55 protein-coding genes and 1 riboswitch (1 of these 56 running past the window's edge) are annotated in these 57,671 nt (G+C 46.0%); of the genes, 3 read left to right on the forward strand and 52 right to left on the reverse strand.

What is annotated here, in order from left to right:
• Positions 1-296: 296 nt before the first annotated feature.
• Entirely contained in the window at positions 297-845 is a 549-nt protein-coding gene (locus J2T19_RS25470; RefSeq protein ID WP_307220917.1) for a hypothetical protein, read from the reverse strand.
• 89 nt (positions 846-934) lie between these two features.
• Between J2T19_RS25470 and J2T19_RS25475 the strand changes: the two genes are divergently transcribed.
• Entirely contained in the window at positions 935-1,537 is a 603-nt protein-coding gene (locus tag J2T19_RS25475) for a TetR/AcrR family transcriptional regulator (RefSeq protein ID WP_307220918.1), read from the forward strand.
• Positions 1,538-1,643: 106 nt separating this feature from the next.
• Here the strand turns inward: J2T19_RS25475 and J2T19_RS25480 are convergent, their stop codons facing one another.
• The 37 genes from J2T19_RS25480 to pth all read right to left on the reverse strand — a co-directional run bounded on the left by J2T19_RS25480 (position 1,644) and on the right by pth (position 42,218).
• Entirely contained in the window at positions 1,644-3,080 is a 1,437-nt protein-coding gene (locus J2T19_RS25480; protein WP_307220920.1) for a TrkH family potassium uptake protein, read from the reverse strand.
• A 117-nt stretch (positions 3,081-3,197) separates the two neighbouring features.
• Entirely contained in the window at positions 3,198-4,709 is a 1,512-nt protein-coding gene (gene lysS / locus J2T19_RS25485) for a lysine--tRNA ligase (RefSeq protein ID WP_128099783.1), read from the reverse strand.
• Positions 4,710-4,829: 120 nt separating this feature from the next.
• Positions 4,830-5,306 (reverse strand): transcription elongation factor GreA, encoded by a 477-nt coding sequence (greA, locus tag J2T19_RS25490; protein WP_056697486.1) that lies wholly within the window; start codon positions 5,304-5,306, stop codon positions 4,830-4,832.
• 247 nt (positions 5,307-5,553) lie between these two features.
• A complete protein-coding gene (gene dusB, locus J2T19_RS25495) occupies positions 5,554-6,573 on the reverse strand; it encodes a tRNA dihydrouridine synthase DusB (RefSeq protein WP_307220923.1) in 1,020 nt (339 codons plus the stop codon).
• Positions 6,574-6,781: 208 nt separating this feature from the next.
• Positions 6,782-6,985, reverse strand: a complete 204-nt coding sequence (locus J2T19_RS25500; RefSeq protein WP_056697464.1) for a helix-turn-helix domain-containing protein — start codon at positions 6,983-6,985, stop codon at positions 6,782-6,784.
• Complete coding sequence (gene folK, locus J2T19_RS25505) at positions 6,937-7,485, reverse strand: 2-amino-4-hydroxy-6-hydroxymethyldihydropteridine diphosphokinase (protein ID WP_307220927.1); 549 nt, start codon at positions 7,483-7,485, stop codon at positions 6,937-6,939. The genes J2T19_RS25500 and folK overlap by 49 nt, the downstream gene beginning before the upstream one ends.
• Before the next feature lie 9 nt (positions 7,486-7,494).
• Positions 7,495-7,857 carry a dihydroneopterin aldolase gene (folB, locus tag J2T19_RS25510; RefSeq protein WP_056697460.1) on the reverse strand — a complete coding sequence of 121 codons (363 nt, stop codon included), beginning with the start codon at positions 7,855-7,857 and terminating at the stop codon, positions 7,495-7,497.
• Positions 7,858-7,915: 58 nt separating this feature from the next.
• On the reverse strand, positions 7,916-8,779 hold the full coding sequence (gene folP, locus J2T19_RS25515) for a dihydropteroate synthase (protein ID WP_307220929.1): 864 nt from the start codon (positions 8,777-8,779) through the stop codon (positions 7,916-7,918).
• Positions 8,776-9,660, reverse strand: coding sequence for an aminotransferase class IV (locus tag J2T19_RS25520; protein WP_307220931.1), 885 nt, complete (start codon positions 9,658-9,660; stop codon positions 8,776-8,778). The genes folP and J2T19_RS25520 overlap by 4 nt, the downstream gene beginning before the upstream one ends.
• A gap of 1 nt (position 9,661) precedes the next feature.
• The gene (gene pabA, locus J2T19_RS25525) at positions 9,662-10,237 is read right to left on the reverse strand and encodes an aminodeoxychorismate/anthranilate synthase component II (RefSeq protein WP_307220933.1); all 576 of its coding nucleotides are present in this window, start codon (positions 10,235-10,237) and stop codon (positions 9,662-9,664) included.
• Between the two features lie 64 nt (positions 10,238-10,301).
• The gene (locus tag J2T19_RS25530; RefSeq protein ID WP_307221024.1) at positions 10,302-11,897 is read right to left on the reverse strand and encodes an anthranilate synthase component I family protein; all 1,596 of its coding nucleotides are present in this window, start codon (positions 11,895-11,897) and stop codon (positions 10,302-10,304) included.
• Positions 11,898-12,039: 142 nt separating this feature from the next.
• Positions 12,040-12,978, reverse strand: a complete 939-nt coding sequence (gene cysK, locus J2T19_RS25535) for a cysteine synthase A (protein WP_128099777.1) — start codon at positions 12,976-12,978, stop codon at positions 12,040-12,042.
• A gap of 335 nt (positions 12,979-13,313) precedes the next feature.
• Positions 13,314-14,264 carry a peptidyl-prolyl cis-trans isomerase gene (locus J2T19_RS25540; RefSeq protein ID WP_307220935.1) on the reverse strand — a complete coding sequence of 317 codons (951 nt, stop codon included), beginning with the start codon at positions 14,262-14,264 and terminating at the stop codon, positions 13,314-13,316.
• A 23-nt stretch (positions 14,265-14,287) separates the two neighbouring features.
• A complete protein-coding gene (hslO, locus tag J2T19_RS25545; RefSeq protein WP_307220937.1) occupies positions 14,288-15,175 on the reverse strand; it encodes an Hsp33 family molecular chaperone HslO in 888 nt (295 codons plus the stop codon).
• A 120-nt stretch (positions 15,176-15,295) separates the two neighbouring features.
• Positions 15,296-16,066, reverse strand: coding sequence for a type III pantothenate kinase (locus tag J2T19_RS25550; RefSeq protein WP_056697447.1), 771 nt, complete (start codon positions 16,064-16,066; stop codon positions 15,296-15,298).
• Between the two features lie 6 nt (positions 16,067-16,072).
• Positions 16,073-16,939: a carboxylating nicotinate-nucleotide diphosphorylase gene (gene nadC, locus J2T19_RS25555; protein ID WP_307220940.1), complete on the reverse strand. Its 867-nt coding sequence runs from the start codon at positions 16,937-16,939 to the stop codon at positions 16,073-16,075.
• Positions 16,936-18,552 (reverse strand): L-aspartate oxidase, encoded by a 1,617-nt coding sequence (nadB, locus tag J2T19_RS25560; protein WP_307220942.1) that lies wholly within the window; start codon positions 18,550-18,552, stop codon positions 16,936-16,938. Before nadB ends, nadC begins: the two co-directional genes overlap by 4 nt.
• 35 nt (positions 18,553-18,587) lie before the next feature.
• Positions 18,588-19,526, reverse strand: a complete 939-nt coding sequence (nadA, locus tag J2T19_RS25565) for a quinolinate synthase NadA (protein WP_307220945.1) — start codon at positions 19,524-19,526, stop codon at positions 18,588-18,590.
• Between the two features lie 333 nt (positions 19,527-19,859).
• Positions 19,860-21,905: an ATP-dependent zinc metalloprotease FtsH gene (gene ftsH, locus J2T19_RS25570; protein ID WP_307220947.1), complete on the reverse strand. Its 2,046-nt coding sequence runs from the start codon at positions 21,903-21,905 to the stop codon at positions 19,860-19,862.
• A 100-nt stretch (positions 21,906-22,005) separates the two neighbouring features.
• Positions 22,006-22,545, reverse strand: coding sequence for a hypoxanthine phosphoribosyltransferase (hpt, locus tag J2T19_RS25575; protein ID WP_056697438.1), 540 nt, complete (start codon positions 22,543-22,545; stop codon positions 22,006-22,008).
• 53 nt (positions 22,546-22,598) lie between these two features.
• On the reverse strand, positions 22,599-24,038 hold the full coding sequence (gene tilS, locus J2T19_RS25580) for a tRNA lysidine(34) synthetase TilS (RefSeq protein WP_307220950.1): 1,440 nt from the start codon (positions 24,036-24,038) through the stop codon (positions 22,599-22,601).
• A gap of 43 nt (positions 24,039-24,081) precedes the next feature.
• Positions 24,082-25,029, reverse strand: coding sequence for a serine/threonine protein kinase (locus J2T19_RS25585; protein ID WP_307221027.1), 948 nt, complete (start codon positions 25,027-25,029; stop codon positions 24,082-24,084).
• Positions 25,013-25,765 carry a VWA domain-containing protein gene (locus J2T19_RS25590; protein ID WP_307220952.1) on the reverse strand — a complete coding sequence of 251 codons (753 nt, stop codon included), beginning with the start codon at positions 25,763-25,765 and terminating at the stop codon, positions 25,013-25,015. Before J2T19_RS25590 ends, J2T19_RS25585 begins: the two co-directional genes overlap by 17 nt.
• A gap of 82 nt (positions 25,766-25,847) precedes the next feature.
• Positions 25,848-28,355: a stage II sporulation protein E gene (spoIIE, locus tag J2T19_RS25595; protein WP_307220953.1), complete on the reverse strand. Its 2,508-nt coding sequence runs from the start codon at positions 28,353-28,355 to the stop codon at positions 25,848-25,850.
• Between the two features lie 543 nt (positions 28,356-28,898).
• Positions 28,899-29,420, reverse strand: a complete 522-nt coding sequence (locus J2T19_RS25600) for a S1 domain-containing RNA-binding protein (RefSeq protein ID WP_307220955.1) — start codon at positions 29,418-29,420, stop codon at positions 28,899-28,901.
• 198 nt (positions 29,421-29,618) lie between these two features.
• Positions 29,619-29,954, reverse strand: coding sequence for an FtsB family cell division protein (locus tag J2T19_RS25605; protein ID WP_056697428.1), 336 nt, complete (start codon positions 29,952-29,954; stop codon positions 29,619-29,621).
• 12 nt (positions 29,955-29,966) lie between these two features.
• Positions 29,967-30,536 (reverse strand): spore cortex biosynthesis protein YabQ, encoded by a 570-nt coding sequence (gene yabQ, locus J2T19_RS25610; protein WP_145053189.1) that lies wholly within the window; start codon positions 30,534-30,536, stop codon positions 29,967-29,969.
• Entirely contained in the window at positions 30,533-30,817 is a 285-nt protein-coding gene (gene yabP / locus J2T19_RS25615) for a sporulation protein YabP (RefSeq protein WP_056697424.1), read from the reverse strand. Before yabP ends, yabQ begins: the two co-directional genes overlap by 4 nt.
• Before the next feature lie 176 nt (positions 30,818-30,993).
• Positions 30,994-31,272 carry an RNA-binding S4 domain-containing protein gene (locus J2T19_RS25620; protein ID WP_056697423.1) on the reverse strand — a complete coding sequence of 93 codons (279 nt, stop codon included), beginning with the start codon at positions 31,270-31,272 and terminating at the stop codon, positions 30,994-30,996.
• Complete coding sequence (locus tag J2T19_RS25625) at positions 31,272-31,544, reverse strand: HU family DNA-binding protein (RefSeq protein WP_056697421.1); 273 nt, start codon at positions 31,542-31,544, stop codon at positions 31,272-31,274. Before J2T19_RS25625 ends, J2T19_RS25620 begins: the two co-directional genes overlap by 1 nt.
• Positions 31,545-31,849: 305 nt before the next feature.
• Positions 31,850-33,343, reverse strand: coding sequence for a bifunctional methyltransferase/pyrophosphohydrolase YabN (gene yabN, locus J2T19_RS25630; protein ID WP_307220961.1), 1,494 nt, complete (start codon positions 33,341-33,343; stop codon positions 31,850-31,852).
• 353 nt (positions 33,344-33,696) lie between these two features.
• Positions 33,697-35,391 carry a putative polysaccharide biosynthesis protein gene (locus J2T19_RS25635; RefSeq protein ID WP_307220963.1) on the reverse strand — a complete coding sequence of 565 codons (1,695 nt, stop codon included), beginning with the start codon at positions 35,389-35,391 and terminating at the stop codon, positions 33,697-33,699.
• 169 nt (positions 35,392-35,560) lie between these two features.
• Complete coding sequence (gene spoVT, locus J2T19_RS25640; protein WP_145053184.1) at positions 35,561-36,103, reverse strand: stage V sporulation protein T; 543 nt, start codon at positions 36,101-36,103, stop codon at positions 35,561-35,563.
• Between the two features lie 281 nt (positions 36,104-36,384).
• Complete coding sequence (locus tag J2T19_RS25645; protein ID WP_307220965.1) at positions 36,385-37,539, reverse strand: peptidylprolyl isomerase; 1,155 nt, start codon at positions 37,537-37,539, stop codon at positions 36,385-36,387.
• On the reverse strand, positions 37,523-41,050 hold the full coding sequence (mfd, locus tag J2T19_RS25650) for a transcription-repair coupling factor (RefSeq protein WP_307220966.1): 3,528 nt from the start codon (positions 41,048-41,050) through the stop codon (positions 37,523-37,525). The genes J2T19_RS25645 and mfd overlap by 17 nt, the downstream gene beginning before the upstream one ends.
• A 278-nt stretch (positions 41,051-41,328) precedes the next feature.
• Positions 41,329-41,559, reverse strand: a complete 231-nt coding sequence (gene fin, locus J2T19_RS25655; protein ID WP_056697411.1) for an anti-sigma-F factor Fin — start codon at positions 41,557-41,559, stop codon at positions 41,329-41,331.
• 98 nt (positions 41,560-41,657) lie between these two features.
• Positions 41,658-42,218 (reverse strand): aminoacyl-tRNA hydrolase, encoded by a 561-nt coding sequence (gene pth, locus J2T19_RS25660; protein WP_056697409.1) that lies wholly within the window; start codon positions 42,216-42,218, stop codon positions 41,658-41,660.
• Positions 42,219-42,355: 137 nt separating this feature from the next.
• Here pth and J2T19_RS25665 point away from each other — a divergent pair, with 137 nt between their 5' ends.
• Positions 42,356-42,601, forward strand: coding sequence for a hypothetical protein (locus J2T19_RS25665; protein WP_235540616.1), 246 nt, complete (start codon positions 42,356-42,358; stop codon positions 42,599-42,601).
• Between the two features lie 136 nt (positions 42,602-42,737).
• Here the strand turns inward: J2T19_RS25665 and J2T19_RS25670 are convergent, their stop codons facing one another.
• The 13 genes from J2T19_RS25670 to J2T19_RS25730 form a co-directional block, all read right to left on the reverse strand.
• Positions 42,738-43,691: a ribose-phosphate diphosphokinase gene (locus J2T19_RS25670; RefSeq protein ID WP_017691370.1), complete on the reverse strand. Its 954-nt coding sequence runs from the start codon at positions 43,689-43,691 to the stop codon at positions 42,738-42,740.
• Between the two features lie 100 nt (positions 43,692-43,791).
• On the reverse strand, positions 43,792-45,183 hold the full coding sequence (gene glmU / locus J2T19_RS25675; protein ID WP_370874959.1) for a bifunctional UDP-N-acetylglucosamine diphosphorylase/glucosamine-1-phosphate N-acetyltransferase GlmU: 1,392 nt from the start codon (positions 45,181-45,183) through the stop codon (positions 43,792-43,794).
• Positions 45,184-45,573: 390 nt separating this feature from the next.
• The gene (gene spoVG / locus J2T19_RS25680; protein WP_017691372.1) at positions 45,574-45,858 is read right to left on the reverse strand and encodes a septation regulator SpoVG; all 285 of its coding nucleotides are present in this window, start codon (positions 45,856-45,858) and stop codon (positions 45,574-45,576) included.
• Between the two features lie 188 nt (positions 45,859-46,046).
• Complete coding sequence (gene purR / locus J2T19_RS25685) at positions 46,047-46,874, reverse strand: pur operon repressor (protein ID WP_307220971.1); 828 nt, start codon at positions 46,872-46,874, stop codon at positions 46,047-46,049.
• A 139-nt stretch (positions 46,875-47,013) separates the two neighbouring features.
• Positions 47,014-47,868 (reverse strand): 4-(cytidine 5'-diphospho)-2-C-methyl-D-erythritol kinase, encoded by an 855-nt coding sequence (gene ispE / locus J2T19_RS25690; protein ID WP_307220973.1) that lies wholly within the window; start codon positions 47,866-47,868, stop codon positions 47,014-47,016.
• Positions 47,869-48,019: 151 nt separating this feature from the next.
• The gene (locus J2T19_RS25695) at positions 48,020-48,196 is read right to left on the reverse strand and encodes a small, acid-soluble spore protein, alpha/beta type (RefSeq protein ID WP_056697402.1); all 177 of its coding nucleotides are present in this window, start codon (positions 48,194-48,196) and stop codon (positions 48,020-48,022) included.
• A gap of 236 nt (positions 48,197-48,432) precedes the next feature.
• A complete protein-coding gene (gene veg / locus J2T19_RS25700; RefSeq protein WP_056697400.1) occupies positions 48,433-48,708 on the reverse strand; it encodes a biofilm formation stimulator Veg in 276 nt (91 codons plus the stop codon).
• 153 nt (positions 48,709-48,861) lie between these two features.
• Positions 48,862-49,758: a sporulation peptidase YabG gene (gene yabG / locus J2T19_RS25705; protein WP_307220976.1), complete on the reverse strand. Its 897-nt coding sequence runs from the start codon at positions 49,756-49,758 to the stop codon at positions 48,862-48,864.
• A 147-nt stretch (positions 49,759-49,905) separates the two neighbouring features.
• A complete protein-coding gene (gene rsmA, locus J2T19_RS25710; RefSeq protein WP_307220979.1) occupies positions 49,906-50,808 on the reverse strand; it encodes a 16S rRNA (adenine(1518)-N(6)/adenine(1519)-N(6))-dimethyltransferase RsmA in 903 nt (300 codons plus the stop codon).
• 5 nt (positions 50,809-50,813) lie between these two features.
• Complete coding sequence (gene rnmV / locus J2T19_RS25715) at positions 50,814-51,359, reverse strand: ribonuclease M5 (RefSeq protein WP_128099756.1); 546 nt, start codon at positions 51,357-51,359, stop codon at positions 50,814-50,816.
• 157 nt (positions 51,360-51,516) lie between these two features.
• Positions 51,517-52,716: a resuscitation-promoting factor gene (locus J2T19_RS25720; RefSeq protein WP_307220984.1), complete on the reverse strand. Its 1,200-nt coding sequence runs from the start codon at positions 52,714-52,716 to the stop codon at positions 51,517-51,519.
• A gap of 272 nt (positions 52,717-52,988) precedes the next feature.
• A riboswitch (cyclic di-AMP (ydaO/yuaA leader) is annotated at positions 52,989-53,242 on the reverse strand.
• Positions 53,243-53,482: 240 nt separating this feature from the next.
• Complete coding sequence (locus J2T19_RS25725; protein WP_307220986.1) at positions 53,483-54,253, reverse strand: TatD family hydrolase; 771 nt, start codon at positions 54,251-54,253, stop codon at positions 53,483-53,485.
• Positions 54,254-54,620: 367 nt separating this feature from the next.
• On the reverse strand, positions 54,621-55,898 hold the full coding sequence (locus tag J2T19_RS25730) for an HD domain-containing protein (protein ID WP_145053171.1): 1,278 nt from the start codon (positions 55,896-55,898) through the stop codon (positions 54,621-54,623).
• 321 nt (positions 55,899-56,219) lie between these two features.
• Between J2T19_RS25730 and J2T19_RS25735 the strand changes: the two genes are divergently transcribed.
• The gene (locus J2T19_RS25735; protein ID WP_024633700.1) at positions 56,220-56,474 is read left to right on the forward strand and encodes an AbrB/MazE/SpoVT family DNA-binding domain-containing protein; all 255 of its coding nucleotides are present in this window, start codon (positions 56,220-56,222) and stop codon (positions 56,472-56,474) included.
• 318 nt (positions 56,475-56,792) lie between these two features.
• On the opposite strand, the gene rsmI is transcribed toward J2T19_RS25735, so the two are convergent.
• Positions 56,793-57,671, reverse strand: the 3' portion of a protein-coding gene (gene rsmI / locus J2T19_RS25740; protein WP_307220988.1) for a 16S rRNA (cytidine(1402)-2'-O)-methyltransferase. It continues 3 nt past the right edge of the window; 879 of the gene's 882 nt are visible here — the last part of the coding sequence; the start codon falls outside the window, past its right edge — the gene reads right to left on this strand; its stop codon occupies positions 56,793-56,795.

Consider the following 57,671-nt stretch of genomic DNA (forward strand, 5'->3'; position numbering starts at 1 on the left):
AGCTTATGTTGTTTGCTTGCCGCACCGTGTTTCTCGTGTTTTCTTGGCCGGAATTAGAATATACCATGTACAGATTTAGAACGCAAGCTTTTTTTATAGAAAAGTTTAAAATAAGATGTAACCACACTAAACTTCCTCAACAAACACAGATATTATACTTCCCGCCCTATACTCAGGAATATACATCAATAGTTCTCCAAAGTTAGCTCTATGAGTGATTGAGGTTCGAAGATGTCATGTATAAGGTTAAACTCTTATCGAACCTCTCTATAGGTCTTTAAATCACACTAACAATGTTACTTCATTTTCTCAAGGGGGATCTTTCGTGGCCATAACGTATAGCTGAAGCTAATAATAAAATCGATTCCTAATATCATTCCCCAAATTCTAATAAGGCCTGTGAATGCTTCTGTCCGCTCTGCATCACCAATCCACAGAACCATGATATATAGAAACAAACAGCCAATACACCAAGCAGCTAGATGCCTGAACCATCCTTGGATCTCACGATTGGCATGCTCCCTGCCATAGACCTTCTGACCTCGGGGATTATCCCCGCCTTTGAACCAATAGAGAAAGTACCGATCCGCCCAAGCAATCATGCGATGACCATAGACTATACTCACACCTATATAGATCGCCGCTATACCATGAATCGCACTCGCAGTTGCTCCACGTTGAAGATCCATGACCGTCGCCACCAATAACAATACATCCACAATAGGTGTTGCCATGAGAAGAGCAATTCCCGTTCTTTTCATCCCAAGTAGATATCGCACACTCAATCCCGCAGCCACAAACAACCAGAAGGCAATCTCACACCCTATAATAAAATAACCAATCAAATTCTTACCCCTTTCTTTTTTAACACTTGTGTACTAAAAACAATTTAACACGATTGTATTATAATAAGCAACAATGATATAATTAGAACATGCCTAAAATAGTTGATCACGATAAACAACGCCTACTTGTTGCGGAAGCGGCATGGCGCGTCATACGAAGGGATGGTATGGAGCACACCTCTGTTCGTAATATTGCAAAAGAAGCTAACCTATCTACAGGTTCAATGCGTCATTATTTCTCTACGCAATCCGATTTGCTCCTATATGCTATGAATCTGGTATCTGAACGAGTTAGGCAACGATATCATCAGATGCCACTCACAGGTTCTCCACTGGAGGATATGAAGAAGATATTATTAGAACTCTTGCCTAATACAGACGAGAAGTTTGCAGAGATGGAGGTATGGTTCGCTTTTACTGTAAAATCCAAAACAGATCCGGCGCTCAAGTCGCTTGCGGATAAGGTCTATAACGAACTCCGGCGGATGGCTGCTTATGTTATCACTCATCTGATGGCGCATGGGTTAACAAGTCCCAACCTAAACGTAGAACTTGAGATCGAACGATTGTATGCACTAGTCGATGGATTAGCCATTCACGCCATCCTCAGACCTGAATCGATGAATGCGAAGGTTATGGATGACATCCTCACATTACATCTTGCCTCTTTATGCGATTCACAGGAGTCGTGACTATATACGTTATGCGATGTAAATTCCAAAAAAAACCGTCAGACATTGGTTAAATGCCCTGTTATCTCTAACAACGGCTACACCACTTGTCTGACGGTTTCTTTCCTTATCCGATAATGATCCGTCCTTCTGGATGACGATACAATGTCTTCTCTTTGCGCGGACGAAGCGCATAAGCAATCGTTAACGGCCCAATACGGCCAACAAACATCGTAAATGTAATAATAATTTTGCCCCAATCGGTTAACTCATGAGTAACACCCACCGAAAGTCCAACCGTTCCAATTGCCGAGGCAGCCTCAAACATAAGTGCGAGAAACGGCGCATCCTCTGTCGTCAATAACAGCATGACAACGACCATGAAGATGATTAAGGAAACCATAATAATGGTCAATGCCCGCATAAGCAGTTCCTTCGGAACACGTTGACGGAAGAACACAATATCTTTATTCCCACGAATCATGGCATATACGGCGCCGATCATAATTAAAAATGTTGTCGTTTTGATTCCACCACCCGTCGATCCCGGTGAAGCCCCAATAAACATTAATAGAATGAAAAAGAACTGCGTCGCCTGTCTCATCTCCGTAATATCAATGGTACTCGTACCTGAAGAGCGGGTCGAAACCGATTGAAATATGGCCGCATATATCTTCTCACTCCAACTCAGCGGTGCCAACGTATGTCCATTGGTGAATTCAAAGATAAATAGGACAATCGCTCCGATCCCAATCAGTGCACCCGATACGGATAGCACCAGCTTAGATTGTAGCGACAAACGGCGGCGTTTGCGATATTCGAATAGATCATTCAAAACCACAAAGCCGAGGCCACCCGAGATGACAAGGATAGAGGCTGTTAGGTTGAACAACCAGTCGCCTCTGTAATACTGAAAGCTGTTACCGAATAGGTCGAACCCACCATTATTAAACAAGGAGACAGAATGAAACACTCCATAGTATGCAGCCTGCATAACAGGCATCTCTGTTGCCCAGCGTAACGCCAGTATAATTGCCGCTACTCCCTCGATGGTAAAAGAGAAAATCAGCACCTTACGGATGATACGTACAATACCCTCCATACTATCCGCGTTAATGGCCTCTTTGAGCAGTAACCTATCCCGAAGTGAGATTCGCTTACCCATAACCAACGCAAACAACGTGGCAATGGTCATAAATCCAAGTCCACCGAGTTGCATGAGCACCATGATAATAATCTGACCAAATAAATTGAAGGTTGTCCCAACATCTACAACAACCAGTCCGGTCACACATGCCGCAGAGGTAGCCGTAAACAGCGCATCAATAAATGCCAGGTGCTCGCCACTTTGATTAGAGATTGGAAGCATTAGCAAAATTGTACCGATGGAGATGATAAGTATAAAACCACCAACCAGAATCAACGGAGGGGATAGAAATTTAGGGAAGTGAAGCCTGAACTTCATGAAGGGCACCTCTTTTAACAAAATACAAGCATGGTGAGCGGTAAAAGTCCTGGTAGAGCTAGCTTCATCTTCATATGAAGCCCAAGAAGAAATTATCATTCCATGATGTTTCCTTTGCTCTAACGATCCTTCTATGTAAACCTAAAGAGGAACTTGCCTCAGCTTAAACTGAACGGCAGGTTCCTCTTCTATTATGAACGCATAGCACGTTCCTTATTAATCTTGTGTACGTGGACGCATATGAGGGAAGAGCAGTACATCCCGAATGGATGGTGAGTTTGTGAGCAACATGATCAATCGGTCAATCCCGATGCCCAGTCCACCTGTCGGTGGCATACCATATTCGAGCGCACGAATGAAGTCATCATCCATCTCATGTGCCTCATCATTCCCGTGTTCCTTCTCAAGCATCTGTGCTTCAAAACGCTGACGCTGATCAATTGGATCATTCAACTCAGTGAAGGCATTCGCATGCTCACGTCCAACGATGAATAACTCGAAGCGATCCGTGAAGCGTGGATCTACATCGCTTTTCTTCGCCAGTGGTGAAATTTCAAGCGGGTGTCCCATAATGAAAGTTGGCTGAATCAACGTTTCTTCTACAAATTGCTCGAAGAACGCATTCAGAATATGGCCAAATGTCATATGCTTCTCAACCGGAACGTTATGCTCCTTCGCCAAGCTGTGTGCTTCCTCATCCGTCATATGCACGGAGAAGTCTACACCAACGACTTCTTTAACCGCATCTACCATCGTAACCCGGCGCCATTCTGGCTTAAGATTCACTTCATGCTCTCCATACTGGATTACTTGCGTACCCAATACTTCCTGAGCAATATGTGCAACCAGATTCTCTGTCAAATGCATGATATCTTTGTAGTCAGCATATGCTTCATACAATTCAATCATCGTGAATTCTGGATTGTGACGTGTTGACATCCCTTCGTTCCGGTATACACGGCCGATCTCATAGACTTTCTCCAATCCGCCAACAATCAGGCGTTTCAAGTGAAGCTCAATTGCGATCCGCATGTACAGTTCCATATCCAGCGCATTGTGATGCGTGATGAATGGACGTGCCGCTGCACCACCTGCGATCGTATGCAAGGTCGGTGTTTCCACTTCCAGGTATCCCAGAGAATCCAAATAACGACGCATAGACTGAATGATTTTGGAACGCAAAATAAACGTCTGTTGCACATCCGGGCTCATAATCAGGTCAACATAGCGCTGACGATAACGCAGCTCTACATCAGTAAGACCATGGAATTTGTCCGGTAGCGGATAGAGGGATTTGGAGAGCACTTCTAGATCTTTCACTTTAACGGAAGTTTCGCCCGTTTTCGTTTTGAAGATCACACCACTAACTCCAACAATATCTCCTAGATCCAGCAGGCTGAATGCCGCGTATTTGTCCTCTGCCACGGTATCCTGACGAACATAGATCTGGATTCTGCCGCTCAGGTCCTGAATATGCGCAAAGCTTGCCTTACCCATTCCCCGCTTCGCCATAATCCGTCCGGCAATACTGACTTCGATCTGCTTCTCTTCCAGCTCTTCCTTAGTCAGTTCTTCATACTTCTTCAAAATAGAACCGGCTTCTTCGGTACGCACGTATTTTTGGCCAAAAGGATCAATTCCCAATTTGCGGAGCTCGTCCAATTTGTCGCGGCGAATTTGCAAAAGCTCGCTAAGTTCGGTTTCCTGATTCAAGACTTCATCCGTCATGATCTGTATTCATCTCCTTATTTACATTGCAGACATTCTCAGAGGTGTCACCCTCATATGATGAAAAAGCTTCCCTAAGGAAGCTTTTGTCTTTCGTGTCCTACTGCTTCATTGCTATGATTACTTTTTAATATCTACAATTTTATATTGAATTACGCCAGCAGGTACACTCACATCAACAACTGTACCCTTTTTCTTGCCCAAAATGGCTTTACCCACAGGGCTTTCGTTCGAAATTTTGTTCTGAAGCGGATTAGATTCCGCCGTTCCTACAATAGTATATTCTGTGATATCACCGAACTCGAGATCTTCTACAGTAACGGTTGCACCGATACTTACAGCATCTGTGTCGATCTCGTCGCTGTTAATGATTCGAGCGTTACGCAGCAATTTCTCCAATGTAATGATACGACCTTCAATAAAAGCCTGTTCATTCTTAGCATCTTCATATTCGGAGTTTTCACTGATATCTCCATAACCGATGGCTACTTTGATCCGTTCAGCCACTTCACGGCGCTTCACTGATTTTAGTGTTTCCAGTTCTTCTTCTAGCTTCTTGAGTCCTTCTGGTGTAAGGATAACTTCCTTATCGCTCATCTCAACCGATTCTCCTGTCATGGGAATAATTTGATTGCATGGCAACGGAATCCATGCCGTTTGTTCACAGAGCTCCGCCCACATACATCTTAGAAACTATATGAAGTTCTCCGGAGAAACAGAACGTCCTCCTGATGCACTAACCTTATGACGCACATGGCGAATTTATACTGTGAAATTATAGGGGAACGGTCTCGAAAAGTCAATGTTACGCCCCTTATATCTGTAAACGTTTTACAATCCGAGTTTAGGATGCATTGCCTGCTGCAACGGGTTCCGTTTCTAGGTTACCCTCCAACTTCAGTCTACCTACAAAATCCTCCAAAATTTGCACCATCTCATCACGTTTGGTACCTTCCATAATGATATCTTTGATCCTAGCAGAACCCTTCAGTCCTTTCAGATACCAAGCTAGATGTTTACGCATCTCACGTACAGCAACCGTCTCATTCTTCAATGCGATCAGGCGATCCATATGCAGAATTGCAACACGAATCTTCTCCTCACCATTCGGATCAGGGAGTAATTCGCCTGTGCTTAAGTATTGAATTGTACGGTATAACATCCATGGATTCCCCAAGGCAGCACGACCAATCATCACGCCGTCACATCCCGTTTCATCTAACATACGGCGGGCATCCTCCGGTGAAGATACATCGCCGTTCCCAATTACCGGGATCGAGACAGCCTCTTTTACATCCTTAATGTGTGACCAATCTGCCGTACCTGTATAGAGCTGCTCCCGTGTTCTTCCGTGCACACTTACCGCTTGACCGCCAGCACGTTCAATCGCAAGTGCATTCTCAACCGCAAAGATATGTTCGCTATCCCAGCCGATCCTCATCTTAACCGTTACCGGCTTCTCAACAGTATCCACGACAGCGGAGACCATTTCGTAGATCTTATTTGGATCAAGCAACCATCTTGCACCTGCATCACATTTCGTCACTTTAGGTACAGGACAGCCCATGTTAATGTCGATAATGTCTGCATTCGTTTCTTTGTCTACGATTTTGGCTGCTTCGATAAGTGAATCGCGATCGCCTCCAAAGATTTGCAGGCTTAGTGGTTTCTCACGTTCATCAACAAACAGCATCTCACGTGTACGCTGATTGCCATGCACGATGGCCTTACCACTCACCATCTCCGCACATACGAGGCCTGTTCCGAATTCCTTCGCGATCAAACGAAAAGCCGGATTACATACACCAGCCATCGGTGCAAGTACGACCTGGTTTTTCATTTCAATGCCACCAATTTTCAGCATGTTAGTCGTTACACTCCTCATCAAACCGTAGGACTCTCACTTGAGTCCCCGTAATGTTCCAGTTATTTGTATTCAAGTTGTATTTCGTATTTCGTACACATGGTGTTTAATCATGATTAATCTATACGAATCAACAGTGCTATATAAAATCAACGATTATTAAGATATTTTATATGGCTATGCCCTCAAGAGCACATGTCGTGATGACTTACTCGCCTCTAATCTCCGATACACTAATCCCCAGCATCTCTGCAATCCGATTCAGCTCCTGTTCGGATACTTTGCGATTGCCACGTTCAATGGTTCCGAGCGTCGCCAGTGAGATGCGCGTCTTCGAAGCAAGCTCTTGTTGTGTCAAACCTTTCAGCTTCCGGAATGCCCGGATTCGATTGGCCAATTGCACGTTTTCCAAAGCTGTATTCCATCCTTTCCATCGAGAACAGACAACGATGCATGTACAAAGTCATACAAGCCCGAAGGCTCATTCTTCATGACAACGTCTGACAACGGAACTAACACAAATGCACGTTCACCCATGCGCGGGTGAGGCAGTTGAAGTACTTCGGTCTCCCGCGTCTCTCCAGCGACCCAGAGCAAATCCAGATCAACGGTACGAGGACCCCAACGAATATCACGAACACGTCCAAGCCGGTTCTCAACATCTAATAATTCCGTGAGCAATTGCTCCGGTGTTAATTGTGTCGTTACAGCTATAGCCATATTTAGAAACGCAGGCTGATCTACATACCCGACAGGATCCGTCTCATAGAGCGCAGAACAGCGCAGTATAGATATATGCGGATGGGCATCCAGGAGCGTTAACGCTTCAAGCAATGTCTGCTCTCGGTCGCCCAAATTGGCCCCTAAAGCAATATAAGCCTCTGAAGAATCAGAGGTCGAATGTGCAATCATGATCGGTTCTCACTTTCTTGTGCGGCGAAGCTCTACCGTTACGCCCCCAAAATGAATATCAAATGGTGGATGTGGCTTCGTCACTTTGACTGTCAATGCATTGATAATAGTATAAGTGTCTAGTAAAGAAGATGCAATATGCTCACCTAAAGCTTCAATTAACTGGAATGAAGTATTCTCGACAATATGCTTCACTAGTTCATGAATCTCTGCATAATTAATTGTTTTGGTTAAGTCATCATTACGTCCAGCCTCACCCAAGTCCATATCAATATCCAGATCAATATAATAACGCTGTCCGAGCTTCCGCTCTTCCTCAAATACCCCGTGATATCCGTAATACTCCATCCGGTGTAGTACCATTCTATCCATTATATGACCGCCTATCCTTATATAATAAAAAACACGCTCTCTTTGCTACACAGCCAATTTAATTTCTTCGCAAACCAGGAGACGCATATAACATGGCATCACACATGTCTACCGTTCGACGAATTGATTTTACATCATGGACACGTACCATCTGACAGCCTTGTGCAATGCCAAAAGCTACAGTTGCAGCTGTGCCCTCTACTGCATCATCGGCCTGAACCCCCAAGGTGTTCTGGATGAACCTCTTACGTGAGGTTGCCAGTAGAACAGGATAACCTAGCTCGTTCAGCATAGCTAATGAAGACATCAAGGTGAGATTCTCCTTCAAATCCTTTACGAAGCCGATTCCCGGATCAATGATAATCTGATCCTGATGTACACCTGCCTTCAGGGCAATCTGTACACTTTCCTCGATATCCTGCACAACATCCTGTAAATAATTAGAGTAGTCTCGTTCTTGTCGATTGTGCATCAACATCAGAGGGCAACCAAGTTCTGCCGCTGTTTGTGCCATAGCCGGGTCGGCTTTGGCTCCCCACACATCATTGATGATATGTGCCCCAGCCAGAATAGCCTGCCGAGCTACATCCGCCTTGTAGGTATCCACCGATATTGGAATATGTGGGGCTTGCTGATGCAGTGCTTTAATTACCGGAATAATCCGGCTTAATTCCTCCTCGAAATTCACAACCTGTGAGCCTGGTCTCGTGGATTCTCCACCGATATCAATTAGATCAGCGCCGTCCTCTATCATCTGTATGGCATGAGCCACAGCTAGATCAACATGATTGTAACGCCCGCCATCGGAGAATGAATCAGGCGTGACGTTCAAGATGCCCATAATTAATGTCCGGTCTCCAAGTTTTAATTCCGCTGGGCCAAAGGAATATGTTCGTTCATATATAACCGGCGTAAGTGTCATGAAGTATACCCCGCTTTCTCTCGATACATACCCAGAAGTAAGGATGTAACTGGGCCTATTTGTCCGTTGCTAATGATTGTTTCCGTTCCATGTTGATCACGCAAAGTCGTGACAGGGACAAGCTCTGTTACCGACCCTGTCAGGAAAGCCTCGTCTGCATGCAGCAGCTCATCCCAGCGAAATAACCCCTCTTTACAAGGAATACCTTGCTGTAATGCTAACTCCAATACAACAGCACGGGTGATGCCTGGTAAAATACCAGTCTCAATCGCTGGTGTATACAACACACCCTGCATCACCCAAAATACGTTGCTTACAATTCCCTCTGCCACATAGCCGCTACGTGTTAATTGCAGTCCTTCTGCACCCTGGGCTGGTGCCCCATATCCATTCAACTCCCGTTTGGCAAGAATGCTGTTCATATAATGTAACGACTTGAAGCGTACATGCCCCTCCGGCGTATTGCGAGGTGTCGTTAAACATTGAAGCATTTTGCCCTGCTCATAGAGAGAGGAGGATAGGGACGGTAACTCTTTAGTCAGCACGATATGATTGGGCTGAATATAATCTCCGGATGGTAATCCAAGAGGAGCTTCACCCGCCGAGATGGTGTAACGCACATAAGCATCTTCTAACTCATTCGCTTGTAACAAACGCTCAATCCAATCCGTCACCTGTGCTGTTGTTACCGTAAAAGGAATACCTAGTTCGTGGCATCCAGTAGCCATCCGCTCTAAATGCTGCTCCAGCAGAAACGGCACACCACGATACGTCCGAAATGTCTCGAACAAACCAAGTCCATATAAAAAGCCGTGATCCGTTACCGGAATCACGGCTGCCGCCATATGGATTACGTCTCCGTTGATCGCGGCATAGTTCATGTTATACGGTCACCCGCCCGGACAAGAAGTTACGTAACATCTGATGACCGTGATCTGTAATAATCGATTCTGGATGGAACTGAACACCTTCAATCGCATACTCTTTATGACGCAATCCCATGATCTCACCTTCAGCAGTTTCTGCTGTGATCTCTAAACAGTCTGGTAAGCTGCTGCGCTCAACAATCAAGGAATGGTAACGTGTAGCTGTAAAAGGTGACGGCAATCCAGCGAAGACGGATGTACCATTATGATGCATCTCGGATGTCTTACCATGCATCATGCGATCTGCTCGAATCACATTACCACCGAAGGCCTGTCCAATGGATTGATGTCCTAGACATACGCCAAAGATCGGAATGCTACCCTTGAAGTGATCAATAACAGCCAAGCTGATCCCTGCTTCAGTTGGCGAGCAAGGGCCTGGAGAGATCAGAATATGATCAGGTGCCAGAGCTTCAATACCTGCCAGATCAATTTCATCGTTGCGACGTACTTCCACAGTCTCACCTAGTTCACCAAGATATTGAACCAGGTTGTACGTGAAGGAATCGTAATTATCGATAACCAGTATCATATGCCTGCTCCTCCTATTTATCCGTCACAGTGACGGTTGCTTCATTTTTCTGTTTACAACCAATTCAGACAGATTCCGTTGTTATTTCTAGCGACTTTTTTACTTGTATGGATTCCTCGCTATATTGCACAGCTCTCATCATTGCTCTCGCCTTATTGCGGCATTCCTTATATTCACGATATGGATCTGAATCAATAACAATACCTGCTCCTGCCTGTACGTACCCTACGTCGTCTTTGATCGCCAGTGTACGAATTACGATGTTCAATTCCATATTGCCACTGTAATCCATCCATCCGATCGAACCTGTGTATGGCCCACGACGTACCGGCTCCAGCTCCTCAATAATCTCCATTGTACGTACCTTGGGCGCTCCAGTAATCGTCCCACCTGGGAATGTAGCCGCAATGACATCAAAAGCAGATAAACCCGTTGCCAGCGTCCCCTCAACCTGGGATACCAGATGCATCACATGGGAGTATTTCTCGATCGTCATCAGCTCTGGAACATGCACCGACCCATAGGCTGCAATTCTCCCTATATCATTGCGCTCCAGGTCAACCAGCATAATATGCTCAGCCCGTTCCTTGTCGCTGTTCAGCAATTCGGAAGCCATCAGCTCATCCTCAGCCTCGTCCCGTCCACGTCTGCGAGTACCGGCTATGGGACGTGCGCTGACTTTGCCATTGTCCACCTTAACGAGTAGCTCCGGAGAACCACTGACCAGTTGAAATTCAGGACTGCGTAACATCCCCATATATGGAGATGGATTAACGAGACGTAGCCACTCATAGATATGCTCTGCCTTGGTACTCAGCTGCTTTTCCTGTCGTAATGACAGGTTCACCTGAAATACATCTCCCTGCCGGATATATTCCTGCACCTGATGCACGGCTTGTTCGAACTGGTACTGGGGAAATGCTGTCTTCCAGCCTTCTGTTTCCAGATCTGTTACGTCTTCCTGCTGTGACAAAAATAATCGCTGTTTCCGCTCCATTGATACTTGCAATTGATGCTCACCTTGGGCAGCTGTCCATATGCTTAACCAGCGGTCTTGCATCAAGGCTGCACGTTGCTCTGCCTTACCGTACAACTTAGATAACGCCTGTTCACTTCGATCTTCCGGCATTGCCATATGAACCATACAGAACAAAGCCTGTAGCTCATGATCATACGCCCAGATTTCCTCAAAGCGCATCCACCAGTAGTCCGGTAGCTCTGGATTATCCTCAGCAATCGTTGGCAACCTCTCTAAAGATCGAGCTATATCATAGCTGAGATATCCAGCACAGCCACCCCCGAAATCGGGTGCTCCTTCTACCTTTGGAGCGCGGTACGCTGCTGACCATCGTTTCAACACATCAAGCGGCTTGCCGTTCTCAGTGGTGGTATCTCCTTTTTCGAGGTCATAAATGATTGCTTCGTTGCCTTTGCCAGAGATAACGGAAACGGGATGTAGTCCAAGAAATGTGTATCTTCCGCCCTTTCCATTCTCTAACACCATTGCATAAGGCGAAGCCTGCTGCCAAGCCTCTTCCCAGGTTAACGGTAAACCGCCATGATCCGGCTCATCATCCGACTTCATCATATATGGCAGCATGGTCCAGCCTTGTTTGGCCCACTCTGTCCAGTCGGCGTATGTTGTCATCACGTGTGTCATTGCGGTGTACCGCCCTCCATCTGTCGCTAGTTCTATTGTCTGATAGTATACTAAAGCACCGCTCCTTTTAAAAGCATTCAGCAAAAAATCCTCCTCACCCTTCATATGGGCAAGGAGGATTGAATGTATATTCAGTACAGAATTAAGCTTCGAAGTTATACAGCGGTGTGCTCAAATAACGTTCGCCGTTACTTGGTACAATAACCACTACACGTTTGCCTTCACCCAATTGTTTAGCGACTTGCAAACCTGCACGAATCGCTGCACCAGAAGAGATACCAGACAGGATACCTTCTTCTTTGGCTACCAAGCGAGCTGTTTCGAATGCATCGTCATTCTCAATGTGAATGATCTCATCATAGATTTCTTGATCCAAAATTTCAGGAATGAAGTTGGCACCGATCCCCTGAATTTTGTGAGGTCCTGGCTTACCGCCAGCCAAAATTGGTGAAGCCGCTGGCTCTACAGCAATAACTTTTACAGAAGGGAACGCTTCTTTCAGCACTTCACCTGTTCCTGTAATGGTACCGCCTGTACCAATCCCTGCAACGAATGCATCCAACGTACCACCCACAGATTGAATTGCTTCAACAATCTCAGGGCCAGTCGTTTCACGGTGGATTTTCACGTTGGCTTTATTTTTAAATTGCTCAGCCATGAAATAGGTCGGATTCTCCTTCAGGAGCTCTTCCGCTTTTTTGACAGCACCATTCATACCTTCAGCTCCAGGCGTGAGCACAAGCTCAGCACCATAAGCACGAAGCAAGTTGCGGCGCTCCAAGCTCATCGTTTCAGGCATAACAATAACGGACTTATAGCCTTTAGCTGCAGCGACCATCGCGAGACCGATTCCTGTGTTACCACTTGTTGCTTCAATGATGGTATCACCTGGTTTCAACTTGCCTTCTTTTTCCGCTTCTTCTACAATGCTAACTGCAATACGGTCTTTAACGCTTGACCCTGGATTCTGATACTCCAGCTTCACGAATATTTCAGCACTGCCTTCTGGTACGATACGGTTCAGACGAACAAGCGGAGTACCTCCGATGAGTTCTGTTACGTTATTTACTACTTTAGCCATATGAATGCCCTCCTTAGTTGGATGAATAATACTTGGTGCGGTTACCTATACATGTACGGCTGAAGCAGCCTCTGGTTGTTATAGAAGAACTGCGGAAATCCGTTAACATCCATGCTGACAGCTACGTTCTCTAACAGTATGGGGATTCCGTAGGTTTCTTTTTGGTTTTTATTTTATTCCGAGTAAACGAGTAGGTATTTGATTATTTTCATCTTATCAACCTTACGCCCTATTGTCAATATGAGTACTAAAAAAAATACTCTGCCTTGGGCCTTAAGCCTGTAGACAGAGTACTTTTATCACGATGAAGTTAATTCGCAAGATCTATTCATAGATTATGACGCCGGAATATCGGAAACGACCACCGCTTCATACTTGTTTCGAAGTCTTTCTTCCACCTGGGGAAGAGGGTCTGCTTGACTTAATGCCAGTTGCATCCGAATTTCTTCGTGAGCCTCTTCTGCCGATTGCTCCTGACGTTCCTGAATATCGTTCAATTTGATGATGGCATATCCTTCTTGAATATCTACAGGTCCTGCAATATCACCAATCTCCAATTGACCTGCAAGGTTCAATACTTCTTCGGGTTGAAATGGATCATTCTGCTCAATCCAGCCTAGTTTCCCACCCAAATCACGAGAGAAGCTGTCGGTTGATTCGACGCGTGCGGTCTGCTCGAAGTCTGCCCCGTTTTCCAAAGCTTCTAATAAGGAATCCGCTTCTCTTTTATCCTTCACCACAATCATGGACAGATCATACTTCTCTGGGGAGACGTAATCTTCTTGATGCTCGTTCCAGTAACGCTCGATATCTGAATCCTTAATCTGAATATTGATTGTTGCAATCTTCTCCAGGAGAAGCCTATACCCCGCCTCCAGTTCAAGATCCTGCCTAGATAATCCGAGCTGAGACTGCATCTCGTCGTAATACGACTGCTCCGAATCATATCCATCCATTGCATTGGTAAGTTCCTTCGCAATTTCTTTAGGTGTTACTGTTAGATTACGTGCAATGGCTTCGGCATATACTGCTTTGCGGTTAAGCATCTGAAGCAGTAATTCACTGCCATAGCGCTTCTTCAGGGCATCTGTCCATTCCTTATCCGTGATTACCTCACCATTAATGGTGGCTACAGCGCTACCTTCCTCTTGACCCGAATCATGGGGTAGCTCACCCTCTTCACGACCTGTCCTGAGACTCTGCACCACCATGACCGAACCCATCACAAGCATACCAAGCGTCAAGACAATTACAGCCGTCCACAATCCTTTTTCTTGCCTTGTCATTCCGTATCCCGTCCCCGCTAGAATCAGTTCTTGGCTTGCTCCAGAATGGTCTCGAGTTGTTCCTTATTGAAATCATACGCTTCATTACAGAATTGACATACCACTTCAGCCTGGCCTTCTTCTTCAATCAATTGTTCCATCTCCGATTGGCCTAAGCTAATGAGCGTTTGCTCTACGCGTTCCCGTGAACACTCACAACGGAATCGAATATCCATTTCATCTAGTACTTGTACATCAGGGAGGATTCGAGTCAACAATTGTTCGAGCTCAAGTCCTTGATCCAGCAAAGTTGTAACTGGTGGCAGATTGCCGATCGACTTTTCAATAACCGTAATCTCATCATCAGACAGACCAGGAAGGAGCTGTACAATAAATCCACCTGCGACGATCACGGAGTTATCCGTATCAACCAGAACACCTACACCTACAGCAGACGGCGTTTGCTCTGACTTAGCAAAATAGTACGTGAAATCTTCACCCAGTTCACCAGAAATAATTGGGACACTACCGCGATAAGGCTCTTTCAGTCCAAGATCCTTCGTTACATTGACGAAGCCTTCCGTTCCTACTGCACCTGCAACATCCAGTTTACCCATACTATTGCTAGGCAAGTGCACGTGTGGATTGGAAACATAACCACGCACTTCGCCTTTCGCATTGGCGTCTGCTACAATCTGGCCGATTGGACCATCGCCCTTAACCTGAATGGTGAGCTTCTCTTCTCCTTTAAGCATAGCACCCATGATAGCCGCAGCTGTAAGGGTACGCCCCATGGCAGCTGTAGCCGTGGGAAACGTATCGTGTCGTCTGCGCAGCTCCTCAACCAATTCTGTCGTCTGGACAGCAAATGCTCTAACCCGTCCATCCATTGCTGTACCTCGAATCAATCGATCTTGTTTTTTGTTTTCCAAGTCATTCAGCCTCCTTTGGCGTTTTGCCATGTATTATTGTGTATTCATCTAATGTAGAAGAAAAAAAACGGCACAACATGTAAGACTGTCTAATCAGCCCGCTGTCTGCGCCCTTTGTTCTTACCTTTCCCGGTTCCGCTCATAAATGATACGCAGCCCTTCAAGCGTAAGCAGCGGATCGACTTCTTCGATGCTACGGGTTTCTTCTGCAATCAAGGCAGCAAGTCCACCGGTCGCGATCACCTTTGGCTTCGCTCCCAGCTCCTCACGAATGCGTTCCACGATCCCGTCTACCTGCCCTGCATACCCATAGATAATGCCCGCCTGCATGGCATGAACGGTATTACGGCCTATGACCTTCTTGGGTTTCTCTAGTTCAATACGGGGTAACTTTGAGGCCCGCTCATACAGTGCTTCTGTGGCAATATGAATGCCTGGTACGATGGCACCACCTAAATAATTGCCCTTCTCGTCAATACAGTCAAATGTCGTCGCTGTTCCAAAATCAACAACGACAAGCGGCCCCCCATATTTATGAACGGCTGCTACTGCATTCACGATTCGATCTGCACCTACTTCACGAGGGTTCTCGTAACGTAGATTAAGCCCTGTCTTAATTCCAGGCCCAACAAGCATTGGCTTTTTGCCAACATACTTAGCACACATCGTTTCAATCACATTCACCAGTGGTGGAACGACAGATGAAATGATAACTCCTTCAATGTCACGTGTAGAGATGCCGGACATATGAAATAAATTATAAATCAATACGCCATATTCATCCACTGTGGACTGACGAGATGTGCTCAAGCGAAAATGGTGGAGCAACGTTCGACCTTGATATACACCAAGAACGATATTGCTGTTGCCCACGTCTACTACAAGAATCAAAGAGGTTCACCCCTCTTTCTTTTCGTTTAAATCAAGGCTGATATCCAGGCTCTCAAAAGAGTAGGTTAACCTGCCAACTGAGATTACATCCACACCACTCTCTGCAATGCCACGAATGGTTTTCAAAGAGACGTTACCTGAAGCCTCAACTTTCACATGCGGAGACTGCTCGTGGATTAATGAGACTGCCTCACGCATGCGATCTGGATGCATGTTATCCAGCATAATGATATCTGCTCCAGCTTGCAATGCCTCTCGTACCTGATCCAGGTTTTCCGTCTCCACTTCAATGGTCATGGTATGGGGGATAGCTTCTCTAGCACGCTCAACTGCGGCTGTGATACCGCCTGCACCCTTGATATGATTATCTTTGATCATAACCGCATCATATAAACCAAAGCGATGATTCGATCCACCACCCACACGCACGGCGTACTTCTCAAGTAATCGATGACCTGGTGTAGTCTTACGTGTATCTACCAGCTTCGTGGCCAGGCCTTCGAGTGCATCAACATAAGAACGCGTACGTGTGGCAATACCCGACATCCGTTGCAACAAGTTCAGAGCCAGCCGTTCACCCGTTAACAAACGGTGTGTACTTCCCTCCACCTCAGCCAGTATAGTACCTGTTGTAACCAAATCACCATCTTGAACCTTCGGTTTAAATACTATTGTAGGGTCTACGACTTGAAACACCAGTTCAGCTACAGTGATACCTGCAATGATACCATTGTCTTTGGCATGAATAACTGCCTTGGATTGATGGCCTGCTGGAATCGTTACACTGGAGGTCACATCCCCTGCACCAACATCCTCACGAAGCCAGCTTTTAATTCGTTCGATGAGTTCTTCATTATATCCGTTCAATATCATGACATCAATTCCTCCACAATCGCTTGTTCTCGTTGCTGCAGACTATGCTTCTGCCAGACTACATCATCACGCTGCGGGAAATCTTCCCGATAGTGTGCCCCTCGGCTTTCCTGCCGATGTAACGCACCTGTAGTCACTAGCCATGCACATGTCAAAAGGTTGGCATACTCCATCTCTTCCCTTTGTGTAAGCATCTGGTCAAAATAGTGCAACTCATGCTGAAGCTGTTCCATAGCTCCTTGCAGATTAACCCCGTTACGGCGCAGACCAACATAACGAACCATCATTTTCTGTAGTCGTAGACGTCTTTCAGATATAGGTCTTTGCTCCGCCACAACTTTTCTTCCAATACCTCCAGCAAAATGCTCATAACGGATTGGAGCTAGAGGCGGAAGGGAGAGAACTCGCTCCACTATTCTTCGCCCAAACACGATCGCTTCTGACAAGGAATTGCTCGCCAGACGATTCGCTCCGTGTACCCCTGTAGATGAAACCTCACCACATGCGAACAACCTGCCAACACTGCTCTCGCCGCTAAGATCTGTCTTCACACCACCCATCATGTAATGGGCTGCAGGTGCAACTGGAATCCAGTCTGTGGTCATATCAAGCCCGTACCGCATGCAGGTTTCATAAATTGTAGGGAAGCGATGCTTGATCAGTTCGGTTGATTCATGCGTAATGTCTAAGTAGACAAAGGTGCTGTTAGTGGCTTCCATTTCACTGACAATCGCTCTAGCTACAATATCACGAGGAGCCAGCTCAAGCTGTTCATGATAGCGTTCCATGAAACGTTCGCCCTTCACATTGCGCAAAACAGCACCTTCACCCCGTACCGCCTCCGATATGAGGAAACGTGGGGCTCCCGGGTAACATAAGGAGGTCGGATGGAATTGAATGAACTCCATGTCCCGAATGACAGCTCCGGCACGATAAGCCATAGCTACCCCGTCAGCCGTTGCAACCTCTGGATTCGTAGTGTATCGATACAACTGTCCAGCACCGCCAGAGCATAAAACGGTTGCCTGAGCTTTTACAAACACCTGTGAGCCATCTGTCTTTTGGACAAGGGCTCCTATACATTCACCATGATCAGTGATCAAATCAATAACAAAATGTTCATCCCATACTTCAATGCCAGGGTGTTCATTCGCCACTACAGCCAGTGCTCGCACAATTTCATACCCTGTTGCATCTCCATTTGCATGCAAAATACGGCGGTGGCTATGCGCTCCTTCCTGCGTCAACGCCAGCACGCCGTTCTCCTCATCGAATGCTGTTCCCAGTCTGATTAATTCCTTAACACCATCTGGGCCTTCATTCACCAACGCCTCAACCGCTGCGGAGCGGCATAAGCCTGCTCCAGCGATTAACGTATCCTGCAAATGGTATGCGGGGGAATCATCCTCTGCAATGACAGCGGCAATTCCTCCTTGGGCATACCGTGTGTTACTTTCCAATAACGATTTCTTCGTGATCATCAACACACGGCGCTCTTCACCGGCTTTGATGGCCGTGAACAGTCCTGCGATGCCTGAACCAATCACTAGCACATCCGTCTCGACTACAGGCAGCGAGGAGAGATCAAAATCGACTAAGTATGAAGGTATCATATTATTCACCCGTCTTGGAGCAAGAGTAACGCATGTTACTTCACCAATAACATACGCTCTAGTGATTCTCTGGCTTTGTCAGCAACAGCTGGTGGTACGTAAATTTGCGGCTTCATCGTTTCCAGACACTTCACTAGCTTCTTCAGGTTATTCACCTTCATGTTAGGGCAAACGAGAAATTTGGTGGCAAAATGAAACTGTTTGTCTGGGCTATCCAGGCGGAGCTGATACCCTGTTCCATCTTCTGTACCTACGATGAACTCTTTCGTTGTGGACTTCTTGCAGTATTCAAGAATAGCCGTAGTGCTCCCTACAAAATCGCCCATCTCCACTACTTCTGGACGACATTCAGGGTGGACAACAAATCCAGCATTCGGATATTTCGCTCTCATCTCTACAACATCTTTAACCGTTAGCATATCGTGGGTATTACAGTACCCTTCCCAGATAATCATCTTCTTGTCCGTATGTTGCTGCACATAATGACCTAGATTTTTATCAGGTACCCAGATAATTTCATCGGAATCAACAGATTGGATCACTTTAACAGCATTTGCTGAGGTGCAACAGATATCCGTTTCTGCTTTGATCTCCGCCGAGGAATTGATATACGTAACTACTTTGGCATTTGGATGTTGTGCTTTTAACTTACGGAGCCCTTCAACGTTGACCATATCGGCCATCGGGCAACCTGCACGTTCATCCGGAATAATAACCGTTTTGTTTGGTGCCAGAATTTTAGCGCTTTCACCCATAAAATGAACCCCGCAGAATACGATTACATCTGCATCGGTCTCTGCAGCTTTTTGAGCTAGCAGAAATGAATCTCCGCGAAAATCAGCAACTTCCTGTACTTCATCACGTTGGTAATAATGAGCAAGAATAATAGCATTACGTTCCTTTTTCAACTCCATCAGCCGCTCACGCAGCTCACGGTTCATCTCAGCCTTGCGCTCTAAAGCCAGAGCTTCCACCTGTGATCCTCTCCTTATCGGGACAGCGATATTCACTGTTTCGTATGACTGCCTACGTCATCATTTTTCGCTTGAGAAACGAATCACAAGCGGTTTAACACCTAATGTACACAACGTTCACGACTCTGTCAATAAATGAAATGTCTCCAGAACTGCCTGATAACTACCCATTTTCTGCATGGTTCTTCCTCAATCTCGTCATTACCGTTATATATAATTTTAAAATAATCGGTATACGTATCATTATCCCTTGAACTGATTCTATGACATAAAAAAGGAGAGCCCTTGGGCTCTCCTCTGTGTATCTGTCATTAGACAGATCATTCATTTAGATTATGATGTTGGTTTCGTTCCACCATCATCTGGATCATTACCGTTAGGTTTATCCAGATTCGGAGTTTCGTTAGGAATATCACCCGATGGTGTTCCAGGTGTTTCATCCTTGCCTTGAATACGGACACGCACATCGCCGATGTTATCAACGATTGGCTCTCCACTTTCACTTGGCGTACCTTCATCATCATTGTTGCTCTCAGCTATCGGAGTCAGAGAACCAGTCTCGATCAATTGCTTGATCTGATCCATTTCCAAAGTCTCCACCTCAAGCAATGTTTCAGCGATCAGATGCATCTCTCTCGTATGTTTTACGAGCAAGTCCTTACATTTCTCGTAACATTCGTTAATAAAGCGTTGCATTTCCTGATCAATCTCATATGCAATGGAATCCGAGTAATTCTGTTCATGTCCAATATCACGACCAAGAAACACTTGTCCTTGTGAACTTCCGAATTGCATTGGACCCAATTTTTCACTCATACCATATTCCATAACCATGCTACGAACAATACCTGTCGCTTGTTGGAAGTCGCTGTATGCACCAGTACCAATTTCGCCGATAAATAACTCTTCTGCAACACGGCCTCCAAGGAGTCCTGTTACTTTGTCGAGCAGCTCTTGCTTGGTGACAAGCATACGATCTTCTTTTGGCAACATGATTACATATCCGCCCGCACGTCCGCGCGGAATGATCGTAACTTTATGTACCATATCGGCATGTTCCAAGAAATAACCAACGATGGTGTGACCTGCTTCGTGATAAGCAACAATTCGTTTCTCACGGTCACTGATAACACGGCTCTTCTTCTCCGTACCAACAATGACGCGGTCAATCGCCTCGTCAACTTCCTTCATGGAGATATCTCTACGATTACGACGTGCTGCAAGCAATGCCGCTTCGTTCAAGAGATTCTCTAGATCAGCACCAGAGAAGCCCGTTGTACGCTTTGCGATAACATCCATCTTCACATCTTTGGTCAGAGGTTTGTTACGAGAGTGTACTTTCAAGACAGCTTCACGGCCTTTAACATCTGGACGGTCAACCGTAATTTGACGGTCAAAACGTCCTGGACGCAGCAAGGCAGGGTCAAGAATATCTGCACGGTTCGTTGCAGCTACGATGATGATACCTTCGTTAGCGCCGAATCCGTCCATTTCAACGAGCAACTGGTTGAGCGTCTGTTCACGTTCATCGTGTCCACCGCCAAGGCCAGCGCCACGCTGACGACCTACAGCATCAATCTCATCAATAAAGATGATACATGGGGCATTTTTCTTCGCATTTTCGAACAAATCACGTACACGTGATGCACCGACACCGACAAACATTTCTACAAAGTCAGAACCGGAAATACTGAAGAACGGTACACCCGCTTCACCGGCTACGGCACGTGCGAGCAATGTTTTACCAGTACCCGGAGGACCTACGAGCAATACGCCCTTAGGAATACGTGCACCTACTGCTGCAAATTTACGAGGATCTTTGAGGAAGTCAACGACTTCAACAAGTTCCTGCTTCTCTTCATCAGCACCCGCAACGTCTTCAAACGTAACCCGTTTTTTCTCTTCGTTATAGAGACGAGCCCGACTTTTACCAAAGTTCATTACTTTACCGCCGCCGCCTTGCGCCTGATTAAACAGGAAGAAGAACAACAGGAACATAATGATCAAAGGAATAAAAGAGGTCAACAGTGTCAGCCAGATGCTGTCACGTCTCATTGGCTCCTGATTAAACTGAAAATTATTAGTTTCACTTGCCGCTACAAGCTCACTAATCGCTTCATCCGTAGGAGGAATATACGTTGAGAAGTTTGCTGATTTGGCTTCTGCAGGCTTCTCTTTGTATTGACCGGTTACCAGAAACGACTGACCGTCGAATTGAACCGTCAATTCAGAGACATTGTTGGCCTTAACTGCTGCACGCAACTGATCATATCTAGGATTATCGGTGGCTTCGCCGCCATTGCTGACGAATTGGACTATGCCCACCACGACTAAAAAAAGAATTAAATAAAAAGCAGAATTCCGGATGAACCGATTCATCCCCTACCTCCTCTCGAGACACTTTAATTATTTTAACATAGCCCGACATGGCTTCTCAACAGAAGCCAGGAAACTCTCAAGGCTTGGGTCCAGGATGATATTAGCTGGTGTAGACTTCCGGCTTCAAAATCCCGATATAAGGAAGATTCCGGTACTGCTCAGCATAATCCAAACCGTATCCAACGATGAATGCGTCAGGAATGTCAAAGCCTGTGTAATGAGCTTCTAGCTCGACCTTGCGGCCTGATGGCTTATCAAACAGCGTGACTACACGCACAGACTTGGAGCCACGGTTTTCAAGAAGATCAATTAGATAACTGAGTGTGAGTCCACTATCAATAATGTCTTCGACAATCAGAACCTCACGACCTTCAACCGAAACATCCAGATCCTTAATGATTTTGACAACCCCTGACGATTTGGTGGAAGCGCCATAACTGGATACTGCCATAAAGTCCATTTCAACAGGTACCGTTATGTTCTTAACCAAATCAGCCATAAATATAAACGCACCTTTGAGCACACAAATGACCAAAGGGTTGCGACCTTCATACTCGGCACTTAATGTTGCGCCTAGTTCCTTAACCTTACTCTGAATCTCTTCTTCGCTAATCAATACTTCTTGAATATCGTTCTGCAACTGTGCGAACCTCCTAAAGTTATACTATGAAAGCCTTACCTGAACCATAACCACTACCCCTGAATCGCTGAATCGCCTACAGTCATGTATAAAATTGCGGAAGTATCCTCTTGAACCGGTGCTACGTTCGAGCGACGAACACCAGGCAACCAAATAATGTTGCCCGCTCCGTCACATACCACTGGTATTCGTGGACGGACAGAGGGTGGGATTTTTTCATCGATGAAAATATTTTTCACCTTTTTGCTTCCGTTTAATCCCATGACTTTCATGGTATCTCCAGGTAACCGTGAACGCACAATCAGCGGCATAACCAGTTGATCCACATCAAATGCGGCTTGGTTCGCTGATTCCGGTGCAAGATAGTCCTCGGGGATTACGGTCGTCAAGCGAAGAAATCGGTTGATTTCGAAGAGAGGAAACTCATGCGTTTCATTCCAATTCGTCAGACGATACTCGTAGGTTTGATCCTGTACGTCATTCCGTATACCAAAGGAGATCAAATCATACTCCCGGGTACAGACAAGTGTCTGTCCGATATCCAGGCTCCAGGTCGTCACAGAGGGCTCTATCACCTTCCGACGAATGGTTTCGATACGGGTAAAGTCGACAAAATCACTGTCCAAAGGCAGATAATTCAATATTAGTTTAATCAACCTTCGTTGTAAAGCGACATGTAACTTCAAAAAGGAAGGCACCTCAAAGGTCAGCCTTCCGCCGTTCTCCTGCACTAGACACCTGTATGCGTCATATGCACCTTGTTCCATGAAATCGTCTTCATCGCCTACAATTTCAGCGAGTCGATTCAATGACGGCGTTAACTGTCCATTATACTGCCCCAAAAAAGGAAGGACATCCAAGCGAATAGCATTACGCCGATATTTACGCAGGGAGTTACTCTCATCCGTAAAGTACGGAAATCCCCTGGTATTACAAGCTTCTACAAGGTCTGTCTTGTTTATACGAAGACATGGACGAATAAGTTCCACATTTTTTTCGCGCCGTTTAAACTTCATTCCACTCAGTCCAGATAGGCCACTGCCACGCAGCAAATGAAGCATGACCGTCTCCGCCTGATCGTCGGCATGATGAGCAAGTGCAATGCTTGCTGCATCGTATTTGGTTGCCACCTCATGTAAAAATGCATAACGTCTATCTCGTGCAGCCTCTTGAGATCCTTGACCTGTAATCTTCATATAAGAAGGAATATCTGCTCGTATCCACTCGAACGGCAATCCCAAACGGGCTGCCAGTGCCTCCACCATTTCCGCTTCTTGATCGGATTCACTTCGAAATCCATGATGTACATGAGCACAGATCAATTCTAACGGCACATGGCTTAAGCTTATCTCGTGCATGATATGCAAAAAAGCCACCGAGTCCGGCCCGCCCGACACAGCGACGACAATCCGATCCCCAGGAACCCATAATTGATGCTCTTCCGCTGCATCCAGAACATGTTTCACCAGCTTGTCCCAGCGTAAAGCTTCCATACCTTTTCCTCATTCCTTACGTTATGTATATGCACCCTGGACATTAGAACCGAAGCGCATAGATCAGTACCCCAATAAGTAGTATAACGGATACAGCAAATGAATTTTTGAGCCATCTTGGTGTTGAATGCTGAGAACGACGTCTCGAAGGAATCGGCCGAGCCATAAGCTCCTTCCAACCCTTGGTCGCATGTTCGGCATCCCGGAATTGACCTTGCAGCGCCTGGATCATCCAGTGACGAAACGGTCTGAGTCGTTCACTCCGCTCTACCAAGCTCACCAGTTGGTTCACACTCCGCAATTGTGGTAACCCTTCAGCAGCAAGTGCCTTGAGCGCATCAGCCTCCAATACATGAATCATTAGCATGGCAAAAGCAAATACATCATAGCTGCTGTCAGCAGTCCGACTTCCAGCATTCCAGAATCCACGGTCGTACCACTCTGTAAACTGTTTGACACTTCGACCAATTGATGTAACTCCACCATAATCAATAAGTTCTACATGACCATAATCGGATACGAGTACATTCTGCGGTTTAAGATCACCAAATACCCACCCTGCCTGATGCAGCTGTGCCAATTTTTGCAGAAGTCTGAGTCCAACCAAAAGTGTCCATTCCGTACCCTGACGTCGAATGAAGTGATGTAAAGCCTCACCTCGAACGTAACGCATCACGTAAAAAGGAATATCACGGCCACGAACGGCATAATCATCCACATCTTTGAGATAGGAGGGAATGCCGCTCTGACGAAGGGCCTCATGATTGCGCTGTAACTGAAAAGATTTGAGCACATTGATCTCTGATTGCAAATCTACGGGATCAAACCCCATTTTAAGTGCATAGTGTTTGCCATTTTCACCCCGCTGGACAAGAAAAACGATGCCGTTAGCTCCTTTGCCCAGCAACTTTCGAACCGTATAACGGCTGCGATTCCATTTCCCAGTAATAACTGTTCCTGGCGGGAAAGAGGCGTCAGACAACGTTGTCACCGAGCATCCCTTCTCTTTCAATGCGATATTTCCCTTCTATTTCCTGCTGTCCCTCCAGTGTACCATATCGGTAAAAATCAATCACCTTCTGAATCGCAGGACCTGTGGGCGTCGCTCCCCTCATCTGCAGACGTCCGAACAGTGATCGGACACGACTTGGATCGGTTGTCCAGTTAATATCCATGACAGCATCCTCACCACTGTGACGTCCAGGAAAATGAAATACCGAAAGTCGGCTTGATCCAGCACGCGCTTGTAGACTTAACATCAAATCTCGAATTCCCTCTTCTACGGCTGCAAGCTTAGGCTTCATGCTAGCACTTACATCGATTAACAGAATGACCTGCAACGGGGCGGTTTCCGCCATATTATCCATCACTTCCACGACCTGAGCACGCCGCTCTGGGTCAAGGTCAGTCACCGTTTTGGGATGTTGATCTCCCAAAATTTGCGTTAACTCTCTATTAACCGCCTGCTGAATGGTCTGAACCACTGTTTTTCTAGTCATCATCTGCATGGTATGAGCAAGCTGTCTTGTCCCCACAATCTGACTGATCCCGCCCCCAGCCTTCGCAATCTCTTCTATTTCCCGGCTTCCTAATTCTCCTATCGTGCCATAATCTATAACGCCAACAACATTGACTGTAATCCCTTCCTCGTTCGCTTCAGAAGCAGCGAGCACTGGGCTTGTGCCTACATTTGAACAACCGTCGGTTATCAACAAAATTTGCTTCATTCGATATCCCTCCGCTTCATAACTCTCCAACTCTATGAATAGCATTGCCAGATTGGAGAGAGTTCAAACAGAGTAGAGAGAATTAACTCACCGTTCGTGGTCGTTCCATTCGATTAATGCCAGGCACACGAAGCGTAGCCCACTCCGGGCGATAATGCTCTACTTTGCCTACAACCACAGTCATATCATCATAGATCTCATGTTGCTGATATCGAATAACACTTTCAAGCAAGCAGTCTGCCACATCTTGTGGATCGTCACTGTCAATCTCTTGAATAAGTCGCTTCATCCATAATTCTTTGTTGACGGCATAGCCGGGTGCATCATAGATGCCATCGGTCATCATGATCAAAATATCCCCAGGCTGCAGCTGCACCGTTACTAGATCAACCTCAATATCCTTGATAATACCAATAGGCAAATTACTAGCTGATACCTGAATAACCTCCTGCCCTCGTTTAATAAAACTTGGCGTCGAACCAATTTTCATAAATGTGGTCTCTGCCGTATATTCATCAATCAAAGCCATGTCTACGGTGGCATACATCTCTTCAGGTGACCGAAGCATGAGTACAGAATTTACGGACTTAATGGCCAGCTTCTCATCCATTCCCGATTGAAGTAATTGTTCCAAGATATTCAGCGCTGCACTGCTCTCCATGCGTGCACGTTCCCCATTGCCCATACCATCGCTTAGCGCCACTGCAAAAGTACCATTGCCCAGTTCAACCGTACTGAAGCTATCCCCTGATAACAAATCTCCCCCTTTGGCAGCCGCAGCTACTCCTGTGCTGATCTCATATGTTTTGGCTGACCCGAAGGTTACCGTAGCTAAGCCTTGCCGAGCATCCATCATCGTTTCATGCAGCACTGCAATGTGCTCGTCTAATACATCCGATATTAATGGCGCAATCATCTTGCGGCATTCATCGAACCCACGTGTATACGCATGTACAATTTCAATTTCAACATTCCCTGCTTCCAGATTTATAATTTCAATAGAGTGGATAGACAGCCCCAGTGATTCAAGTGCATCTCGAATCTGCTCCTCCTGCTGAACCATCTCCTCACTTTCACGTTGAATTTCCTTCGCTAAATCCTCCATGACTTGGGATACGCCAGATAGCTGCTCTGCCACAAGCTGCCGACTATCAACGATCTGACGCTTCCATTGCATGTTATGCTGATACAGCCCATATTGGGCTCTCATTACCTCAAGTACCTCCTCAGGCTTGGCACAGACCCGGTTCCATTCAGCTGGAATCTGCTTGCCAGACATTTCAGGATTAGCTTCAATGGAGCTCATGACATCGGTCATATATTTGTACGTTTGAATAAACTTTGCATCCCAGCACTGCGCCCGTTTGAAGCAATTAGCACATGATCCCTCTGCCACAGCATTCATAAAATGCTCCATCCCGCCTTCATTCTGTGCCACTTCTCCCGTGCCCGACATCTGATCAAAGCTACGTGACAATTGCCGAAACACTTGAGAAAAGCGGGTTACTCGCTCTGCGGTTACATCGCGTATTCGCTTCGCATATTCATGCTGCGATTTGGTATGATCCTGCGTGCCCGGCACATATTTGGATATGGCTGTCATCATACTTTTTGGCGTTAACATAAATAGCACGATGGCTGCACAGGTCTCCCATAACGAATTCATAACATCACCTGGTCCGCCTAAATAAATCGCCAGGATCGATGAGCCAAGCAGCATGCCTAACGCTACCCCTGCTCGTTTCCCCTCTCGTAACATGCCTGCCAGCATCCCTGCAAAAGCGAGAAGACTCATCTGATATATGGCTGTCATATCAGCCAGGCTCAGGATAAGCCCTGTAATAACTCCCACGGAAGCACCAAGGGGGGCTCCGCCCACGAGTGCAAAGACCAGAATTAGATATCGGGAGAGCATATGCTCGACGGATAAAGACTGAATCGTCCACCCAACGGCTCCTGTCATGACAGAAGCTAGCAGGATGATTAAGCAGAGGATCTCCTCGTTCTTTAGGTTGAACTTTTTTTTGCGGTACGTAAAAATCGGTATTGCCTGAATAAACACCAGTGTAAGCACGAAGCTGAGTACGGAATCCATCGTAAGCATGAGCATGGCGTACCAACTGAACGATGGCCCAATGACAACAGCGAATAACTTGACCATAAAAGTAGTCGTAAACACCATCGCTGGCGCATAAGATAATTCAGCACGGTCATAAGACTCTAAACCTCTATAAAAGAGATAGAAGATAGCGATTTCTGTGGCAACGATGAGTGGGACTGGAAATGGGGCAAAAAGACTTCCTGCTAGCAATGCAGCACCGACGGGAATAATGTAATCTCTACGCATGAAAGCAATGACTGCGAAGTAAGCGATAGCGAACGGTGACAATTCATTCAATATCATTGCCTTGCCAAGCAGGAAACCCATAAATGTGAGCAGGATTACCCATTTACGTGTAGCTACGACCTGGACAGCCTTGCGGGAACTAATCCACTGTTTGAGGCGCACTGACAGCTCCTCCCGAGCTTCTGCACTTGCTTTACCAGCTTTCATTCCCGGAAATTGAATGACATTCCATTTTTCCATCATCCCAAGGCACCCCATTCGCATAATTGTTATTTTCGTGTTTCGTTCTCGATGATTCTGATTATAGATAGATTGAGAGACGTAGTTTGTCATAATAGGTGGGTAGGATTCAAAAACTTTACGACAAAAGAAATACGACTGGCGCGGAGGAGACAATCCCCCGGCCTTACTGCCATTTCTTCTGTTTGGACGTTCTAAGGCCAGAGCCAGTATGTCTGATTATGAACCGTCATGTCCCCAGCATAAGCTCGGATTCACCGGGATACCTGCGGAATGCCATGGAAACGTGTCGGTAAAAAATGGTAGACGACAAATGTTCTTATATCATCTTCAGCTGGGCGCAGAAAATCGGTGAGACCGAGCATAAGTTTACAAAAAAGACGACTAATCCCGTCCATCGTACAAGGACGACAGTAAACCCCAAAATGCGTAAATATGTTGTTGCCTCATACACAGACCTTACAATTCGAATAAAAGAGCATGCAAAAAAGCCGTTGTCCTATGGGACAACGGCTTTTCTTATATTAGATATCAGGTTGAGACAGACTATACGCGCTTAGCTCCACGGCCTCCGCGTTTGCCTTCTGTGTTTTTCTTGAGCGAAGAAATCCGCTCTTCACTATCTTTCAGGAAGCGTGACATTTTATCCTCAAATGAAGGTTTGCCTGCTGCGGGCTTAAAAGAACGGCCTCCGCGGTCACGGTTAAATCCGCCACCACCACGACCTTGGCCACCACTTGGGCCTCCGCCGCTGAATCGTTCGCGATCTCCTCCACTGCGTTCCGGTCTTGGAGCTCTCGGAGGTCTGGATTGTGTTTGTTGCTCAACCGGTTTGTCAACAGCTTGCTTAATGGAAAGTCCGATCTTGCCATCCTTGTCAACGTTGATAACCTTTACTGTAACTTGGTCATTCAGCTTCAGGTGGTCGTTGACATCTTTGACGTAATTGTCGGCGATTTCCGAGATGTGAACGAGACCCGTGACACCTCCTGACAGATCCACAAATGCTCCAAAATGCGTGATTCCTGTCACCTTGCCCTCTAACTTGGTGCCCACTTCAATTGCCATAGAATAAAATGATCCTCCCTTAAAAATATACAACCCGATTTTTTGAATGCCAAAATCAATGCTGTGCTGGTTTAATTATACCTTATGCCGCAAACCAAGGTCAACTGAGCTCTGCCCTATAAGGGAGCCTATTTTTTCCGGTATGACGGCTTCAGATATATGAGTTATAACCCTTGCTCCGTAATGAGCCTAATTCCATCAGTTACCTGACTCTTCCACCTTAATTGGTGTCTCTTCAGGTAAATAGTAACCTTTTTTGCGCGCCAGTTGTCCTATGTATTCAGGGTCTTTCAACCGACTGACCTCATACTTCAACTGATCTAGCCTTTTCAACGTATCTTCCTTAGAAGCTTGCTGTGTAGCTAGATGTGAGCTCTTGTCCGAAATCTGCGCACTCTGAACAAGGAAGGTGTATCCTGCCCAAATGACAAAAACAATCACAAATGTCATCCAAAGCATTAGACGTCTTCGTGCACCCGCAGATTTAACTTGACCTGTTGGAACCGTGGATCTACCCACAGGCTTTTTACCCATTATCGGACCTCCTTAAAACAAGCGTCTCCATATCGCTGCAATACTTGCACCCGCACGGATCAAAAAGCGTGGCGTTACCCAATATTTTAGGAGCGGCCTAAACATCCAGCGGAACAACTTACCGAATGGCACCAAACATTGCAATACCAACTTGCCGAGGAATAGCAGGATCGCGAGCAAAAAACCTAATAGCACACGAACTAACTTGTACACTCCTTTAGCTGGCATAACGATCAGGATGTTAAGGATATGTCCACACCAATGAATCAGCGTTCTTGCGAGTTTAATTAACATTACCACAAAACGCTGGGTTGTAACACTTAAAAGCCAAAAATAGAAGCAAACCCCCAAAATCAGCCCCAAAAAGACATAAAACCGCAGTTGTCCGTGGTTCCCGGCGTATAGCATCCGAAAAACGAACAGCGCGGAGGCAACCCAGTAGAATAGATCGAGCGTGTGGATGCTCCATCTCGGAAACCGAAGTTGACCGGACAGTACCCGGTAACTGTCATAGGCCACTCCCATCACGGCTCCCGAAAGCAGCATCCACATCAATGTGATCCATTGTGTTTCTGGACTCATCGGAACATCTTGCCAAACAGGCCTTTACTGTTCTTACTCTGAGAACCGGGATCCAGATATTGAAGTGAGCTTACCGTGCCCTCAATGGACAGTAGACCTTCCTCCAGGCTCAGGTTTTTGATATGTAAATTGTGCCCCCGGATGGTCAGATGCCCAAGTTCGGTCTGAAGCAAAAATTCTTCACTGTCGAAGCTCTCCACATTGGAGACGCCTGTCAGATCTAGCAGTTTCCGATTTTGCATGCTCAAATGATGCTGTTTAGCCTTACCGTGCTCAACCATGGCATGTACCCCTCCTTCATACACCTAGCTTATGGAGCAGAAGTACGGAATAGAACCAAAGGATTGCGCACTGAAGCATTACCTATCTAACATTACAAAAACGCCCTCCCCGAGGTGGGAAAGACGTTTCTATGCAAAGGTTATTCATTTGTAAAAGGGTATGCTGGGCAGTGCTGTTACCAGTCCAGCCCGTTGTCCTTGGCGATCGGCTCTTCCTTAACCAAGGTATAGAGGCTGCTCGCCTCATCCTTCTTAGTACTCTCTGCTAGACGTTCCACCTTCACCGTAACTAGCTTCTGACCAAACTGAACGGTAAGCTCATCGCCCACTTTAACAGCGGCGCTAGGTTTCGCTTCACGTCCGTTTACCAGAACACGTCCCTGTTCAGAGACATCTTTGGCTACAGTGCGGCGTTTAATCAGCCGGGAGACCTTCAGGAATTTATCAAGACGCATTATTTTACGGCTTCTTTAAGTTTGTTACCTGCTTTGAATGCAGGAACGATGGACTCAGGAATCACGATCTCATTCCCTGTTTGTGGGTTACGGCCAGTACGACCGGAACGTTTGCGGGTCTCAAAAGTGCCAAAGCCGATCAATTGTACTTTGTCTCCGCTAGCAAGTGCATCTGTAATTTCTCCCAAAAAGCCGTTCAATACGGATTCAACGTCCTTTTTAGTCAAACCGCTTTTGGTGGAAATGTTGTTAATCAGATCTGTTTTGTTCATTTTTAAAAGCCTCCCAAATTGAAAAAAAAGTATCTGCGATGCCTTGGCAACGTATCGTTGCTGTTGACCCCGCGTATGGTTACTACACATGTATTCTGGCTTGGTACCTGAATTCCTGCCTTGGTTCACGACTTTTTTTCTTTCGTGCGGTTACTTGTCTAACAGCAGTCTAAGTCCAGTACCCAAAACAACCAAGGTTTAATCATGTATGTCTACCTATTCAAACGAAACACTTGTTCGTATCATAACACATTAGCTGCAATCTTGGAATACGTTTTCCCAATAAGAGCCAAAACAAAGGTTTGTTATAGCCCTGCCTTCTTAGCTGCCTGCCAGTATTGCTCCATCTCGTTAACATTGCTATCTGCAAGGGTACGACCCTGTTCACGCAACTGTGCCTCAATGTACTGGAAGCGTTGTGTGAATTTGCGGTTTGTTGCCGCCAGTGCCTCTTCTGGATCGGTATCAATGAATCGCGCCACGTTGGCAGCAGCAAATAACAAATCGCCTAGCTCCAGCTTCTGTTCTTCTGCAGTTTGATTCTGTTGTACAGCTTCTTTCAACTCAGCCAGCTCTTCTTCAATTTTGGTAAATACGCCATTAACGTCATCCCAGTCGAAGCCTACCTTAGCTGCTTTCTTCTGTAACTTATATCCCTTCATCAGAGCAGGCAGGTCGCGTGGTATTCCGTCTAATATGGAAACATGCTGTTGATCCAGTCCCTTGCGCTTCTTCTCCTCTGCCTTCATCTGTTCCCAGTTTTGCAGAGCTTCATTCGCATCTTCTGCTTGATTCTCACCAAACACATGCGGGTGACGGAAGATGAGCTTATCATTCAGACCCTCAATAACATCATACACATTAAATGTACCTACCTCTTCCTCCATCTGGGAGTGAAGCAGAATCTGAAGTAAAAGATCACCCAACTCTTCCTTCATGTGGTCGGGATCATCTTCATCAATGGTTTCAATGACCTCATAGGTTTCTTCAATCAGGTTTTTGCGAATAGACTGGTGCGTCTGCTCCTGATCCCAAGGGCATCCGCCTGGGCTACGCAGAATGTTGACAATCTCATGCAAACGGGCAAATGACCGCCGCCGCAATGCATCATCTGTATTTTTGGGCACATAAATGAGTGAGAGGTTACCATAACCCTCGATCCGATCCAGATCGTGGAGCGGTATCTTGTGAATGACCTCTTGTCCCTGAACTCCCAGGGCATGTCCAACAAATACAGGATAATCGTCTGGGTACACGTCCATTAGGCAAAGCTTCACATCTGACGCGGTGAATACGTCATAGACTTGTCCAATAAGCGTATGTAGTTGCGGCTGCACTAGCTCCGTGTTCAAACTGCTGGCGTCCAGAAGCTGGAACCCCTCTATCGGGTCAAAGCCTAATCTTATAAATGCCTCATCGAGGAAACTTTCACCGCCCATCACTCGAAGTGAGATCCCCATCTGTGGGCAGCGTTCCTTCAACAGGCGTACACTCGCTTCTGCCACCATAGGATGACCTGGTACAGCATAGACGATCTCTGTTCCTGGCTCTCCTTGCCGAGCCGCTTCAATTAGACGATTTGCAATCTCGTCGTACACCTCAGGGAAGGAGTCCTTCGCCTCGTAGATGGCATCAAACGATGTCATCTCCAGCCCTTCCTGCTTCAGATCATGCAATACGGGATGATCCAATGTGCGGACATACAATATGGCCGCTTGTTTCATTTTTTTGATAATACCTACAGTTAGTTGATCTGCATCTCCTGATCCAAGACCTACTACGGTTAAAGCTGCACTCATCGTTCCTGTCCTCCATCCGAACCAACCTGCCCGCGTAATTTCTTGATATGTGAACCCATCCCATAAGTGAGTCATGAAAATAATATGGATCAACCTACGAAATTTCGCACAAGGCAGCGCTCTATAATTAAACGTATTATACCAGAATGAGACGATATCCTATAATATGCGATTATACTGATGTATTTTTGCAAAATCTGAGTCTGTTGAGTATGGATTACACCGCGTTCGTTTTAGCAGTAACCGGCATTCGAACCTGTGAAGGATTTGGATGGGTCGTTGTAGCTGCTATATAGGCAGTGTAATGAGATTAGCGCGTCATGCTGACCTGTCGTGCGGCCAAGCCTACTTGTTTAGCGCAGCACCCGCAGGCTGCGTAAAACTTTGGCTAGGCTTGGCCCAACCTTAGGCACAGCCACTAGCTCTGCAGCGGTGAGCAGGCCTGTGCGCGCGGCCGCTAGCACAAACACGGCTGCGCCTGCGGCTACGCCAAGCAGGCTGACGCCTACCGCGGCGATCCTGCGGTCAGCCGCGATTCCCATGCCACCGAGCAGCGCTTCGGTGGCCCAGGCCATGCCTGCCGCCGCCAAGCTCATGGCGGCAATCACCAGCGCCGGCTTCGCTAGGACGGCGCTAGGGGCTAGGCGCAGGGCGCTGTATCGCGCCAGTAGCGCCACATTCAGGGCAGCCGCCAGCATATAGGCAGCTGCCCCAGCCATGGCCGCGCCGACGATGCCTAGCGTCGGCACAAGCCAGACGTTCAGCAGCACCTTGACGCCTGCGGCGGCCAGCATGCTGAACGCGGGTGCGCGCACGCTGCCAAGGCCTTGCAGCAGCGCTGCTGCAATGATGCTGACGGTGCTGCCCGCTGCTGTCAGCGCCATGTACCGCAGTGCTTCGGTGCCTGCGGCATCACCGTACAGCATGCGGTTAATCGGCTCCGCCAGCACCGCGAGTCCTGCGGATGCTGCCAAGCCGATCAACCAGAACCAGCGCAGCGCCAGGCTCGCTTGCTGTCTCACGGCTTCTGGCCCGCCACGAAGCTTGGCTTCGGCCATCGCCGGAATAAAGAGCACCGACAGTGACATTGCTAACATCGTCACCATCTGCACGAGCGGTAATCCCCGGTTATATATGCCGAACGACACCATAGACTGTAGCTCGTTTAATCCCTCTTTCTGTAACAACCGCGGTACAGTGAACGTGTCCACCAGATTCATCAAAGGCACAGCCAGAGATCCAAGGCAGACCGGGATTGCATATACAAGCAAGGCTCGAATCCACTCTCGATTGGATCGCTGAGGCTCAGCAGCACCACCTATTCGACCTTTTGCATCTACACCCGCCACTTCACTGTCCTGAGCTTCAGGACTCTTTCCTTGAACCAGTTTCCGCATTTGCTTCCGATGGCGTAATCCATACACAAGCATTGCCAGTAATCCAGCGAAACCACCCGCAAACGAACCCAGCATCGCCCCAGCGGCAATCGTTTCTAGCGAAGCCTCACGGGCCATGAGCCACAGCAGCAGCACAATCATCACTGTGACGCGAATGATCTGTTCTACGACCTGTGATACGGCTGTAGGCACCATCTGCTGCATTCCCTGAAAGTACCCACGTAGTCCCGTCATCAATGGCACAACCAATAGAGCCAGTGCGGCTGCGCGGATCGATGGAATAACATGTCCATTCCCGATCCATTTTCCGATCCATGGAGCGCCTGTATACATCAAGACGGCTAACACCAAACCGATCCCACCCAGCAGCATAGATGACAATCGTATGACTCGCCTTCCCTCTTCTGGTCTACCGAGTACATGCTGTTCAACCACGAACTTAGATATGGCAACAGGCAGCCCAGCAGCCCCAATGGTAATCACCATCATATAGAACGGATACACCGTGTTATATATACCAAAGACGCCGTCTCCGCCTAGATTCTGTAGCGGAATTTTCTGAAAGGCACCAATAATTTTGGAGATAATGGCGGCAAGTCCTAGCACAAATGCGCCCTGCAGCAGCCTTGATCCTGTTGATGGCTGTTTCATAAGTCCCTCCTGCGTATCCTTACATCTGGATCAATAACAATCTCTTGTTATTATAACTGGCTGGAGCTGCATAGACGAATTCCGTTTTTATGCCTATATTGTCTGCGATTTAGAACACCCACAAAATAAAAACTCCTGTCTGCCTATAGGCACCAGGAGTTGTTTAAACTTATTGTTCCATCTGTTTACCGAGGAAACCAGCAGCGGTCTCTGACATTTTGACTTCCATCTGTGACATCTTCACCGACTCATCCTTATTGAACAGAACGACGGTTCCGATTGGATCTCCACCGGATATGATTGGCGCAATAACAAAGGAAGATAACGTCTCGTCATGATCTTTGCTAATTTCATAAGATCCATTATTAGTCTCGATAATGGTTTTACGATTCTCCATGCAGTTCTCAATCAACTGGCCTACCTGCTTGTCCAAATATTCCTTCTTGGAGCCACCAGCTACCGTGATGATGGTATCTCGGTCAGAGATTAACGTGACATGACCTGTACTTTCATACAAGGACTCAGCATATTCCTTAGCAAAATCACCAAGCTCACCAATAGGGGAATACTTTTTAAGAATAACTTCTCCATCTCGATCCACAAAGATTTCAAGCGGATCTCCTTCACGAATACGTAACGTACGACGGATTTCTTTTGGAATGACCACACGACCCAGGTCATCTATACGACGGACAATACCAGTAGCTTTCATTTACATGTTGCCCCACTTTCTCGAGAAGATTTTTCAACTACTGTTCCTTAATGGGTAGAGGAAAGTCCCAGAACGTTTAGTGTGATATCTTGACCATAGTATTCATCTGTTCCCATTTCCTTATACATGGTTTGTAGAATATAGTTGTGTTCTTGCACAAGAAAATGACCATCTACCTATTCACTCTGAGATTGAATATAAAAAGGAGTAAGGGAGGCTAAAAGTCCCCCTTACTCCTTATCATGCTTGTCCAGAATTGCAGCTATACAACGGTTAATCCCTTATTTGCTGCTTGAATCTGTACCTTCACTTGTTGTTGCGTCTTGATCTGTTGTACCTGCATCTGTTTTGGTATCTGTACCTTTGGTGTCATCCGTTTTGGACTCACCTTCGGTTCCCGTTTGTGTATCTGTTCCTGTTCCTTCCGTACCTTCTGTGTTGCCTTCTTCAGCTTTATCTGTTTTGGGCAGGTTCACTTCTTTTACGAGTTTATCCAGTTCGCCACCTGTCATGAACGTATCAATTTTGGCAGCGGCAATGGAACTCTTAATGCTGTCTTTTTGCTCGGCTGTCATTTTGTCATAAGCATCTGTACGTGCTTCTACTTTCATGACATGGTAGCCATACTCTGTTTCCACAGGATCACTAATTTTATTCAAAGGCAACGTGATTGCTGCTTGTTTGAATGCTTCTACCCACTGAGCAACAGCTGCGTTCTCATACAAACCGCCTTTGTCTGCAGATCCTGGATCTTCAGAATACTCCTTCGCAACTTCTGCGAAATCTGCTCCTCCATCCAGTTTTGCTTTAACTTCTTCAGCAATTTTAAGTGCATCTTCTTTTTTGCGCTCTTTTTGTGTTTTTGGATCCGTGAAGTTGATCAGTACATGACGAACGGAAGCCGTCGTATACTGCTCTTTATTTTTATCAAACTCAGCCTTCATGTCGTCTTCTGTTACGCCAGTCTCTTTATCCTTAATCACGGTCATGATCCGAGTCATATAATCCTTAATGTTATCATCCGTGAGGTTCTGCGCCTTCAGCATTTCCGGCCATTGTTCTTCTGGAACTTGAGCCTTCATTTTGTCGAATTGCTCAGTAGCTACTTTGGAACCTTCCGTTTTAGCTTCGTCGCTCGCATTTTCACTCAGATATTTGTATGCAATTTCTTGGCGAACCAAGTAGTCTTTGAAGTCATCCATGTCCATCATTTGTGCATATTCTGGATACAGGAATTTCATCACACGCTGTTCCATGTCGAATTCATTGGCTGTGATTGTACCGCCATCATATGTTGCTACAACTGCGCTTGTGTCTGTTGATTCTGGAGTTGTTGCTTCTTCCTTCTTACCACATGCTGCTAGCAGTGATAAAGACAGCACTGCAACCATACTCACGGACAGTACTTTCTTCACTGTTTTATACTTTTGTAACATCTTTTAGTTCCCCCTTTGATTTAAAAGCACTTTTCATGGATTCTAGGAATTTCTCCACTAGTTCCATGAGTTGCTTGTCCCCAAGCCCTTTGCCTTTGACATGAATAAGCATATGGGGTCCTTGTTCAAATTGTACACGTCTTTCGAACTGATTTCCAATGTGTGCAATATTGGAGAGCTCGAATGCGTGCTCACGACCTTCATAGAACTTCACCGTAAGGTCATCCCCACGCTGTGTAATAGACTCAATTCCATAGATTTTGCCGTAAACTTTGAGCCTCGCCACAGCCATTAGGTTAATAACTGCTTCTGGAAGATCACCGAAACGATCGACTAACTCATCTTCCAGCTCCATTGCATCATCAAAGGAAGAGATAACGGCCACCTTTTTGTAGATTTCAATTTTCTGAATGCTGTCATAGATATAATCAGACGGCAGATATGCATCAATACTAAGATCAAGCGTTGTATTCCATTGGTCAGAAGGTACAGGCTCTTCACCCAGCATCGTCACTTTCCGTTTGTTAATTTCCTCAGCCAGCATCTGAGAATACAGATCGAATCCCACGGAAGCAATGAAGCCATGCTGCTCTGCTCCAAGCAGGTTACCTGCACCTCGAATGGATAAGTCGCGCATTGCAATCTTGAACCCAGAGCCAAGCTCAGTGAATTCTTTGATGGATTGCATACGTTTCTCTGCCACTTCAGTCAGTACCTTATCCCGTTGGTACGTAAAGTACGCATAAGCAATCCGGTTGGAACGACCCACGCGTCCACGCAACTGGTACAACTGGGAGAGTCCCATTTTGTCTGCGTCATGAACAATTAACGTATTTACGTTTGGAATATCGACACCTGTCTCGATGATACTGGTGCTGACCAGCACATCGTACTCGCCATCCAAGAAGTCTAGAATCGTCTTCTCCAGCTCCGTCTCGGACATCTGACCATGTCCCACGCCAACCTTAGCTTCTGGAACCAACTCAGAAATTTCGGCAGCCATTTCCTGGATACCTTGAACACGATTGTACAGGTAATAGACCTGACCACCACGAGCCAGTTCACGCTCTATTGCTTCTCGAACCAGTGCTTGACTGTGTTCAACCACATAGGTCTGCACAGGGAACCGGTTCTCTGGCGGTGTCTCAATGACAGACAGATCACGGACTCCAAGCATAGACATGTGTAATGTACGTGGAATTGGCGTTGCCGTAAGGGTCAATACATCCACGTTTGTTTTGAGTTTTTTCAGCTTTTCCTTATGTGTTACACCAAAGCGCTGCTCCTCATCCACGATGAGCAATCCCAGATCCTTGAACACAAGATCCTGTGACAATAAGCGATGTGTGCCGATAACAATATCAACCGTACCTTGCTTGATGCCCTTGGCCGTTTCATTTTGTTCTTTGCGAGAACGGAATCGGCTAAGCACGTTGATGTTGAATGGGTAACCTGAGAAACGTTCGCGGAATGTCTCATAGTGCTGTTGTGCCAAAATCGTGGTAGGCACGAGCACAGCAACCTGTTTCCCTTCAATCGCTGCTTTGAAGGCTGCACGGATCGCAACCTCCGTTTTGCCGTATCCGACATCCCCACACAATAAACGATCCATCGGACGATTTTGTTCCATGTCTTTCTTGATTTCCTCAATTGCACGCATCTGGTCACGAGTCTCATCATACGGGAACATGTCCTCGAACTCCTGTTGTTCTGCAGAGTCCTTCTCGAAGCCGTATCCCTTGGACGTTTGCCGCTCCGCATAGAGTTTGATTAGATCGTCGGCAATATCCTGTACCGATGAACGAACTTTGTTTTTTACCCGTGTCCACTCGTTGCCACCGAGCTTATAAATCTTAGGCTCCTTCTCTTCTGAGCCCACATATTTCTGAATCAGATCAATCTGCTCGATCGGTACAGACAGTTTGTCTCCACCCGCATACAAAATATGCATATAGTCCTTATGGATACCAGCTACCTCTAGGGTACCGATCCCCATGTATTTACCGATACCGTGATTTTGGTGAACGACATAATCGCCCACTTTCAGCTCACTATATGATTTAATTCGCTCCGCATTGTCCACGTTTCGAATTGGTTTGCGTACTTTCCGCTGCTTCTGGGAGAACATCTCCCCTTCCGTAACAACGGCCAGTTGAATGGATGGCATCTCGAAACCCGTTTGCAAATTACCAATGAGCATCTCAGGTTCGGGTATGTCATAATCCAGCAATACCCGACGCATACGGTCGAGCCTCTCCTCACCACTTGCCAGCATCAATACATGAACTCCAGCCTTCTGCCAGCGCTCCATCTCTGCCTTAAGTACATTCATTTGTCCGTGGAAATCCTGCATACCCCGGCTGATAAAGTTCAGAATGTTCTGTGGTTGCGTGTGTGGAACCTGACGTAAGAAGATAGACATAAATATCGTCTGGAATGGACGTTCATACAGAAGCTCATCTCCATCAGCCGACAAATGCAGGTCAGGCAATGTCTTACCATTTTGCATCAAATGCAGATTCCATTCAGATTCATCCCGATCCAACTGTTTAGATGTCTCGGCAAGTCTTGCAGGCTCATCGAGTACAAGTAGCGTGTCCTCAGGCATGTAATCGTAAATAGTCTTGTGCTCCGGATAAAGTGGTGAGATATATTTATACATCTCTGAGAAGTATACATGCTGACGAAGCATCTCAATTTCGCGATGAATCTCTTCACGAAGACGCAGTTTCGCCTGCCGATCTGTCATCTTCTCAAGCTGTTGTTCCAGCAAAATAACAGCCGCATCTGCAGCCTTCTCCATGCGTTCACGATCTGCGATCAATTCTTTGCACGGCAGTACAACAACTTCTTCTATCCGCTCAATAGAACGCTGATCCGTAGGATCAAAGGTTCGAATTGAATCGATTTCATCGTCAAACAACTCCACCCGATAAGCAATCGGCGAAGTAACCGGATAGAAGTCAATGATCCCACCACGTACACTCATCTCACCGCGGGATTCTACGCGTTCTACGCGCTCGTAACCTAGCTTCACCATTTCCAGCAGGAAGGCGTCTAGCTCAAGCGTGCTTCCTTGTTTAACTGTGATTTGGGCTTTTGCCATGACTTCTGGAAGGGGAAGATACCGCTGTACCCCGGAAAAAGGAATAACAACAACGCCCCGGAAACCTTGGGCGCAGCGAACCAACACATCAATACGCTGACCTAATGTTTCCGGACTGGAAACAGCAGCTTCAGCGGCGACAAGTTCATTGGCAGGATAGAGCAACACCTGATCCGGTGAAAGCGCTTCCTGTAAATCTTCTGCAATTTTTTGTGCAGAAAACATATTGTGCGTAACGACGAGCAAAGGCCGGTTCATCTCTTGATGTAAGGCAGCCAGCATGATTTGACGTGCTGATCCGGATAGACCGGATACCAACTGCTCTTTCATCCCGGATGTAATACCGGCGGTTATGGATCCGAAGTCAGGATCTTTGGAAAAAGCTTGTATAAGTGCTTGTAACAAAAGGGGCACCTCTCTTATAACTTACTTGGTTATCTAGCGCACAAAGCGCAATACAACATTCTTAAAATTGGATACAAATCCCTTTTTACCCTGTTTCATCATAAAGGATTATTCGCTGTTTTGCCACATCGGCTTGATGTGCTTTGACGTTGATCAGCCAAAATACGATTCCAGTTCAACTGAAAAGAAGCCTCAGCAGGCTGCCAAGGCTATAAAGGTGGAGCGGTATTCCGCTACCTCCATCATCTGTCATTACGTATTGTCACTACCACGTCACTCTATTGAAGAGGACTAGCGAGCAGACTCAGCTCAGGATTAAGTTCCAGTGCTTCTTTGCAATAGTCACATGTAATCCGAACGGTGATATCTCCACCCGAATTATACGCTATTATATCCCTACGCTCGTCGGGGGTCAAGAAATGAAAGCCCAATTGCGCTTCCGTTATACCGGTAGAATCGATTTGTCCTATAAAGGTACGGCAATGCCTGCATACATAATTCACTGACATGTTTATGCCTCCTGAACCTAGTTTATACGTCCAGTATGCCCATTTAGACTGAATCGAACCCAGTTTATGATCATTTTTGCCAATAATGCTAGAATCAACTACCCGTTGAATTTAGCCATCGTTTGCTCAAACGTATGATTCAGGCTGTGTTCAAGTGCATCACAGGTCTGTTCAATCGTCTGTTCGAGTGCTTCCTTTTCCTTCTTCATAAATGTCGAAAGAACGTAATCTACAATGGCATGTCCAGGTTCTGGACGGGATATTCCCATGCGTACCCGGTTAAACTGCTGTGTACCTGTGTGCTGAATAATAGACTTAATTCCGTTATGTCCACCTGCACTACCTTGATAACGCAATCTCACTTTACCAATTTCCGTGTCCATGTCATCATACACAACGATTAGATCTTCCAGACTTACTTTATAAAAATCCATATAGGCTCGTACCGACTCACCGGACAGATTCATGAATGTCATGGGTTTAATCAATACCGTTTTGACACCGCCAATGTTGCCCTCTCCAATCAACGCTTTGCATTTACTTTGGGTAATGGAGATATTATGACGATCTGCCAGTCGATCGAGCGCCATAAAGCCAATATTATGACGGGTTTTGGCGTAGTTAGAGCCCGGATTTCCGAGGCCAACAATCCACTTCATCTCGTTTCCTCCTTGGCATCACTTGAGCTGTAGCATAGACTTCATTTGTTATATTTCATATAATATCTAGAAAGTGAAGTTTCGTTTTACGATCTATAATTTCAACTGCTGCATCATCTTTAGTTGATCTTATATCCGTGTTTACATCATATATTTTATTAACCCAGGAAGGTGAGCGGGTTTTGCGCGAAGACACTGGACAACTGACTCAACATAGCGATTTTATCTATCATCTTGAATATCACGTACCTGTACAGGTATACGACCGCGACACCCATATTGAGATTGGATTAATTACACGCTTCGATAATCAATTTGTCGAAATTGCCGACACGCTTTTCCATCGGCGCCGATTCCGTTTCATTTCCCGCCCCGGCTATTAGATATATAAGTTTAGTTCAAACAAATTATAGAAGATAACCGGGCGGTTTTCACTTTTATCATACGGCACGCCGACAGGGGTTACATTTTCCATTGATCCGGAAAACGTAACCCCTCTACTACTTTATGCAGACATCCTTATTCAATTTCAAACAGCTTGCTGATTGATAATTCCTCATGAACCCGGATAATTGCTTCTCCGAGCAAAGGCGCTACAGACAACACTTTGAGTTTGCTTGTCGGGTTAGCATGCGTAATCGGAATTGTATCCGTTACGATAACTTCCTTCAATGGTGCATTCTCCAAACGTTCCATAGCAGGGCCGGACAATACTGGGTGAGTACAGCATGCGTATACTTCCTTCACGCCGCCTTCCATCAAAGCATTTGCCCCTAATACAATCGTTCCTGCTGTATCGATGATATCATCGATCAGGATTGCCGTCTTACCTTCAATGTTACCAATGATGTTCATGACTTCACTGACATTAGGCTCAGGACGACGTTTGTCGATAATCGCCAGTGGTGCGTTCAGGAAGTCAGCGAGTTTCCGTGCACGTACTACGCCACCATGGTCAGGTGATACGACAACTGGATTTTCGATCTGTTTTGACCGGAAATATTGCGCCAGAATCGGTACACCAAGCAGATGGTCAACTGGAATATCGAAAAACCCTTGAATTTGCATGGCGTGAAGATCCATCGCGATTACACGCGTTGCGCCTGCTTTTTCAATCAGATTAGCTACCAGCTTCGCTGTAATTGGATCACGGGAACGTGCTTTGCGATCTTGTCTAGCGTAGCCATAGTAAGGAATTACAACGTTAATTGTCTTGGCAGAAGCACGTTTAAGTGCATCAATCATGACGAGCATTTCCATCAAGTTGTCGTTAACTGGCAAACAAGTTGACTGCACGATATAAACGTGACAGCCCCGTACGCTCTCGGAGAGCTTCACTTGGATCTCACCATCGCTGAAGCTAGTTGTGTGAGATTCACCCATAGGAATTCCGATATAATCAGCAATTTGATGGGCAAGCTTTGGGTTAGAATTGCAAGTAAATATTTTTAATTTCGAATCAAAATAAGTCATAAAATAAAAACCCTCCGTGCTGGTTCATTGGAATCTATAAGCGTCTGCGACATGTCGGCACCTCCCGAAGAACGAGAGGCAATGTTGTTATCAAAACCCCTTATTCGGGTTTGGCGTTTTGTTTCTTGGCTTTGGCACGTCCGCGGATCTTCTCCGCATAACCAGGTTTGTTCTCCTGGCGTGGACGAGCGATGGCGAGATCATTCTCGGGAACGGAATGGGTAACGGTGGAACCTGCAACGACATAAGCGCCTTTTCCTACCGTAATAGGTGCAATCAAATTGACGTTGCTGCCTACAAAGGCATCATCTTCAATGGTTGTCACAGCTTTATTATAACCATCATAATTGACCGTTATTGCACCACAACCAACATTTACGTTTTTCCCTACTTGAGCATCCCCAATATAACTAAGGTGAGACACTTTGGAGCCTTCATCAATTGTAGCATTTTTCACTTCAACAAAGTCACCAATTTTTACGTTGCGACCTAATTTAGTTCCTGGACGCAAATTAGCAAATGGACCTACAGTAGCCTCGGCACCAACCTCAGCACTCGACAACACAGAATGTTTAATCGTAACTCCATCCTGAATGATACTATCTTCGATATCTGCATGCGGACCAATATGGCAAGCTTCACCAATGGAAGTTGTGCCCTTAAGAATCGTTCCTGGGTACAGTACTGTGTCTGATCCAATCGTAACATCCGCTCCGATATATGTCGATGACGGATCGATGATCGTAACACCGTTCAACATATGTTTAACGGCAAGACGTTCACGCATGAATGCTTCTGCTTGTGAAAGAGCAAGTCTATCATTTACCCCAATGGATTCTGCAATATCATCTGACATGTAGGCTTCAACCACTTCTCCATCGTTGCGGAATATGCCAACAACATCAGTAAGATAGTACTCTCCTTGGGCATTCTGATTCGTGACTTTCTCCAACGCTGCGAACAGTTTTGCATTGTCGAAGCAGTAAGTACCTGTGTTAATCTCCTTCACAGCATCTTCTTGCTCGTTACAATCCTTCTGCTCCACAATTCGTTGTACAGAACCATCTTCTCCCCGAATAACGCGTCCGTATCCTTTGGGATTGTCCAATTCAGCTGTAAGTACGGTAGCTGCTGCACCGCGACTCTCATGAAGCTTCATTAAACCTTCCAACGTTTCACTCGTTACAAGCGGAGTGTCTCCGCAGACTACAATCGTTGATCCGGCTTCATTACCAAGCAGAGACTTCACCTGTTGAACTGCATGACCTGTTCCCAGCTGTTCTGCCTGAAGAGCATATTCTGCTTTTGAACCCAAAAATGACTGCACCGCTTCGGCACCGTGACCCACCACGACTACACTGCGTTCTACACCTGCGCGTAGAGCCGCATCAAGCACATGACCCACCATCGGTTTACCACATACGGGATGCAGTACTTTGTACAATTTGGATTTCATCCGTTTTCCTTGCCCTGCGGCAAGAACAATAGCCATTCGTTTCAAAATTCACGACCTCCTGTTCTGAAAATCCCATCCTTCTCGGGGTGCATATCCCTAATTGATGAGTATCGTTCAGCCGGCTCTGCGCCGGTCTTGTTCATCGCTTGCTGTCCTGTATTCACGCGTAACAACGCGGACACCAACAATCGTGACCTTATATGTATACGCCGTGTACCTGCGAGCTTAACCGAATCCCATGATTCCTAAGATGCCGCCCTGTCACCAAGCGCACGCTGCGCTTTTTTGTTTTTCAACATTCATAACCAATCGTTATGAAACATTACTCTGCGAATAAACTCAATACTGAATATATCTTATTCCGGTCAAAAAGAAAAGAGAGCCATAAGACATGGCTCTCTTTTCCTTCGAACCCCAATAATGTTCTCAGGCACCTTCTTCAATGACTTCTTCCTCAGTAGCAGCGCGATCATATTCAGTCAATACAGCCGCCTGAATCTTCTCACGAGTACCGGAAGAGATCGGGTGGGCGATATCACGGAACTCTCCGTCAGGAGTCCGCTTGCTCGGCATAGCAACAAACATTCCGTTGTTACCATCAATGACACGAATGTCATGAACGACGAATTCGTTATCGATGGTAATGGATGCGATAGCCTTCATTCTCCCCTCCGAGTTAACGCGGCGGAGTCTGACATCCGTAATTTGCATGTGTGTGTTCACCACCTTTTTCCATCAGAACTTGGTGTATAATTCCACACAGCCTATACGAACTCCTTCTTTTTATAACCATAAAAATGTCCTAATTTCAGGAATTTTTTTATTTAATACACAATTCGACAACGTTAGTGCCAGGTCGATGGAAAAGAAGCTTTCCCGACACGCTATTCGCCATCTTTCTACAGATCGAAATAGTTGCCAGGCTTGACGGAAATGTGTCTGCTTTTCGCATCTACTGCAGTCAACTTCGCCAAAGATACATAATCGGTCAACAGGCGTTCTTCTGAATCGATAGAACCAGATTCAACCAAGACCCCTACACCAGCTACAGTCGCATTAAATTCGGCCAGTAGATCGATCATTCCCTGAACCGTGCCCCCAGCTTTCATGAAATCATCCACGATGAGTACTCGCGAATGTTCACGCATTGCCCGGCGCGATAGGGACATCGTATGCAAGCTTTTATGCGAACCCGATACATAATTGATACTTACGGCTGATCCTTCCGTAGCCTGATGGTCCCTGCGCACGAGCACAACAGGCAGGTTGAGCTGGGCACCCGTCGCATATGCGAGTGGTATGCCTTTGGTCTCTACCGTCATAACTACATCAATGCCCATATTACTAAATGCAGTGGCAAAGATTTTGCCTGCTTCATTCATTAATGCAGGTTGACCAAGCAAATCCGACATGTAGAGGTATCCACCAGGCAAGATCCGATCCGGCTGCTCCAATTGGGTACTGAGTCGCTCAGCAAAAGTAAGAGCCAGTTCTCTGGACACCTTAGGAATCCACTTAACTCCCCCGGCTGCTCCAGCCAACGTTTGCAGTTCTCCTGACCCACCTTCTTCGAACACTTCCTTGATAATCGCCAAATCTTCACTGATTGACGACTTCGCAGCTCCATAACGTTCGGCAAATGTGGTGAGCGGAATCACCGTATGCGGTCTAGACAATAAGTACTGCGTCATTTCAACCAGCCTTGCGCTTCGTTTTAATTTCTTCACAGAGATCCATCCTCACGATCACGGAAAACATCCAAATCCGAATAATTATATAAAAATATATCACCTTTATACGTGTTTGTACATCATAAAAGTATGTGTTCAAAAAGCGAATGCTTCGAACAACCACTAAAAGCGAATGCTATGTCAGCATTCGCACAGCATATACTTCTTTACAGAAGCCACGAAGCCCATTATAAATCCGTGCGACCTTTGACTCCTTCGACACCAAGCCAAACACAGTTGGACCACTTCCGGACATTAACACGCCATCTGCCCCCAATTTGATCATGGCTTCCTTCAGATGCAGTACCTCTGGATATAACTTCAGGGTTACATCCTCAAGCACATTCCCCATCTGTCCACATACCTCAGCAAACGACTGATTGCGAATAGCCTCTTCCATTTTGGCAGCGCTCGGATGGCGAACAATCTTGTCACTGCGGAAACGACCATACACATCTGCTGTAGATACATTAATAGGCGGCTTGGCCAGTATGACCCAACATTGCGGTGGATTCGGGATTGGCGTGAGCTTCTCTCCTCGACCTGTTGCTAGAGCCGTCCCTCCAGTAATGCAAAATGGTACATCTGATCCAAGTTCAGCTCCGAGCTCTTGAAGCTCCTGATCCGGAATATTAAGACGCCAGAGACGATTCAAGCCACGCAACGTTGCTGCTGCATCACTACTGCCGCCTGCAAGGCCGGCAGCCACTGGAATCTTCTTATCCAGATGAATATGCACCCCTGATCGAACATCATAACGTTCCTTGATCAGTCTAGCCGCCTGAAAAGCCAAGTTCTTCTCATCCAGCGGAATATATCCAGCCTGACTAGAGATGAAGATCGTATCCCGAGGAAGCTCGGAGAATTCTAACCGATCAGCCAAATCGACCATGGTCATGATCATTTCAACTTCATGGAATCCATCATTTCTTTTATGTAAAACGTCCAGCATTAAATTAATTTTAGCAGGCGCTTTTTCGTAAATTTTCAAGACGTTCACCCGTCCTCACCTTTTCCCTAAGACAACTTAACATATTATATCAAAATAGGGCTGTCAAGTCATTTCTATTCCGCATCTATGGGGAAAAAGCGAGGTGATCCTGATGGATTGCCTCGCTCTCCAAACCAGATGAAATTCCAAATTAGGATTTGCGCGCTGCCTGCTCGGCGAGTTGGATCGCTCGCTTTACCATGTTGCCCGCATCTTTGGCTTTGATACCGCCCCAGCCTTCTTGCTGAACAGTATCGTAGAAACCGAGGTCTTTGGCCAGCTCGTATTTAAGCTCCTCGGACATCACACTTCTTCTTCTGCGGCTCATGCAACCATCCCCCTTAGATTAGCTCATCAATTAGTCCAGATCGTTAATGGCAGAAATGACGTACGAACAGGCTCAAGATGGTGAAGAAGCGATCCTTAAGATCACTTGAACCTGTATACGTAGTATGTCGTAACTACCTAAACCTCATTCCTAATTTGATGGGGAGGTGGGATTCCTCATTTATGAAAATAAAAAAGCGATCCGCCCTGTGGGGCGAATCGCCTGTAAAACGATGCTTACGGCTCCATATATGAACTATGCGTCTGGCTGCCTGGATCAAATACCATGACTTCCACCGACTCCGTAAGTATATCTGCATAACTATAAGATACTCGCTTGAAGGTTTCTTGTTCCTCATCAAGCTTAACAATAAAAACAGAAGGGTACGTTTCTTCCAATACACCCGTACGCTCGATAGTCTTACGGCGGCCACCATTAGCCCGCAACATAATTTTCTGACCTATATGAGCGTCGAGATTGCGTTTGATATCCAACAGCGTATTTTTAGCCATTGTCGACGACCACCTCTTTTCTTGTCCATTATACCTTAATTTACAGTCTATGTCAAATCAAAACTAATTATTATATCAGCATCGAAAAGTTTCTGTCAATGAATTTTTTTACGAATAAAAAAAGCCCCGAACTGGGACTTTCTTCGCACAAACTCAAACTGCAGATGGGTTTACTTTTAACGTAGATAAATCGTTCAATCCAGGTAATCCGACACGGTAACTGCCACGCGTTTCTACACCACCCACACCTTGGCTTCCGCTAATGGTATTATGCAGAATGTCATTCATATTCACCGTATCTCTGACTGAAGTAAAGGAGGCTTTGGCTGCCACATATACCGGATCAAGCGCATGAATCAGAATTCTGCCTGGTGAACTGGCGAAGTTCGCCCCTGCCCGCAGCAGAGCCTCAAAATGAGACTGACACGCTCCTGCAACGATGGTGAGCGCATCCAAGTGACGTTCATACTGCCGAGCAACCTGGATTGCTGCCACAAAGTTCTGTGAGTTCTTGTAGCTCCCCAGACTGTACAGATCGTAAGGCTGACGAGTCTTCAGCACGCCATCATGCCCTGTAATGACCACAATGTCTGGCCTAACCTTGGGTAAAAGGTGATACAACGTATCGGCCATAGCAGATTCATGTACGTACTGCCCCTCCGCTGGAACGCGAAGCTGTTCGTAAAGATTCATACTTTTTTTCAAATAGTTTGGATCTCCGTCCAGGTGAAGCACTTTGCCAGGCATTTCGAAATAGGCAGGTTCTTGCTGCTGGGTCCATTCCTGATCCAACCCTTCTCTATTTCGCTGCGCCTGTTCCATCCGATTCTGCTGTAGACGTGAGAGGGTCTGGTGAGCCTTAACATGCGCCTGCCGGGTCTTAGCACTCTGCGGTTCATATGGAACCTGTATCAAATCATCCACCGGGGAATCAGCAAGCAGCCGGAACTCGGTACCTTTAATAACAGCACTGTCCACCTGAAGGCCTTCCACCCGAAAAGTCACATCTCCTCCGTATGACTTCCGAACGACCAAGTCTCCGATATTCATCAACATAATCACCTCTAACCCATCGTATGGGCTAGCACCCGGATTGGTTCATCCGATTTTAGTACATTACCTTGCAGACCCAATATTTTACAAATGACAGTTCACAAGAAGGCAATTCTATAAAATGCATTGTTTATACCGAAATGCCTATAGCGCTGCACGTACTCCAGCTTCCCACATCACCGTACTTAACGTTGCATACTCCTCCAAGCTGAGAGTCTCACCACGTCTAGATGGCTGGATACCTGCTTGCTCCAATAATTGGTCAGCCTGCTCCCGGTTATCCTTTGTGAAAAAGCGAGATTTCAGATTGTTGGAAATAGTCTTTCTACGCTGTGCAAAAGAAGCCTGTACCACCTCGAAGAAATGTGCCTCATCTGGCACCTGTACTGGGGGTTGTTCCCGAACCTTAAGTTTAATAACCGCCGATTCCACATTAGGCTGAGGAATGAATACGGTAGGTGGAACAATACAGACGAGTTCAGGTACGCTGTAGTATTGTACGGCAATACTTAAGCTACCGTACTCCTTGGAACCAGGTGCGGAAGCCATACGCTCTGCTACTTCCTTCTGAATCATAACCACGATGCTGTCCACGGGCAGTTTTTCTTCCAGTAGTTTCATCATGATTGGTGTTGTCACATAATAAGGCAAGTTCGCAACAACGCTGACTTTGTTCACTTGACCAAAATCCGTTCGGAATAACTCCTCCAGATCCAGCTTCAGTACATCGCCATGATGAACTCGTACATTGGGGTAAGGCTCCATCACTTCACCTAAGATCGGTAAGAGCCGCTGATCAATCTCTACTGCCGTTACAGGCCCTGCAACCCTAGCAAGCCGCTCCGTTAGTGCCCCAATTCCCGGTCCAATCTCAAGTGCACCTTTGGACTCGTCCAAATCTGCAGCGTTAACAATCTTGTTCAATATATTCTGATCAATTAGGAAGTTCTGTCCTAGACTCTTCTTAAATGAAAATCCATGCTTCTGAATAATCTCTTTCGTTCGTTTGGGTGTTGCGATTTCCAACGTCTCTTCCATACCCTTCATTTACTTCACAATCCTTCACATTCGATTTGCGATAATGCGGCAGAGAATTCTTCTCGGGTGATCTGAAACACACTTAACCGCTTGTGAAACTGCTTACCGTTACAATAACCGATGCCGAGTATGTTCCCCATCTCCATACGACGTGCGGCAGCCTGTGGATGCACAATGAGTCCAGCAGCGATGAGGTCCTCCCAATCAATCAGACTCGGTGCCCCCTCATAGGACGTATGCACACGTGCTAGGGCATGGCGAATGGCTTCTGGCGAAGCGTTCTCGACCCCGATATCTCCTTTGCGCGTTGCGTCAGCCTCAGGAATGAAGGCGTGCTTACAACCCGGTACCTTATTGGCGATGATTTTCCGTATCCGCTCACCAGCATGATCTGGATCGGTCAGAACAATAACCCCTCTCCGCTCCTGAGCAAGTGCAATACGCTTCAGAATACGCTGATTAATGGCTGATCCGCCTGTTTCAATGGTATCCGCCTGAACGGCACGTCGAATCGCCACCGTATCGTCACGTCCTTCAACCACGATCACTTCTTTTATCATGTTCCAATTCTTCCTTTCTAACGCAAAAAGAAGAGGAATATCCCTCTTCTCTGGCAAACGGCGGGCGAGACTGATTTCAGACCCTCCCGCCGCATATTCCGCATGAATCATTCATGCCTTATATTTTATAGCATTCCCATTTCAAAGTAAAACGATTTTAGTTCGCTTCCGGCTTCACCGGACCGATCACATAGACCGTCTTGCCTTTTTTACGTCCGAAGTTAATGGCATGCTTCACACTGTCATAATATACGTCAATCTTATTGCCTTTAATAGCTCCGCCCGTATCTTCGGCACGACGGAAGCCGAGACCTTCAATGTATACCCACCAGCCGATTGGAATAACCTTCGGATCCACCGCAATGGTGCGACCTTCTGTTACCCGAGTACCGGAGGCTGTTTTGGTGCCAATGCCAGGCTCTTCTGAAGAGTAAGCTGTCATAGACACATTTTTGAGAACTTTAGAATATTTAAAAGAAGTACCTGAAACGGTAATGACTTTGCTGCCCGAGGCAGAGGTTTTATCCGAGTTCGATGAAGCCGTTTTTGTTGCTGTTTTTGTCTTTGAAGTGCTAGCCGATACCGTTTGGATCTCAGGCTCCTTCACGACAGGTGCAGGTTTAGCTTTGGTTCCGACAGCGATGACTTTATCTACACGATTCGTCGCAACCGACTTACCTACCATCTTTTTGGAGACTAATTCTCCATCTTGGAACACTTTCTCAATGTGTTGTACAAGAGTACCTTCTTTACCACTTACGATGACACGGTTGTCACCTTTGTACAAGCTCGGGTCAGCCGTTTTGATAACTTTGAATGCGATGGGCTGCTCCACATCAACTGTACGCTTTGTTACACGCACTACACGGATTTTCATGTCCTCTTTGATTGAAGTTCCGAGTGCAGGGTAAACTTTATCATCGCTTGTAATTTCAATACCTGACTTTTGAATTACCTCTTCTACCGATGCATCGGTTGTATACAGAGTCTTGGTGTCTCCGTCTGCCGTAATATTTACTGGAATGGCCCGCTCAATAACGATGCGATCTCCATCTGCAATCGCCCCATTCAAGGGCATGGATACCTGATCGTGAGGGCTGACTGTGATTGATTGCTCCTCTAGCAATTCTTGAAGCATTCCTGTACGAGTCTCTACTGCCTGAGCTTTGCCATCGATAACCAGTGAAATTTGTTTCCCGGCCTGACCATATACGACTAACAAGATCATGATTGTAAGCGCAATTGAGAATATCGCGATCAATGCCATTTGACGCATGTTCTCATGCTTCCACCGTAACGCGAAAGACTTACTGGATGATCGTGACTCATGGGTCTCTTCTGTTTGGAATGTGCCCACTTCTCCGTCCTCCTTCATAGCCTCGCCGTCTAGAGTAATGCATGATGTCTTTGACGCGACTATACCTGATTTTCTACAGAACACAGATTAGATCCACCTAGCCGGTTCTGCACCATGAATCAATCTTCGCAACATGATGTCATCCTCCTGAATACTTACCGTATGATGACAGTATTTCTTTTATTCAAAAACAAAAAAAGCCAAAGAAAGAGTGTAAGAGGACTCTTTCGTGGCTTCCGAATGATTTTGAATATCGGAAATTCATGCACGAGGTTGCCTCTCTTTTTCCGCTTGCGAGGTTAGCTGTCGGGTTCGGGCGAAAGAGAGCCGCCCTATCTCCGGTCACCCGCTCATGGCGGATGCCCTTGAATTCACCCCGAGACCCAAAGAAGAAATCAAATAGTGCTTCGCAGATCATTCCGCTGCTTTTGGGTCAGCGAACGTTGCGCATCGGCTATATTCACCGATGTTTAAGCCCTATTGGTTCCCCCGCTCTCCGATAACGGAGACTCAGCGAGATCGATTCATGAAAGTAATGTTGTTCATCGGAAAGTGTCCCTTTGTTCATCCCCCGAACATCTGTCCAATTTTCCGCACAACAATTCACTGAAAAGATGATATCCTGTTTCGATGCATGTTGTAAAGCGTTGTTCAAGTACGTTTTTCTAAATATTTGGTTAAAATATTGTAATATTCTTGATTTATTTGGATCAAAAAGCAAATTACCTCTGCCTAGCTCACTTTTTCATCCCATTTGCTCTAGTTTTTAACGAATACCAAATCGTTCCATGGCATTTTTGGTGGTTATTGCGGCAATTTCCTCTAGCGAAATGCCTTTAATTTCCGCAGCTGCTTCTGCAACCAGACGTACATGCGCTGTCTCATTTCGTTTACCGCGATATGGATGTGGAGTCAAATAAGGAGCATCGGTTTCGAGGAAGAAACGATCCATCGGAACCTTCTCCAGTACCTCTTTGGGTTGCTTCGCATTTTTGAACGTAATCGGCCCCCCAAACGAGAGGTGAAACCCGAGATTTAGACATTGTTTCGCGGTTTCCCAGCTACCCGAGAAGGAGTGCATTACTCCGCCAACATCCCCAGCCTTTTCTTCCCGCAAAATTCTCACGATGTCCTCATGGGCATCCCGGTTATGAATGACGATCGGCATGTTCAGCTCACGAGCTAGTCCAATCTGTTGCCGTAATACACGCTGTTGCACATCCTTTGGTGATGTATCCCAATGATAATCTAAACCAATTTCGCCAATCGCAACGACTTTTTCATGCTTGCATAAAGATGCAATCCATTCCAAGTCACCCTCTTGCATCGTAACCGCGTCCACGGGATGCCACCCAACGGCTGCGTAAATAAAGTCATATGTCTCGGCTAATTTCATAGTGGATGGAATCGTTTCTCGGTTAAAACCGACATTAATCATGCGGCTAATTCCTGCATCAACAGCTCTTTGAATCATAGCTTCACGATCCTCGTCGAATTGGGGCGCATCTAGATGGGTATGGGTGTCGAATAACATCATGTTTCGTTCTCCCTTTCTGTCGAATCAGAATAAATAGGCTGTCTATTCACGCTTATGCAATGTGCAACCCTATCTGATTAATTTTTTTTGAAAAAAGTAAATTTTTAGGGTGGCTTAAATTAGCCTATACAGGTTTTTTTAATCCATTTGACCCTAACTAACTACAATATGCGGAATGAATCGGTCACAACATACTCTATATGTAGATCTTCTTCGATATATATAATTTTATAAAAAAACCTAAGATTACAAAATTATGTCGATCTACATATCCTCTCCATTAAAGCAGATTACTGTATTATGAGAACATCTCAGGTTAGAAATGCTTTTTAGCATAGCTACTTTGGCGTAAAGTCGCACCACCCATTCATGAGAAGTAGGGGCGCAAATGAGATGGCAGCTCATGAAGAATGGTATCAACCTTATTCTGCGGATAGTATAAATGATGCTTTCCACGATGAATGCCACTGATTGAACGGACAATATCGGAAACCTCTGACAGCTCATGCAGCTGATCCTGCCGATCTAGCAACAAGATCTGCTTATCCGTCGATTCATTCGGACGAAACACATCATACGGAAGATCGGTCGGAAAATCAATTTCGAGATCATATTCAGGATTTAATCCTGCCTTGGCGAAAGCTTCTCGCATCTCTTCAATCGTCTCTACATCGATCTGTTCAACCTCTACATACTTATATAGTCTGCGATCCATAAATCGTTCGCAGAGCTCGCTTAGAACAGCATCGTCTTCTTTGCGCCATTGCATGAATGCCGTTTGAATCAATGCCTCATCCAGTTGCAGATACTCATGAACAGCAAGTTCGCCTTCAAACAACTGCGGCAGAGGATCTAGCATGAAACGGAAATTAAATCCCTGCTGCACCAGCGTTTTAGCTCGTTTGAAAATTTGACGCAATATAATCTCAGAACTGCGGGTAACTGGATGGAAGTAGATCTGCCAATACATCTGGTACCTGGACATCAGGTAATCCTCAACAGCATGCATACCCGACTCTTTGACCACGATTCTTCCGTGGTATGGACGGAGCATACGCAAAATCCGATCAAGATCAATCGTACCATAGTTAACACCTGTGAAATATGCATCGCGGAGTAAGTAATCCATGCGATCCGCATCAAGCGGGCTCGTAACCAAATTGACCACAATAGGTTTCTCGTACGTTTTTTGTATCACTGATGCGACTTTCTCTGGAAAGTCTGGCGCATACCGTCTTAAGATAGCCCCTACCTCGGTATCGCCCATAATGATGCGGCAAGTCCAATCTTCATGATTCATATCAAAAGCTTCTTCAATTGAGTGGGAGAACGGGCCATGGCCCAAATCATGCAGTAAGGCAGCACAGAGAGCCACAATCTTCTCCTCTTTCGGCCAATCCGAATAATGACTTCTTTCAAATTGTGAAATGATTTTACGTGTAATCTCGTACACACCTAGCGAATGTGAAAAACGGCTGTGTTCTGCTCCATGAAATGTTAGATAAGATGTGCCTAGCTGGCGAATACGACGCAGGCGTTGAAATTCGGGGGTATTGATCAACTGCCAGATAATCGGGTCTTGCACATGGATATAATTATGTACGGGATCTTTGAATACCTTTTCCTCCGTTAAGCGCTGTTCCATAATTGTCACTCCTTTTGATTTATTTTAATTTGTTTTGTCGTTTCTGCCCCGATATCCATCAACGATTCGACACTAATTGTCGAATACTGTCGAAGACAGGGGTTATAATGTTTTCCAAATCGACAAAGCTGACATTCGTGTTTAAATGCGAAAAATAGCTTCCAATCCCTTACCCATCTTAATTTTATCAAAAACAGCCTTAATTTTAAGCTAATTTTAAGGTTGACTGTTTTGGGAATCGTTGGTATGATGGGTATCATAAAACATAAAATAATGTCGAATAATGACAATGATAAGTAGCTGAGAGGAGCACTGATTATAATGATGAAATCAACAGGTATTGTAAGAAAAGTCGACGAACTGGGACGGGTAGTTATTCCTATCGAATTGCGCCGTACGCTGGGTATTGGCGAAAAGGATGCTCTTGAGATCTATGTTGATGGTGAGCGCATCATGTTGAAAAAATACGAGCCAGCTTGTATCTTCTGTGGTAATGCTGAGAACGTAACTTACTTCAAAGGTAAAATCGTTTGTAACGAATGTATTTCCGAGATCCCTGCACCTGTGACAAAATAAGAAAAATCAGGTATAATGGACTTATTCAATAGTTATTTCTAACCTTTTTATATTCCTTGCTTGCCTTCCCGGTGTGAACCCCACCGTTGGAAGGTCTTTTTTTGTTTCTTTACCCAAAAAAAGCCTACTTGTCTTGCCACTGAGGCGGTGCGAAGTAAGCGGTGGATCCGATATGACCATATAAAGAGATATCATCTTGATGCCATATCCTTATTAAATTATTTTCCACCGCATCTTCATTTTAATATTTCTTTAAGTTTCCAATTAAGGTTGCTTTAAGGTTCGATTTTGGCATTCTGTACATAGATCTGGTCGGATTTACAATAAAGCGTTATATACGTCTCTCTTCGTTAATCCTCGATCTGTGGCCGTTTTCTTCATCGCATCCTTACGACCTAGACCCTCAGACTCATAATGGGCTACATGCTCTTCCAACGAAAGCTGTTGCCACCATGCTTCACGTTCTGCTTTTCGTTCATGCGCCTTGATTCCATCAACTAGAAGACAATACTCTCCAAGCGGTGGATGCTCTTCAAGCCATTCGATACATTCTCGAATGCTACCTCTTGCAAACTCCTCATGGCGCTTAGTCAATTCTCGAGCCAAAACTACCGGACGATCACCCAAGATCTCTTCCAAATGAGATAGTGTTTTACGAATGCGATGAGGTGACTCATAAAACAACAAAGTGCCGTTTGATTCGTCAAAAGCCTCCAACACTTTTCGCATATCCTTTTTCTCTCGTGGCAGAAAACCACCAAAGGTGAATCGTTCTGTCGGTAATCCCGATACAATTAAAGCAGACAATGCTGCATTCGGCCCTGGAATCGGAATAACTCGAATCCCAGCTTCAATGGCGAGCTGCACAAGGTCAGAACCTGGGTCAGAAATGGCCGGTAAACCTGCATCACTGACGAGTGCTAAATTTTTTCCTTCTATTATATAGCGTATCAGTTCAGGCCCACTTGCGGCCTTATTATGCTCATGGTAACTAAACAGCATGGAAGGTGTAATATCAAAATGGGTTAAGAGTTTTCTCGTCTGTCTCGTATCCTCGGCAGCGATGATCTCACACTGCTTCAACGTATTGATGGCTCTGAAGGTCATATCATCCAAGTTACCAATTGGGGTTCCAACCAAATATAAATTTCCTGAGTCTTCCGAAGAATCGACATAGCTTTTCTGAACTTTCAATGT

This window comes from Paenibacillus tundrae, from assembly GCF_030812775.1.
GTDB classification, from domain to species: Bacteria; Bacillota; Bacilli; order Paenibacillales; family Paenibacillaceae; genus Paenibacillus; species Paenibacillus tundrae_A.

Coding starts and splice junctions, on each gene's coding strand:
- J2T19_RS25475 (WP_307220918.1), top strand. CDS start 935: ATGCCTAAAATAGTTGATCACGATAAACAACGCCTACTTGTTGCGGAA.
- J2T19_RS25480 (WP_307220920.1), bottom strand. CDS start 3,080: ATGATAATTTCTTCTTGGGCTTCATATGAAGATGAAGCTAGCTCTACC.
- lysS (WP_128099783.1), bottom strand. CDS start 4,709: ATGACGGATGAAGTCTTGAATCAGGAAACCGAACTTAGCGAGCTTTTG.
- greA (WP_056697486.1), bottom strand. CDS start 5,306: ATGAGCGATAAGGAAGTTATCCTTACACCAGAAGGACTCAAGAAGCTA.
- dusB (WP_307220923.1), bottom strand. CDS start 6,573: ATGCTGAAAATTGGTGGCATTGAAATGAAAAACCAGGTCGTACTTGCA.
- folK (WP_307220927.1), bottom strand. CDS start 7,485: ATGATTGCACATTCGACCTCTGATTCTTCAGAGGCTTATATTGCTTTA.
- folB (WP_056697460.1), bottom strand. CDS start 7,857: ATGGATAGAATGGTACTACACCGGATGGAGTATTACGGATATCACGGG.
- folP (WP_307220929.1), bottom strand. CDS start 8,779: ATGACACTTACGCCGGTTATATATGAACGAACATATTCCTTTGGCCCA.
- J2T19_RS25520 (WP_307220931.1), bottom strand. CDS start 9,660: ATGAACTATGCCGCGATCAACGGAGACGTAATCCATATGGCGGCAGCC.
- pabA (WP_307220933.1), bottom strand. CDS start 10,237: ATGATACTGGTTATCGATAATTACGATTCCTTCACGTACAACCTGGTT.
- J2T19_RS25530 (WP_307221024.1), bottom strand. CDS start 11,897: ATGACACACGTGATGACAACATACGCCGACTGGACAGAGTGGGCCAAA.
- cysK (WP_128099777.1), bottom strand. CDS start 12,978: ATGGCTAAAGTAGTAAATAACGTAACAGAACTCATCGGAGGTACTCCG.
- J2T19_RS25540 (WP_307220935.1), bottom strand. CDS start 14,264: ATGACAAGGCAAGAAAAAGGATTGTGGACGGCTGTAATTGTCTTGACG.
- nadC (WP_307220940.1), bottom strand. CDS start 16,939: ATGATATTGAACGGATATAATGAAGAACTCATCGAACGAATTAAAAGC.
- nadB (WP_307220942.1), bottom strand. CDS start 18,552: ATGATACCTTCATACTTAGTCGATTTTGATCTCTCCTCGCTGCCTGTA.
- ftsH (WP_307220947.1), bottom strand. CDS start 21,905: ATGAATCGGTTCATCCGGAATTCTGCTTTTTATTTAATTCTTTTTTTA.
- tilS (WP_307220950.1), bottom strand. CDS start 24,038: ATGGAAGCTTTACGCTGGGACAAGCTGGTGAAACATGTTCTGGATGCA.
- J2T19_RS25590 (WP_307220952.1), bottom strand. CDS start 25,765: ATGAAGCAAATTTTGTTGATAACCGACGGTTGTTCAAATGTAGGCACA.
- spoIIE (WP_307220953.1), bottom strand. CDS start 28,355: ATGATGGAAAAATGGAATGTCATTCAATTTCCGGGAATGAAAGCTGGT.
- J2T19_RS25600 (WP_307220955.1), bottom strand. CDS start 29,420: ATGGCAATTGAAGTGGGCACCAAGTTAGAGGGCAAGGTGACAGGAATC.
- J2T19_RS25605 (WP_056697428.1), bottom strand. CDS start 29,954: ATGGGTAAAAAGCCTGTGGGTAGATCCACGGTTCCAACAGGTCAAGTT.
- yabQ (WP_145053189.1), bottom strand. CDS start 30,536: ATGAGTCCAGAAACACAATGGATCACATTGATGTGGATGCTGCTTTCG.
- yabP (WP_056697424.1), bottom strand. CDS start 30,817: ATGGTTGAGCACGGTAAGGCTAAACAGCATCATTTGAGCATGCAAAAT.
- J2T19_RS25620 (WP_056697423.1), bottom strand. CDS start 31,272: ATGCGTCTTGATAAATTCCTGAAGGTCTCCCGGCTGATTAAACGCCGC.
- J2T19_RS25625 (WP_056697421.1), bottom strand. CDS start 31,544: ATGAACAAAACAGATCTGATTAACAACATTTCCACCAAAAGCGGTTTG.
- yabN (WP_307220961.1), bottom strand. CDS start 33,343: ATGAGTGCAGCTTTAACCGTAGTAGGTCTTGGATCAGGAGATGCAGAT.
- J2T19_RS25635 (WP_307220963.1), bottom strand. CDS start 35,391: ATGAAACAGCCATCAACAGGATCAAGGCTGCTGCAGGGCGCATTTGTG.
- spoVT (WP_145053184.1), bottom strand. CDS start 36,103: ATGAAAGCTACTGGTATTGTCCGTCGTATAGATGACCTGGGTCGTGTG.
- J2T19_RS25645 (WP_307220965.1), bottom strand. CDS start 37,539: ATGTTACAAAAGTATAAAACAGTGAAGAAAGTACTGTCCGTGAGTATG.
- fin (WP_056697411.1), bottom strand. CDS start 41,559: ATGTCAGTGAATTATGTATGCAGGCATTGCCGTACCTTTATAGGACAA.
- pth (WP_056697409.1), bottom strand. CDS start 42,218: ATGAAGTGGATTGTTGGCCTCGGAAATCCGGGCTCTAACTACGCCAAA.
- J2T19_RS25670 (WP_017691370.1), bottom strand. CDS start 43,691: ATGACTTATTTTGATTCGAAATTAAAAATATTTACTTGCAATTCTAAC.
- glmU (WP_370874959.1), bottom strand. CDS start 45,183: ATGGCTATTGTTCTTGCCGCAGGGCAAGGAAAACGGATGAAATCCAAA.
- spoVG (WP_017691372.1), bottom strand. CDS start 45,858: ATGCAAATTACGGATGTCAGACTCCGCCGCGTTAACTCGGAGGGGAGA.
- J2T19_RS25695 (WP_056697402.1), bottom strand. CDS start 48,196: ATGAGCCGCAGAAGAAGAAGTGTGATGTCCGAGGAGCTTAAATACGAG.
- veg (WP_056697400.1), bottom strand. CDS start 48,708: ATGGCTAAAAATACGCTGTTGGATATCAAACGCAATCTCGACGCTCAT.
- yabG (WP_307220976.1), bottom strand. CDS start 49,758: ATGAATATCGGAGACTTGGTCGTTCGGAAGTCATACGGAGGAGATGTG.
- rsmA (WP_307220979.1), bottom strand. CDS start 50,808: ATGAAGGGTATGGAAGAGACGTTGGAAATCGCAACACCCAAACGAACG.
- rnmV (WP_128099756.1), bottom strand. CDS start 51,359: ATGATAAAAGAAGTGATCGTGGTTGAAGGACGTGACGATACGGTGGCG.
- J2T19_RS25725 (WP_307220986.1), bottom strand. CDS start 54,253: ATGATGTTATTCGACACCCATACCCATCTAGATGCGCCCCAATTCGAC.
- J2T19_RS25730 (WP_145053171.1), bottom strand. CDS start 55,898: ATGGAACAGCGCTTAACGGAGGAAAAGGTATTCAAAGATCCCGTACAT.
- J2T19_RS25735 (WP_024633700.1), top strand. CDS start 56,220: ATGATGAAATCAACAGGTATTGTAAGAAAAGTCGACGAACTGGGACGG.